The organism is Streptomyces sp. WM6386, assembly GCF_000972385.1.
Classification (GTDB): Bacteria; Actinomycetota; Actinomycetes; order Streptomycetales; family Streptomycetaceae; genus Streptomyces.
Genome location: NZ_JXTE01000005.1, coordinates 115,343 through 173,013 on the forward strand (window position 1 = coordinate 115,343; position 57,671 = coordinate 173,013).

Consider the following 57,671-nt stretch of genomic DNA (forward strand, 5'->3'; position numbering starts at 1 on the left):
GCGTCACGAGGTCAAGGGCCGTACCGGCCTGGCTCACCTCTTCGAGCACCTGATGTTCCAGGGCTCCGGACAGGTCAAGGGCAACGGCCACTTCGAGCTCGTCCAGGGCGCGGGCGGCTCGCTCAACGGCACCACGAGCTTCGAGCGCACCAACTACTTCGAGACCATGCCCACCCACCAGCTGGAGCTCGCCCTCTGGCTGGAGGCCGACCGCATGGGCTCGCTGCTCGCCGCCCTCGACGACGAGTCGATGGAGAACCAGCGGGACGTCGTCAAGAACGAGCGCCGTCAGCGCTACGACAACGTCCCCTACGGCACGGCGTTCGAGAAGCTGACCGCCCTCGCCTACCCCGAGGGTCACCCGTACCACCACACACCGATCGGTTCGATGGCAGACCTGGACGCGGCCACGCTGGAGGACGCGCGCGCGTTCTTCCGGACGTACTACGCGCCGGGCAACGCGGTGCTGTCCGTCGTCGGCGACATCGACCCCGAGCAGACGCTCGCCTGGATCGAGAAGTACTTCGGCTCGATCGCGTCCCACGACGGCAAGCCCGCCCCGCGCGACGGCTCGCTGCCCGAGGTCATCGGCGAGCAGCTGCGCGAGGTCGTCGAGGAAGAGGTGCCCGCGCGCGCGTTGATGGCGGCGTACCGGCTGCCGCACGACGGCACGCGCGACGCCGACGCGGCCGACCTGGCGCTCACCGTCCTCGGCGGCGGCGAGTCCTCCCGCCTCTACAACCGGCTGGTACGCCGCGACCGTACGGCTGTCGCCGCCGGCTTCGGCCTGCTGCGGCTCGCCGGGGCACCCTCCCTGGGGTGGCTGGACGTGAAGACGTCCGGTGACGTCGAGGTGCCGGTCATCGAGGCGGCGATCGACGAGGAGCTCGCCCGGTTCGCCGCGGAGGGCCCCACGGCCGAGGAAATGGAGCGCGCCCAGGCCCAGTTGGAGCGCGAGTGGCTGGACCGGCTCGGCACCGTCGCGGGCCGCGCCGACGAACTGTGCCGCTACGCCGTCCTGTTCGGCGACCCGCAGCTCGCCCTCACCGCCGTCAACCGGGTGCTCGAGGTGAGCGCCCAGGAGGTCCAGGAGGTCGCCAAGGCCCGCCTGCGCCCCGACAACCGCGCGGTGCTCGTCTACGAGCCCGTCTCCGCGGAGACCGCCGAGGACGCGGATCCCCCGGAGGACCCCGAGGCCGAGGCCACCGTCGAGGCCGGCGACAAGAACGAGGAGGCGGCCAAGTGACCGAGCTCGCCACGATGGAATTCCACCCCCGGCCGCAGGCGGGCGAGGCACGGCCGTGGGCCTTCCCGGCCCCCGAGCGCGGCACGCTCGACAACGGCCTGACGGTCCTGCGCTGTCACCGCCCCGGCCAGCAGGTCGTTGCCGTCGAGGTCCTCCTCGACGCTCCGCTGGACGCCGAGCCGGCCGGCCTGGACGGCGTCGCCACGATCATGGCGCGGGCCTTCTCGGAGGGCACCGACAAGCACAGCGCCGAGGAGTTCGCCGCCGAGCTGGAGCGGGCCGGCGCCACCCTCGACGCCCACGCCGACCACCCCGGCGTACGGCTGAGCCTCGAGGTCCCGGCGTCGCGGCTGCCCAAGGCGCTCGGTCTGCTGGCCGACGCCCTCAGGGCGCCCGCGTTCGCGGACAGCGAGGTCGAGCGTCTCGTCACCAACCGCCTGGACGAGATCCCGCACGAGCTGGCCAACCCCTCGCGCCGGGCCGCCAAGGAGCTCTCCAGGACCCTGTTCCCGGCGGACCTGCGCATGTCCCGCCCGCGCCAGGGCACCGAGGAGACTGTCCAGAACATCGACTCCGCGGCTGTACGGGCCTTCTACGAGAAGCACGTCCGCCCGGCCACCGGCACCGTCGTGGTCGTCGGTGACCTCACCGGCATCGACCTCGACGCGCTGCTCGGCGACACCCTCGGCTCGTGGACCGGCTCCCAGGCCGAACCGCGTCCGGTGCCTCCGATCACCGCCGACGACACGGGCCGGGTCGTCGTCGTGGACCGCCCCGGCGCCGTCCAGACGCAGCTGCTGATCGGCCGTATCGGCGCCGACCGGCACGACCGTGTGTGGGCCGCGCAGGTGCTCGGCACGTACTGCCTCGGTGGCACCCTCACCTCCCGCCTGGACCGCGTCCTGCGCGAGGAGAAGGGCTACACCTACGGCGTGCGCGCCTTCGGGCAGGTCCTCAGGTCCGCCGCCCCTTCCTCCCCCGGAGGGGCTACGGGCGCCGCGATGCTCGCCATCAGCGGCTCCGTCGACACCCCGAACACCGGTCCTGCCCTGGACGACCTGTGGACGGTCCTGCGCACCCTCGCCGCGGAGGGGCTCACCGACGCCGAGCGGGATGTCGCCGTGCAGAACCTCGTCGGCGTGGCCCCGCTGAAGTACGAGACCGCGGCGGCCGTCGCGAGCACGCTGGCCGACCAGGTCGAGCAGCACCTGCCCGACGACTACCAGGCCACGCTGTACCGGCAGCTCGCCGCGACCGGCACCGTGGAGGCCACCGCGGCGGCCGTCAACGCCTTCCCGGTGGACCGGCTGGTGACGGTCCTGGTCGGCGACGCGTCCGCGATCAGGGAGTCCGTGGAGGCCCTCGGCATCGGCGAAGTCACCGTCGTCACGGCCGAGTAGAGGCACGCGCGCGTGGGAGCCCTGGTGACTGGAGTGTCACCAGGGCTCCTTAATGTCCGAATTGAAGGTCAGTTGCCTGTTTGCCCTGTGGGATGCGCTACAAAAGCCGTGATCCGTTTGGGGATTGAAAGTGGCCCCGCTTAGCGTCTTCCCGGCTGTCCGTCAGGCAGTGCGCCGCGCCCGCGGCACCGGACAGCCATCGCCGAGTCCCCGTACGGCGCGAGCCAGGGGAGCCGGGGACCCACATATATGTAGTCCCTGGGGTGAATCGGACGCCCGCGCGTGCAGCGAGGGGGTCCGTAGGAGACCTTCCTGCTCCGAACCCGTCAGCTAACCCGGTAGGCGAGAGGGAAGGAAAGGACCAGCCACTACATGGCGTTCACGCGCGCCGCCGGGAAGCACCGCCGTCCCAGCCGGATGAAGCGCACCACCGCCCACGTGGCGGGGGTCGCGGCACTCACCACCACCGGCGTCATAGGCACCCTCGCCGCCCCGGCCCTCGCCGCGGAGCCCGCGGCCGAGCAGACCGGCCTCACCCCGGTCATCACCCTCGGCGACTCGGTCGCCGCCCAGATCGACGCCCAGGCCGAGGCCCAGCAGCAGGCGGCCATCGAGGCCGCCCAGCAGAAGGCCGAGGAGGAGGCGCGCAAGAAGGCCGCCGCCAAGGCCAAGAAGGAGCGCGAGGCCAAGGAGCGCGCCGCCCGCGCGGCCGCCGAGCGCAAGCGCCTCAACACCTACGTCTCCCCGATCTCGGGCTCGTACATCTCCACCGGCTACAAGGCCGGCGGCGCCGTCTGGTCCTCCGGCAGCCACACCGGCGTCGACTTCCACGCCGCCAGCGGCACCTCCGTCCGCTCGGTCGGCTCCGGCACGGTCGTCGAGGCCGGCTGGGGCGGGTCGTACGGCAACAACATCGTGATCAAGATGAACGACGGCACGTACACCCAGTACGGGCACCTGTCGTCGATCGGTGTCTCGGTGGGTCAGACGGTCACCCCGGGCCGGCAGATCGGCCTCTCCGGCGCGACCGGCAACGTCACCGGGCCGCACCTGCACTTCGAGGCGCGTACGACCGCGGAGTACGGCTCGGACATCGACCCCGTCGCCTACCTGCGTTCGCATGGTGTGAACGTCTGACGACGGACCGCAAGATCTCCTGGAACCCCGGCTCCCCGAGCCGGGGTTTCGCCGTTTTTGCCACCCGCCTGTCCAAAAAATATCCATGGATTCCGGCCCGCCATCGGAAATTCCCGCTCTTTGCAATAGAGTCACTGAACACACGTCAATCGTCGACGTTTCACGGGGATTAAAGCGGAGGTCGGTCATGCGTATTCCGGCGCACTCGGTATGCACGGCGATCCGGGACGACATCGTCGCGGGTGTCTACGAGCGCGGCAGCCGGCTCACCGAGGAACTGCTCGCCCGGCGCTACGGCGTCTCGCGCGTCCCCGTCCGGGAGGCGCTGCGCACCCTGGAGGCCGAGGGCTTCGTGGTGACGCGGCGGCACGCGGGCGCGTGCGTGGCCGAACCGACCGAGCAGGAGGCCGCCGACCTGCTCGAGATGCGGATGCTCCTGGAGCCCCTGGGTGCCTCCCGGGCCGCCCAGCGGCGCACCGAGGCGCATCTGAAGGTCCTGCGTGGTCTGGTCAGGCTGGGCCAGGAACGGGCCAGGCGGGGCAACAGCGATGACCTGCGGTCCCTGGGCGGCTGGTTCCACGAGACGCTCGCCCAGGCCTCCGGCAGCCCCGCTCTCACCTCGATGCTGACCCAGCTGCGGCACAAGATCTCCTGGATGTACGCCGTGGACGCCCCGGCCAACCCCGTCGAGTCCTGGGCGGAGCACGGCGCCATCGTCGACGCCGTGGCGCGCGGTGACGGAGAGCGTGCGCGGGCGGTCACGGCTCTGCACACGGAGCACTCGACAACCGCGCACCGACTCCGATTCAACGGCACGGGAGATCGGCCGGAGCGTGTGAGAAACTCGCAACATCCCGTAAACATGCCGAGCCTGCGGCATTAACACGGGAGCCGTATACAAAGAGGCAGTAATTCGTGGGAGATTATTTCTGCTGCCTGTGAGCGGGAAATGCAAAGGGCTCGCCCGATAAATTCGGACGAGCCCTTCTGTGGTGCCGTGAATCAGTCGGCCCCGGTAAATCAGACGGTCTCGGGAAGCTCCTCGAGACCCTCGGAGACCAGCTTCGCCAGCCGGTCGAGGGCGGCGTCCGCGCCCTCGGCCTCGGAGGCGAGGACGATCTCCTCGCCGCCCTGGGCGCCGAGGCCCAGAACCGCCAGCATGGAGGCCGCGTTGACGGGGTTGCCGTCGGCCTTGGCGATCGTCACGGGGATACCGGAGGCCGTGGTGGCCCGGACGAAGATGGAAGCGGGGCGGGCGTGAAGACCCTCGGCCCAGCCGACGTTGACGCGGCGCTCAGCCATGTGATGCTGCCCTTCGGTGTTCAGGGTTGTCTAGACCAGTTTCCCACAACATGAAGTGTCTCCGGATCGGACCTGCGTCCCGTCCGGGATGAGTCGTCGGCCCGCGGCCTCGGCCCGACTTCCGTCCTTGAGCGATCCTCTTGCGTTCTCCAAAGACTGCCTCGCGCCGTTGTCGTACGCGAGCCGTAATCTGGGGCCCATGCAGACCTCGCCGGACCGGCACGAGTACCCCGCGCACTGGGAAGCCGACGTGGTGCTGCGCGACGGCGGCACCGCGCGCATCCGCCCCATCACCGTTGATGACGCCGAGCGCCTGGTCAGCTTCTACGAGCAGGTGTCGGACGAGTCGAAGTACTACCGCTTCTTCGCGCCCTACCCTCGCCTGTCCGCCAAGGACGTCCACCGCTTCACGCACCACGACTTTGTGGACCGGGTGGGACTCGCCGCCACGGTCGGCGGTGAGTTCATCGCCACCGTACGCTACGACCGCATCGGCACCGACGGAATGCCCGCGTCCGCTCCGGCCGACGAGGCCGAGGTCGCCTTCCTCGTGCAGGACGCCCACCAGGGCCGCGGCGTCGCCTCCGCCCTCCTCGAACACATCGGGGCCGTCGCCCGCGAGCGCGGCATCCGCCGCTTCGCCGCCGAGGTGCTGCCCGCCAACAACAAGATGATCAAGGTGTTCAGGGACGCCGGGTACACCCAGAAGCGCAGCTTCGAGGACGGCGTCGTCCGCCTGGAGTTCGACCTCGAACCCACCGACCGCTCCCTCGCCGTGCAGTACGCGCGCGAGCAGCGCGCCGAGGCGAGGTCGGTGCAGCGGCTGCTGACGCCCGGCTCGGTCGCCGTGATCGGCGTCGGCCGCGCCCGCGGCGGCGTGGGCCGCGGCATCTTCGACAACATCCGCGACGCCGGCTTCACGGGCCGGCTGTACGCCGTGAACCAGGCCTTCCCCGACAAGGAGCTCGACGGGGTTCCCGCCTACCGCTCGGTGCGTGACATCGAGGGGCCCGTCGACCTCGCGGTCGTGGCCGTGCCCGCCGAGCACGTCCCCCAGGTCGTCACCGAGTGCGGCGAGCACGGCGTGCAGGGACTCGTGGTGATCTCCGCCGGGTACGCCGAGAGCGGGCCCGAGGGACGCGAACGGCAGCGCGAACTCGTGCGGCACGCGCGCGCGTACGGCATGCGGATCATCGGGCCCAACGCCTTCGGCATCATCAACACCAACCCGGACGTACAGCTGAACGCGTCCCTGGCCAACGAGAAGCCCCGCCCCGGCCGTATCGGCCTCTTCGCCCAGTCCGGCGCCATCGGCATCGCGCTGCTGTCCCGGCTGCACCGACGCGGCGGCGGCGTCACGGGGACCACCGGCGTGTCCACCTTCGTCTCCTCCGGCAACCGCGCGGACGTCTCCGGCAACGATGTCCTGCAGTACTGGTACGACGACCCGGACACCGACGTCGTCCTCATGTACCTGGAGTCCATCGGCAACCCGCGCAAGTTCACCCGCCTCGCCCGCCGCACCGCGGCCGCCAAGCCGCTGGTCGTCGTCCAGAGCGCCGGTGCCGCCCCCCAGGGGCATGCCGTACGGGCCACCCGGCTGCCGCACTCGACGGTGTCCGCCCTGCTCCGGCAGGCCGGTGTGATCCGCGTGGACACGATCACCGAGCTCGTCGACACCGGCCTGCTGCTCGCCCGGCAGCCCCTCCCCGGCGGCCCGCGCGTGGCGATCCTCGGCAACTCCGAGTCCCTGGGCCTGCTGACCTACGACGCCTGCCTCTCCGAGGGGCTCAGGCCGCTGACCCCGCTGGACCTGACGACGGCCGCCTCGCCGGCGGACTTCCACACGGCCCTGTCGCGCGCGTTGGCGGACGACACCTGCGACGCGGTGGTCGTGACCGCGATACCCGCCGTGGGGGAGGGTTCCGCCGGGGACGCGGCGCTCGCCGAGGCGCTCAGGTCGGCGGCCGAGCGGGTGCCGGGCAAGCCGGTGCTGGTGGTCCATGTCGAGCTGGGCGGACTCGCGGAAGCACTGTCCGCCGCGGCCAGCACGGCACCGCAGGCCGCCACGCCGAGCGCCTCCCACCCCTTCCGCGCCCTGGACCGCCTCGCCGTCAGGACCCCGGAAGAGGCACCCCGGAGCTGCTCCCGCCTCATCCCCGCCTACCCTGCCGCAGAGCGTGCCGTCCGCGCCCTCGGCGAAGCCGTGAAGTACGCCCAGTGGCGACGCGACGCCGCCGAGCCGGGCAAGGTGCCCGAGCATGAGGACATCGACGAGAAGGGCGCCGCCGAGCTGATCGACGGCCTCCTCGCGCGCGGACAGGGCCTGACCCTCGGCACCGACGAGACCTGCGAACTCCTCGGCAAGTACGGCGTCCAGGTGCACCGGGCCCTGCCCGCACCCACCCCCGACGACGCCGCCCGAGCCGCCGCCACCCTCGGCTACCCCGTCGCCCTCAAGGCCACCGCCCCGCACCTCAGGCACCGCGCCGACCTGGGCGGCGTACGCCTTGATCTCACGGACGAGGAACAACTGCTGCGGGCCTACGCCGAGTTGACCGAGCTGTTCGGGACGCCCGAGGAGCTGCGCCCGGTCGTGCAGCGGATGGCGCCACGCGGCGTGGACACCGTCGTACGGGCCGTCATCGACCCCGCGGCCGGAGCCGTGCTCTCCTTCGGGCTCGCCGGGGCCGCCTCGCAGCTGCTCGAGGACGTCGCGCACCGGCTCATTCCGGTCACCGACCGGGAGGCGACCTCTCTGGTCCGCTCCATCCGGACGGCACCGCTCCTGTTCGGCTGGAGAGGCTCGGCGCCCGTCGACACGGCGGCCCTGGAGGAGCTTCTGCTGAGGGTGTCCCGCCTCGTCGACGACCACCCCGAGGTCGTCGCGGTGACCCTGGAACCGGTCGTCGTCGCCCCGCACGGCCTGAGCGTCCTCGGCGCGTCCGTACGCCTGGCGCCCCCGCCCGCCCGCGACGACCTCGGCCCTCGGACCCTGCCCGCGTACTGAGAACACCCCTGAGCGGTGCCTCGCAGTCAGTGGTCCCCCGTAGGATGGGGGGCATGGCCAAGACCAGTACGACGACCCAGGGGCTGCGAGCGGCGATCGAGCGCAGCGGCTACTACCCGGCCCTCGTGGCCGAGGCGGTGGAGGCCGCTGTGGGTGGCGAGCCCATCCGGTCGTACCTGGTCCACCAGGAGACGACGTTCGACCAGAACGAGGTGCGGCGGCATGTGACCGTGCTCGTCCTCACCGGCAACCGCTTCATCGTCAGCCACACCGACGAGCAGGCTGCCGACAGCACCTCCCCGACGCCCTACGCCACGACGTCCACGGAGTCCGTGAAGCTTGGCCGGATCTCGTCGGTCGTGCTCAGCCGAGTGGTCGCCAACCCGGAGCAGTACCAGCCGGGCACCCTGCCCCGCGAGGTCGTCCTGACCATCGGCTGGGGCGCCGTCTCCCGGATCGACCTGGAGCCCGCCGCCTGCGGCGACCCCAACTGCGAGGCCGACCACGGCTACACGGGCAACTCGACCGCCGACGACCTCAGCCTGCGGGTCAGCGAGGCCGGCGACGGCCCCGACACGGTCCGCCAGACCCTCGCCTTCGCCCAGTCCCTCTCCGAGGCGACCGCGGACACCGCACACTGATGGCGCAGCCCACCGCCTGGGAGCCCTACCCGGAACCACTGGCCGTCGACTCCGCACCGCTGCCCGAGTACGGCAGCGGCTCCCTCGCCGACCTCCTGCCCACGCTCGCCGCCGGCATGGGCGTACCCGGCACGACCGCCACGATCACCGAGCTGACCCCCGCCGACCGGAACTGTGTGTTCCTGATCGACGGCCTCGGCTGGGAACAACTGCTGGCGCACCCGGACGAGGCCCCCTACCTGGCCTCGCTGCTCGCGGGCTCGCGCGGCGGCACCGGCCGGCCGATCACCGCCGGCTACCCGGCGACCACCGCGACCTCCCTCGCCTCCGTCGGCACCGGACTGCCGCCGGGCGCACACGGACTGCCCGGTTACACCGTGCGCAACCCCGACACCGGCGAGCTCATGAACCAGCTGCGCTGGCAGCCGTGGACGCAGCCGCGTGTGTGGCAGCCGTACCCCACGGTCTTCCAGCTCGCCCAGGACGCGGGCGTGCACACGGCGCAGGTGTCCTCACCGACCTTCGAGAACACCCCACTGACCAAGGTCGCGCTGAGCGGCGGCAAGTTCCTCGGCCGGTTGGCGGGCGAGGACCGCATGGACCTCGCGGCCGAGCAACTGGCCGCCGCCGACCGCGCGCTGGTCTACACGTACTACGCCGAACTCGACGGCGCGGGACACCGCTTCGGCGTCGACTCCGACACCTGGCGCGGCCAGCTCATGCACGTGGACCGTCTGGTGCAGCGCCTCGCGGAACAACTCCCGCCGCGCAGCGCGCTCTACGTCACCGCGGACCACGGCATGGTCGACATCCCCTTCGACGAGCAGCACCGCATCGACTTCGACGAGGACTGGGAGCTGCGCGCCGGGGTCGCCCTGCTGGGCGGTGAGGGCCGGGCCCGCCACGTCTACGCGGTGCCGGGCGCCGAGAACGACGTCCTGACCTGCTGGCGCGAGGTGCTCGGCGAGCAGTTCTGGGTGGCCTCGCGGGACGAGGCGATCGCGGCCGGCTGGTTCGGTCCCCAGGTCGACGACCGGGTGTACGCGCGCCTCGGCGACGTGGTCGCGGCCGCGCGGGACGACGTCCTGATCATCGCGTCCGAGCGGGAGCCCAAGGAGTCGGCGATGGTCGGCAACCACGGTTCGATGACCCCCGCGGAGCAGTTGGTCCCGCTGCTCGAAGTACGCTCCTGAAACCTCCCGCTGCCGTCCTCCCTCGCCGAAAGGTGCTCAACCCCCCATGCCCGAGCTGGTGTTCTTCTCCGGAACCATGGACTGCGGGAAGTCGACCCTGGCTCTCCAGATCGAGCACAACCGCTCCGCGCGCGGCCTGCAGGGCGTGATCTTCACCCGGGACGACCGCGCGGGCGAGGGCAAACTCTCCTCCCGCCTCGGCCTGGTCACGGACGCGGTGGAGGTCGAGGACGGCCAGGACCTGTACGCCTACCTGGTCGACCACCTCTCCCGGGGAGGCCGCGCGGACTACGTCATCGCCGACGAGGCACAGTTCCTGGCCCCCGGGCAGATCGACCAGCTCGCCCGCGTCGTCGACGACCTGGGCCTCGACGTCTATGCCTTCGGCATCACGACGGACTTCCGCTCCAAGCTGTTCCCGGGCTCCCAGCGCCTGGTGGAACTGGCCGACCGCGTAGAGGTGTTGCAGGTCGAGGCCCTCTGCTGGTGCGGCGCCCGCGCCACGCACAACGCCCGCACGATAGGGGGCGAGATGGTCGTGGAAGGCGCTCAGGTGGTCGTGGGCGACGTCAACCAGGCGGAAGCGATCGGGTACGAGGTCCTGTGCCGTCGTCATCACCGCCGCCGGATGACGGCGGCCACGGCACGGGCGGCGGCGCTGTCTCCCGACGTGCTGCCGGTCACCACCGTCTGAGGGCCCGGCACGGCGGTCACCTTCTTGTCCGTCCCGCCTCACGCATGTCCTGACCGTCTCTCGAGTCGATCTCCAGCCATGCTCGTCGGATCTTCGAGAAGCCCCTCCTACGTTTGACCTGTCCCCGAAATCCCCAGGGGCCGCAGTCGACAACAGGAGGTATCAGACATGAACGCCGAGCAGATCACCGAGGTCGAGGTCGAGACGGACGAGCTGGCCGAGGAGTTCGGTCTCACGGTCTCGGGCGTGGCCTACTACGCCCCGGCCGTCTGATCTCCGACACCAGGCGACCTGCCCTCCTGGCGACCAGGCGGGCTCGCGATGGCCGCAAAGGGCGAACTCCCTTTGCGGCCATCACGCTTCGTAGCGCACACCCAGCGGATCACGACAGAGGACCACGACGGAGGAGCCGGCGGTGGAGAAGTTTCTGCGGACCAAGGGAAGCGTCGGCGACCTGCCCCCGATGCAGGAGCCGCCGAGGGGAACCTTCGAACCGGAACCGGCCCCTCGGTCACGCGAACTCCTCGCCTCCTACTTCGACCTGGAGAGCCCCGGCGGGCCCCTGCATGCCCAGTGCACCGCCGACGTCGGCCGCCGCCTCGCCCAGGACCTGCCCGTACCCGTCTACCAGATCGCCTCGCTCGGACTGCTCAGGCAGGCGCTGAAGACCGAGGAGCCCGGTCGGCCCAACCCGGACGACCCCCGTGACCTGCCCGTATCCCTGAGGTCGGCCCGCTGGCAGCACCTGTGCGCCCTGACCGAGAACTGGTCCGGGCTGTCCACCGGTGACCGGTCCCGCCTGGTGACCGCGCTGGCCAAACTCGGCTTCTGGAAGACCATCGCGGCCCTCGTTCCCGCCGACCCGGCCGGCCGCGATCTGGACGCCCTGCGGCTGGCCTACTTCCGGCACAACGCCGACGCGCAGCTCGCCGGGGACGCCCGGAGCGCGGCCGCGGCGTTCGTGCGGGCCCGCGGTGTCATGGAGACCATCGCCCGTACCGAGGAGTTCGACCCGGCCGTACGGTACGGGGCCGCCGCCCACATGATCGTGCTGTGCGCCAAGGGTGAGAAGCAGAAGGCACTGGCCGACATGCGGTACTGGCTGGCCGCCGCCGACGACGTGGCCGACCGGGCCGGCGTGGAGATGGAGCCGCTGCACACCTCCATCTACTGGCGCGGAGTGGCCTTCATACCGTTCTTCGAGGGCGACCACGCGGAGGTCGACCGGCAGCTGCAACTGGCGGAGAAGTACGCCCTGGAGGCCGTGGCGTCGGCGGACGGCGATACCCGGCTCCTCGCGCTGGAGAACGTCCACCCCGTCCTCGAGACCTCAGGACGCTCGGCCAAGGCCCGCGGGGACATCGAGGGCGCGGAGCGGTTCTACCGACGGATGACCGAGTGGGACCCGCTCGATCCCAAGGCGCACGTACGGCTGGCCGACTTCCTGATGGGGGAGAGCCGGATCGCCGAGGCGCGCGAGGCGTACCGCACCGCCGCCGGGCTGGGCGCGCCGTACGCCTCCTACGCCCACTGCCAGGCCGCCCGCTGCTCCCTGCGCCTTGAGCAGCCGGACCAGGCCCACGGTGCCCTGGTGGCCTCGGCCACCCTCGACCGGCAGGCGCTGTCCCCGCTGATCCTGCTGCGCGACATCAGCACCGACGGCGGGCTCGCCCCGCTGCGCCAGTGGGCCGTGGACGAACTGGCCGTACGGTTGCGGGCGGCCCGATGAACGCCGCCCCGGTCCCGGTACCGAAGGCCCCGGTGGGTGCCGCCCCGGTCCCGGTACCGAAGGCCCCCGTGAGTGCCGCTCCCTTCCCGGAGTCGTCCGTGCCGGTGCGTGTCAACCCGCTGCTGGAGCCTCCCGCCGCCCACGGGATGCAGCCGTTCGCCGACATCCGCGCCGGGCACTACCGGCCCGCGCTGGAGCAGGCCATCGCCGAGCGCGAGGCCCGGGTCGACGCCATCGCCGCCGACCCGGCGCCGCCGGACTTCGCCAACACCGTGGAGGCGCTCGAGTTCTCCGGGACCCGGGTGCAGTACATCCACGACGCGTTCACCCACCAGGTCACCGCGGGCGGCGAGGCGGCGCTGACCGGCCTGGAGCAGGACATCGCCGTCCTGCTCTCCCGCCACGAGGGGCGCATCGTACGCAACCGGCGCCTGATCGCCCGTATCGACGCGGTGCATGCCGGGCGCGACCGGATCACCGATCCCCAGTCCCGCGCCCTGACCGTGCACTGGTGGCGCCGCATGCGGCGGGTGGGCGCCATGCTGCCGGCCGAAGCCGCCCGGGAACTCGGCGAGGTCAACCGCGAGCTCTCCCGGGAGTGTGCCGCCTACCGGCAGACCCTGATCGAGGACACCCACCGTCAGGCCCTGGCGGTACCCGGGCCCGACGCCCTGCGCGGTCTGCCCGCCGACCGGCTCGCGGCTACGGCCGAGGAGGCGGCACGCCGAGGCATGGCAGAGCCCTGGCACGTCGTGCCGCTTGCCTCGTCCACCAGCCAGCCGGCGCTGGTGCAGCTACGTGACCGGGACACTCGTAGAACACTCTTCGAACGCTCGCTCGGGAGAGGGGCGGACAACGAGGAACGGGCCGCCCGGATCGCCCGGTTACGCGCCCGCCAGGCCCGCATCCTGGGCTACCCGTCGTACGCCGCATGGGCGACCGAGGACCAGACGACGGGCACCCCGGAGGCCGTGGAGGCGATGTTCCGGCGGCTGGCGGAGCCGCTCCTGCACGCGGCACACACCGAACGCCGCGCCCTGCGGGCCAGGGCCGGTCACCGGATCCGGGCCTGGGACTGGACCCACCACGCGGCCGCGGGACTTTCGGGCGACGGAGGGGAGAACGGCGCCGACGAGCCCACCGCGGACGAACTCCGCGCCCACTTCGAGCTGGACGCGGTCATCACCCGCGGCCTCTTCCACAGCGCCCGCCTCCTGTACGGCCTCGAGTTCACCGAACGTCATGACCTCACCGCCCACCATCCCGAGGCCCGCGTCTTCCAGGTCACCGACGAACACGCCGGCACGGTGGGCCTCTTCCTGATCGACGTCTTCTCCCGGCCCGGCAAACGAGGCGGCGCGTGGACGGGGATCCTGCGCCCCCAGGCACACACCACCGCGACCCGGCCCGTCGTGGTGAACACCTTCAACCTCACCCCGCCCGGTACCGGCCGCCCCTGCCTCCTCGACATGTCCGAAGTCGTCACCCTCTTCCACGAGTTCGGACACGCCCTGCACGCGCTCCTCTCCGACGTCCGCTATCCGGCGCACTCGGCCCCCGGGGTCCCCCGTGACTTCTCCGAGGCTCCCGCCCAGGTCCACGAGACCTGGGCGTTCGACGAGCAACTCCTCGGCCACTACGCCCGACACCACCGCACCGGGCAGCCGCTGCCTCCGGAGTGGATCAAACAGGTGAGCGAGCGCCACAGCACCGGCGCAGTGCACCTGCTGGTGGAGATCCTGGGCGCGGCCGCGGTGGACTGGTCCTGGCACACGCTTCCCGACGGGCCCGACGACCAGGGCGGGAACGCGGACTGGGACGCCGCGCGGATCGAAGCGCGGGGCGCCGCTCGCTGGGGGCTGGACAAGGTGCCCGAGATTCCGCCGCGTTACCGCTCCGGCTACTTCGATCATGTCTTCCACGGCCCCTACGGCGCGGGCTTCTACGCCTATCTGTGGTCCGAGATCATCGCCGCGAACCTGGTCGAGGCGCTGGAGAAGCGCGGCGGCCTCACCCGCGCGAGCGGCGAGGCGCTGCGCACGATGCTCGGCGCCGGCGGATCCCGCGCCGCGATGGCCATGTTCCACGAGCTCACCGGCCTGGACCAGCCGCGCATCGAACCCTTCCTCCGCCGCCGCGGCCTGCCGGACATCGCACCGTCGACACTCTCTGCGAACAGGACCTCACCATGACCACCACCGACTTCCTCGGCGGCCATCTGGCCCTCGCCGGGGACGACGATCCCGTCCTGCCCGCCTACGTGGCCAAGCTCCGCGCCTCCGTCCCGCGGGTGACCAAGCGACTGGGGCAGCTCGCGGGCGAGCCGACCGAGGCCGAACTGACCCTGTGGGGGCAGCGGTTCGCGGCACTGGACGACGACTCGGCCCACCGGCTCCTGTCCCATCCGGTCTTCCCCTACCTGTGGCGGCAGTTGATGCTCGCGGCCCAGCGCAAGGACGCCGACTTCATCCGCGCCTGGTCGACGCACTTCGCCCGGTTCGTCGCCCTGCCCCACGCCACCGGCCCCGCCGCGGACCCTGCGGGCACCGAACTGCGGCTGGTCGCGCCCGTCACCGAGGTGCGGTTCCCCCAGGAGCGCCATCACCTGGTCTTCGACACCCCCGTGCACCGACTGGTGATCCGCGAGGACGGCGACGGCACCGTCCGCGACGGCGCCGCCGCCGTGCCCGCCTCCTTCCTCCACGGTGCCGGCGACCCCCTGCTGGGGAACGCCCGGCGCGTGCGACGACCGGTCATCGCCGGAACCGACATCGAGATCGACAACGCCGGTCCCTCGATCGCCCGCCATTTCACGTCCATGAACTCCCATGAGCCGCAGCCCGGTTACCCCCGCTCCGACCTGGCCGTACGGGAGATCGGCGAGGACGACATCACCGACCTCTCGCGGGCCTACGCCCTCATCGAGGACGTGTGGCCCGAACTCGCCACCGAGATCCGCGCCTACACCCGGGTGGTCGTCCCCTACGCCTCCGAGTTCCACTCCTCGTTCACCGAGGCGATCCTGATGGGCGCGGTGTTCCTGTCGGAGGCGGCTCAGCCGTTCAGCGCCACCCACTACACCGCCGAGCACCTGTTGCACGAGAGTTCACACCTTCGGCTGATGCTGCTCCTGGAACTCGACCCGCTGGTGACCGTCGCAGAAGGGGCGACCTTCAACTCCCCGGTACGCAAGGACCCGCGCCCTCTATGGGGCATGCTCATGGCTGTCCACGCGTTCGCCCGCATCACCGCGTTCCACCGCCGCGCGTACGACCGCACCGGTCTGGAGATCCACCGCGAACTGACGCGGCAGAACGCGGATCTGCTCGCCAAGGGCCTGGACGAGATCGAGGGCGAGCCCACGGCGGAGTTCACCGAGGCCGGCAAGGTGCTGTGGGCGCAGATGCGCGCGGAGACGGAACGGGCCCTGCGATGACGACGACCACCCAGGTGCGCCAGGCGGGCTTCGCGGACCTCATCGGAGACCGGACGGTCCGCGTCCTGGCACTCTGCTCGCTGATCAACTCCTGTGCCTTCTTCGGCATGATGCCCTTTCTGGCGCTCTACCTCGCCGACATCACCTCGCTGCCGCCGGCCGCGATCGGCGCCTTCACCGGCTCCATCGCCCTGGTCGGTGCGGCGGGGGCGCTGGCGGGCGGAGCCATCACCGACCGCGCCGGGGCCGGGAGCCTGCTGCGCGCCGGCCTCCTCCTCTACACACTGCTGGCCGCGGCCCTCGCCACGGTCACCGCGCCGGTGCTGGTGCTGCCCCTGATCGTGTGCCTGGGCGGCGCGCTGATGCTGGTCGGGCCGTCCCTGAAGAAGCTGATGAGCCTCGCCGCGGGCGAGGGCGGCGAACTGGTCTTCCGCATACGGTTCATGACCGTCTCGGCCGGCGCCGCGCTCGGCCCACTCGCGGGCGCCGCGGCCTACAGCGTCTCCCACCGGGCTCTCTTCGCCGTCTCCGCGGCACTGTTCGCCTGCTGTGTGCTGCTGGTCCACGCGCGACGCGACTCCCTGCGGGTGCTGGACGTCCGCGTGCCGGCCGCCCGTCAGGGGCGCTGGACATGGACACACTCCCTGCGCGACGGGCGGTTCCGGCTCGTGCTGGTCTCGGCCGTCCTGATCACCCTGGTCTTCGCCCAGCTCGAATCGGTGATCCCCCTTTACCTCAAGGGGGAATCCGGCGACCGCGCCCCGACGCTGTTCGCGGTGGTCTTCGCCGTGCACGCCGTCCTGGGCTTCGCCTACCAGTGGCCGGCGGCATGGCTCGCCCGACGCACCACACTCCCGGCGCAGGCCGGGGTGGGCTGCACCGGCTTCGCCGTCGCCTTCGTCTGCTGGGGAACGTCGGACGGCCGAGCGTGGGTCCTGCTGGCCGGGGTGCTCGCCTGGACCGTCGGGGAGGCCCTCCTGATGCCCATGGCCGACCTCGTCACCCACCGTCTCGCGCCCGACGCGGAGAAGGGGGCGTTCTTCGGTGCGCTGGAACTTCGCTACCTGGGCTTCTTCGCCGGGCCGATCCTCGGCGGCGCCCTGCTCGACAGCGGCACCTGGCACTACTTCGGTGTCATGGCGGCCCTGTCCTTCGCCGCCTGGCCGGTGCTCCGCTCCCGCTCCCTGGGCCTGGACGGCCGATGACCGTCGTCAGGCCGATCATCAACCCCGCCCTCCTGCGATCCGTCGCCGGCCGATTCCCCACGGGCGTCACCGTCATCACCACGGCGACGTCGACCGGCCCGGCGGGATTCACCTGCCAGTCCTTCACCTCGCTGTCCGTGGACCCGCCGCCGATCTCCTTCAACGTCTCCCGGTCCTCCGACACTTGGCCGCCGGTCCGCGAAGCCGGCAGGTTCTGCGTCAGCATCCTCGCCGCGGACCAGCAGGACACCGCCCGCGCCTTCGCCCGCCGCCACACCGACCGCTTCGCCGGCATCGCCCACTCCTGCCTCCTGGGCAACGGCACCCCACGGCTGTCCGGCGCAACGGCCTGGCTGGAAGCGACCGTTGAGGACACCTACGCCGGCGGCGATCACCTGGTCGTCCTCGGCCGTGTCACGGCCGCCATCGCGGGAGAGCGGGAAGAGGCACTGCTGTTCCACCGCGCGGCGCCTATGGATCGACCGGTTCCGAGGCGGAAGGGCTGAGGCGTGTGGGGTGAGGGTCCCTTCGCCTGCGCCGTCGGCGACCCGGGCCTCAGCGAGGTCCCTGTACCACCGAGAAGCGTGCCCCCTCCGGATCCGCCACCGTCGCCACGCGGCCGTGGGCGCTCTCGTGGGCCGGTTGCAGGATGTGGCCGCCGAGGGCGGTGAGGTGGGAGAGGGTTTCGTCGGCGTCGGCCACCTCGAAGTACGTCATCCAGTGCGGGCCCCGGTCGCGGGGGAGGGAGTTGCCGACTCCGTGGATTCCGGCAACCGGGTGGCCGGCGATATGGAGGGTGACGTAGTCGAAGTCGGCGGAGACCACCGGCTCCTCCTCGTAGCCGAAGACCGTTTCGTAGAACTTGGTGACGCTCGCCGTCTCGAAGGTGAGCAGCTCGTGCCAGGCCGGTGTGCCGGGGACGCCTGAGATGCCCGTGCCGCGGTGCGCTCCCGCCTGCCAGATGCCGAAGACCGCGCCGGAGGGGTCGGAACCGATCGCGAGGCGGCCCGCCTCGTCCGCGTCCAGGGGGCCGACCCCGACCGTGCCGCCGCACAGCCGTACCGTCTCCGCGGTCAGGTCGACGTCGTCCGAGGCGAGGTAGGGCGTCCAGGCGACCGGGAGGTGGCGGTCGGGGGGAAGTTGGCCGATTCCGGCGACCTCCTCGCCGTCCAGCAGGGCCCGGACGTAGGGGCCGAGCTGCTTGGGACCGGGTTGGAATTCCCAACCGAACAGTTCGCCGTAGAAGTCCTGGGTCGTGGTCAGTCCGTGCACCATCAGGCTCACCCAGCAGGGTGTGCCGGGCGTGTGCGTTTCGCCGGTCATCGTCACTCTCTCCTCGACCCCTCGCGGCGGCCGTGTCACCGCCGCTCTCCGGAACCCCGTGCCGATGCTCGCACCACCCGTGGCACGGCGCGCTCCGGGCGCGCCGCCGCTGCGTGGCCCTTGTCCGCAGAATGCCCGGTGTGCGATTTCCCGTCCGCTTCTGCGCGATTGCCCACAGGTGTCGATCGGCTGTACAGCATGTGCCCGATCCCATACGCCTCGTGATCGGGCCTGCCCGGCGGAGCAGAGTAGCCCGACATGGAGGATGCGGCCACCCCGTACGCAAGGATGGTGGCCATGAACGCCATCATCTCCGCATCCGAACTCGCGAGCGAACTGACGGGCGAGAACCCGCCGGTACTGCTTGACGTCCGTTGGCAGTTGAGCGTGGCCAAGGCGGCCGGGGAGCCGCCCTTCGACGGCCGGGCCGAGTACGCGGCCGGGCACATCCCGGGCGCCGTCTTCGTGGACCTGGACAGGGAACTTGCCTCCGCCGCCGGTGCGCGCGGGCGGCATCCATTGCCCGATGTCGCGGAGTTCGGTGCCGCGATGCGCCGGGCGGGTGTGTCGGCCGCCGCGCCGGTGGTCGTGTACGACGGGGGACAGGGCTGGGCGGCCGCCCGCGCGTGGTGGCTGCTGCGCTGGACGGGTCACCCGGACGTGCGGGTCCTCGACGGCGGGTTGCCGACGTGGGAGGGGCCCCTGCAGTCGTCGGTGCCCGGTCCCGCTCGCGCCGAGGGCGACTTCCGACCGATGCCGGGACCCGCGGGGCTGCTCGACGCGGACGCGGCGGCGGCGCTGGCGCGGTCCGGGGTGCTGTTCGACGCGCGGGCGGGGGAGCGGTACCGGGGTGAGGTCGAGCCGATCGACCGGGTCGGCGGGCACATCCCGGGCGCCGTGTCCGCGCCGACGAACGAGAACGTGGGGCCGGACGGCCGGTTCCTGCCGCCGGAGGAGCTGGGCGCTCGCTTCAAGGCCCTCGGGGCGGGCGACGGCTCCGAGGTCGGGGTGTACTGCGGTTCGGGCGTTTCCGGGGCACACGAGGTGCTGGCCCTGGCGGTCGCGGGGATTCCGGCGGCGCTGTACGTCGGTTCGTGGTCGGAGTGGTCGTCGGATCCGTCTCGGCCGGTCGCCGTGGGCCCGGACCCTCAGTGACCCGGCGCTGACGGGCTGCCGCCCGCTTCGGGCACGAATGCCCGCAGGCCGGGCGGCTGAAGGCGCGGCCTCGCGCGGCCACGCCTTCAGCCGCCCGGCCGTACCCGCGTCGCCCAAGCCGGAGGGCCCGCTGCCGACCGGCGCGGGCCCTCATCCTCGTACGGCCGTCTCCACAGCCGTACGACCGACTACTCCTGCTTCTTGCGGCGCGTGCCGAACACGATCTCGTCCCAGCTCGGGACCGCCGCGCGGCGGCCGGGGCGGACGCCGTCGGCCTCGGCCTGGCGGTCGGTGGAGCCGATGAGGCGGTCGCGGTGGCTGCCGACGGAGCGGGGCATGAGGACGTCCGCGTAGGCCGAGCCGGCCGAGGCCGCCGGGGCCGGGGGTTCCTCCGCCTCGGGTTCGGCGGGGGGCTCCTCCATGGGTGGGGCGGGCTCCGACGGGCGCTCCGGAACCACCAGGTCGCCCCGGAAGCTCGGTACCGCCTCCAGCAGGCTGGTCAGCGAGTCCCGCTCGGCCGTGGCCTCCTCGACCGGATCGGGAGTCGGCGCGGGCGGGCTCGGCCGGTCCAGGGCACGGTCCAGCGGACGGTCGCGCGGCAGCCGCGCGATCCGCGGGACGAACGGAAAGCTGGGTTCCGGCACGGCGAGGTCGTCGGACTCGCCGATCAGCGAGCGCGCCTCCTCGTCGACGGCCTGGACGAGCCGCCGGGGCGGGTCGTACGTCCAGCTCGCCGAGTGCGGTTCGCCCGCGACCCGGTAGACCAGCAGGACTTCCCAGGTGCCGTCGTCGCGGCGCCACGAGTCCCACTGGACGGTGTCCTTCTCGACGCCGCGCAGCAGCAGGCGCTCCTGGACGGCCTCGCCGAGCTGGGGACCCGCGTTCTCGCCGGGGCGGCGGACGGGTGTTTTGCGTGCCCGCTCGGCCATGAACGCGCGCTCCGCGAGCACAGGGCCCTCGAATCGGCGTACGCGGTCCACGGGGATGCCGGCCATCTGCGCGACCTCTTCGGCCGTCGCACCGGCGCGTATACGTGCCTGAATGTCACGGGGGCGGAGATGGCTCTCCACCTCGATCTCGATCTGGCCGAGGCGGGGACGGTCGCCGCGTACCGCGGCGCGCAGACGCTCGTCAATCGGAAGCGTGTACTCCGTGCTGTCCGCAGCCTTCAGCACCAGCCGTGTGCCGTCATTCGAGACGGCCACGACACGCAGTTCGGGCATGGGGACCTCCCGGGTGGTGCCTGCCGACGTCACGTGCGTCGCTGCTTCCGCTAGTCGAGTGTGGCCTGCCCGGGTGCAGCCTGCCACAACCTTGCCGAGTTGCCCGGCGTGTCGGGCACGGGCCCTGGATCGCCGTTATGGCACGGTTACCTATTCGCAACGCTAAGTGACCAACTCCGTCACCCTGTGCAACTAGCCCCCTCCTGGCGGTCCTTGGAGCCGTGGACGCCCTGGCGGGAGACCGGATCCAGGGCTCGCAACAGTACTCCATTTGGACCACGTGCGTGGATTGGCGCGCCGCCCAACTTCTGGCAGCAGACCGGACTTGACGGCCTCTCGCGCGAATTTGCGGATCTTGAACGTGGCGTACTTCACGGAATCACCAGAAACGGAACTATTGGTTTCGTGCGTACGTCCCTTTCTCGCGCAGTTGGTTGGTCAACTGCGGGAAAGGCAGGCGGGATCCAGGAATACGCGGAAGGTCCGATATCGGCGCTGTCGCCGGACTCCTCGTCCTCGAAGTCCGGTGGCGGCACGCCCACTTCGACCGGTTCGCAGACCAGCTCGACGCTGACGCCCGGTGAGCCCGGGGACGCTACGACCCCAACACCCTCCGCAAGTAGTCGTTCTGGAACCGGCGATCAGGATCGAGCCGATCCCGCAGTGCGGTGAACTCGCCGAAGCGGGGGTAGACCCCGGCGAAGTACTCGGCGTCGCGCGTGTGCACCTTGCCCCAGTGCGGACGCCCCTCGTGCGCGGTGAAGATGCGCTCGGCGGCGGTGAAGTACGCCTGGTAGGGCGTGCCCTTGACCATGTGCACGGCGATGTAGGCGCTGTCGCGGCCCGACGCCGTGGACAGGGTGATGTCGTCGGCCGGCGCGGTGCGCACCTCGATCGGGAAGCTGATCCTGAGACCGGAGCGCTCGACCATGGTCCTCAGCTCGCGCAGCGTCTCGGCGACGGCCTCGCGCGGGACGGCGTACTCCATCTCCACGAAGCGCACCCGGCGCGGTGACGTGAAGACCTTGTAGGGGATGTCCGTGTAGGTCCGCGAGGACAGGGCCTTGCTGGAGATCCGGGCGATCGTCGGGATCGTCCCGGGCGCCGCGCGGCCGACCCACTGGGCGACCTGGAAGACGCCGTTGGAGAGGAACTCGTCCTCGATCCAGCCCTGGAGCTGCGGAACCGGTTTCTCCGGGCCCGCGCTGCGGTTGTTGCGCTTGGTGTTGGTGCTGCCGGTGTGCGGGAACCAGTAGAACTCGAAGTGCTCGTTCTCGGCCCACAGTTCGTCGAAGTCGGCGAGGACCTTGTCGAAGGGCATCGGTTCCTCGCGGGCCGTCAGCAGGAAGATGGGCTCCACGGCGAAGGTGATCGCGGTGACGATGCCGAGGGCGCCGAGGCCGATGCGGGCGGCGGCGAAGACCGCGCGCTCTTCTTCGGTCCCCTTCTCGGAGCAGGCGAGCACCGAGCCGTCGGCGGTGACCAGTTCCAGGCCCTTGATCTGGGCGGCGATCGAAGCGGACTCACGGCCGGTGCCGTGCGTGCCGGTGCTGGTGGCGCCGGAGACGGTCTGCTCCATGATGTCGCCCATGTTCGTGAGCGACAGACCCTCGCGCGCGAGAGCCATGTTGAGCCTCTTGAGCGGGGTCCCGGCCTCCACGGTGACCGTCCCGGCCTCACGGTCGATGTCGCGGATACCGGTCAACAGTTGAGGGCGGATCAACACACCGTCGGTGGCGGCGATCGAGGTGAAGGAGTGTCCGGTGCCGACGGCCTTCACCTTCAGGCCGTCCGTGGCCGCCTTCCGTACGGCGTCCGCGAGCTCCTCGACCGAAGCCGGAGTGACCTCCCGCGCGGGGCGGGCGGCGACGTTTCCACCCCAGTTACGCCACGTGCCGATCTTCCCGCTCGCTGTGCTGCTCAACGGTGCCTCCCCGACCCGGAGCCGGCCCCTTGAGCCGGCGGTACCCCAGCAAACCGACCGCGACCGCGACGGCCCCGGACACCGCCGGAACCCCGTACCCGGCGCGCGCCCCGGCCGCGTCGATGACCCAGCCGGCCGCGGAGGAGCCGAGTGCGACGCCGACCGCGAGCCCGGTACTGATCCAGGTCATGCCCTCGGTCAGCTGCGCGCGTGGTACGTGCTGCTCGATGAGGGACATCGTGGTGATCATCGTGGGAGCGATGGCCAGGCCCGCAAGGAACAGCGCCACGGCCAGAAACGGCAAGTTTCCGACCAGTAGGAGGGGGATCATACTCACGGCCATCGCGCATATGCCCAGCAGCCAGCGAGGTTCGGGCGCCCCCTTGAAGTGCAGCAGCCCGAAGACGAGGCCGGCCGCGCAGGAGCCCGCCGCGTACAGGGCGAGCACGATGCTGGCGGCGCCCTTGTGGCCCTGCTCGTCGGCGAAGGCCACGGTGACCACGTCGACCGCACCGAAGATGGCCCCGGTCGCCACAAAGGTGGCCACCAGGACCTGGAGCCCGGCAGAGCGCAGGGCGCTGCCGCCGTCGCCGTGCTTCTCGCGCGGGTGCGGTGCGGGCTCGGTGGCGCGCTGGGCGGTCAGCCAGAAGACGCCGACCGCCAGGAAGCAGGCGGCGAGCAGCGGCCCCGCCTCCGGGAACCACGCCGTGGACAGTCCGATCGAGATGATCGGCCCGAAGATGAAGCAGACCTCGTCGATCACCGACTCGAACGAGTACGCGGTGTGCAGCTGCGGCGTCCCGCCGTACAGCGCGGCCCACCGCGCGCGGATCATCGCGCCGATGCTCGGCACGCACCCGATGCCTGCGCTGAACACGTACAGCGTCCAGTCGGGCCACCTGTAGTGCGCCGCGAACAGCAGTCCGGCCGCCGAGACGAGTGCGATCAGCGTCGCCGGTCGCAGCACCCGCCGCTGCCCGTGCTGATCCACCAGCCGCGAGACCTGCGGGCCCGCCACCGCCGCGGCCAGCGCCATGGTGGCCGACAGCGCGCCGGCGAGCCCGTACCGACCGGTGAGCTGGGAGACCATGGTCACCACGCCGATGCCCATCATCGACAACGGCATCCGGCCGAGGAACCCCGCGGCGGAGAAGCCCTTGCTGCCGGGGGCGGCGAACAGGGCGAGGTAGGGGCTCGGCACAGGGGCCTCCGGTCGGACAGGGTCGGCTGTGGATGCCGACAGTCCAGTAAGGCGTGAAGGCAGCGGATACAGCTTACGAGTTAGGTGACCCTAATGCACCTGGCGGGCCGGTCCCGGAACTCCGTCCGTCACCCCGCCGTTTCCCGGCTGTCAGTACCGGATGACAGGATCGACCCATGCGAGACGCGCTCGATGCCACTCCCTACGACGCCCTGCTCCTGCTCTCGTTCGGCGGCCCGGAGGGCCCGGACGACGTCGTCCCGTTCCTGGAGAACGTGACGCGAGGGCGAGGCATCCCCAAGGAACGCCTGAAGGAAGTCGGGCAGCACTACTTCCTGTTCGGCGGGGTCAGCCCCATCAACGACCAGAACCGCGCCCTGCTGGACGCCCTGCGCAAGGACTTCGCCGACCACGGCCTGGGTCTGCCGATCTACTGGGGCAACCGCAACTGGGCCCCGTACCTGACGGACACCCTGCGCGAGATGGTCGCCGACGGCCATCGCCGCATCCTGGTCCTCGCCACGAGCGCGTACGCCTCGTACTCGGGCTGCCGCCAGTACCGGGAGAACCTCGCCGACTCGCTGGCGGCGCTGGAGGCCGAAGGCGTGGAGCTCCCCCAGGTCGACAAGTTGCGGCACTACTTCAACCACGAGGGCTTCCTGGAGCCCATGGTCGAGGGCGTCCTGCGGTCCCTCGCCGACCTCCCCGAGGACGTCCGGGACGGCGCGCACCTCGCCTTCTCGACCCACTCCATTCCGAACGCGTCGGCGGACACCTCCGGCCCGGTCGAGGACCACGGCGACGGCGGCGCGTACGTGGAGCAGCATCTGGAGGTCTCGCGGCTGATCGCCGAGGCGGTCCGCGAGCGCACCGGCGTGGACCACCCCTGGCAGCTCGTCTACCAGTCCCGCTCGGGCGCCCCGCACATCCCGTGGCTGGAGCCGGACATCTGCGACCACCTGGAGGAGCGCCACGCGTCCGGCGCCCCCGCGGTGGTGATCGCCCCCATCGGCTTCGTCTCCGACCACATGGAGGTCCTGTACGACCTCGACACGGAGGCCAGGGCCAAGGCCAAGGAGCTGGGGCTGCCGATGCGCCGCTCGGCCACGGTCGGCGCCGACCCGCGGTTCGCCGCCGCGATCCGCGACCTGGTCCTGGAGCGATCCGCCCTCGAGCGCGGCCAGGAGGTCACGCCCTGCGCCCTCGGCGCACTCGGCGCGAGCCACAACCTCTGCCCGATCGGCTGCTGCCCGTCCCGTGCCCCCCACCCCGCCGCCGCGGGCGTCGACAGCCCCTACGCGTGAGGAACCCCGTGACCGCCCCTCTGCACACGGAACTGCTTCGGCTCGCCCAGGAGGCCGCCCACAAGGCCGGTGCCCTCCTGAGGGACGGCCGCCCGGCCGACCTGGCGGTGGCCGCCACCAAGTCGAGCCCCATCGACGTGGTCACCGAGATGGACATCGCGGCGGAGAAACTGATCACCGACCTGATCGCCTCCCACCGCCCCGACGACGGCTTCCTCGGCGAGGAAGGCGCCTCCCGCGAGGGCACGAGCGGCATCCGCTGGGTGATCGACCCGCTCGACGGCACGGTCAACTACCTGTACGGACTGCCCACTTGGTCCGTCTCCATCGCGGCCGAGCAGGACGGCGAGACGGTCGTCGCAGTGGTGGCGGCCCCGATGCGCGGCGAGACGTACCACGCGGTGAAGGGCGAGGGCGCCTGGGCCACGGGCGCGTGGGACGGCGAACGCAGTCTGGCCTGCCGCCCGGCACCGCCCCTGGACCAGGCCCTGGTCTCGACGGGCTTCAACTACGTCCTGACGGTCCGGGCCCATCAGGCCGAGGTCGCCCAGAAGCTGATCCCGCTCCTCCGGGACATCCGCCGCAGCGGATCGGCGGCGGTGGACCTGTGCGACGTGGCCGCGGGCCGCCTCGACGGCTACTACGAACGCGGCCTGAACGCCTGGGACCTCGCGGCGGGCGACCTGATCGCCCGGGAGGCGGGCGCCCTGACCGGTGGGCGCCCCGGAGAGCGCCCCGCACGCGATCTGGCGATCGCCGGCACCCCGGGCGTCTTCGAGCCCCTCCAGCGGCTTCTGGAGGACTTCGGGGCCTGGCACGACTGACGGGACCGGCAGAACGCAAGCCAGTGGGCCCCGGTGCTGGATTCACCGGGGCCCACGGTCGTGCTCAAAGCCGATCAGACGCTATGCGCTGACCTCCACACCGTGCTCGGCGGCGAGGCGGCGCAGGTCTTCGAGCTCGCCCTGCTCCACCTCGACGAGGAAGTCGTCGCCCTCGTTTCGAGCCCGCGTCAGGTCGGTCTCGGTCGCCCTTATGCGCTGCAGAAGTCCTGCGGTGAATGCGTCCATGCTGCGCCCCCTCGTCCTGGGTCGTGGGTCGGTGGCACGGGGGTGTGCCGTTCGGAAGGGGCGATCACGCCTCCAGCAGATGCCCAGCGCTGCCCTGCTGGGCGGCGGCGGCGCCGGACACCCACGCCCGCTCTGCGGAAAGCGGATTGCGGTGTACCGCATGGTGCTGCGGCACATGCAGAGCGTGATCGCGGGGTGTAAAGCCGTCCTCCCCGCGCTCTCTTCCACGGAAACCTCAACCCGACGAGAAAATCTGGCATTCCCCGGCTTCACACCTGACCTTCACCCGGGCTCACACCTGGCCTTCAGACGGCCCTTCCCCGCCTTACAGCCGACTTATGGCCGAAAAGGGCAGGATGGAGGTCAACACACTCACCACGGCCCCTGCCCGCGCGCCGTAGAAGCGCTACGCGGGTGGACACAGGAAGGACAAGCGACGTGCGCGTACTCGTCGTCGAGGACGAGCAACTGCTCGCCGATGCGGTGGCCACCGGACTGCGCCGGGAGGCCATGGCCGTCGACGTCGTGTACGACGGCGCGGCCGCCCTGGAGCGCATCGGCGTCAACGACTACGACGTGGTCGTCCTCGACCGTGACCTCCCGCTGGTGCACGGCGACGACGTCTGCCGCAAGATCGTCGAGCTCGGCATGCCCACGCGCGTGCTGATGCTCACGGCGTCCGGCGACGTCAGCGACCGTGTCGAGGGCCTGGAGATCGGCGCCGACGACTATCTGCCCAAGCCCTTCGCGTTCAGCGAGCTGACGGCACGCGTGCGTGCCCTCGGCCGCCGCACCAGCATGCCGCTGCCGCCCGTCCTGGAGCGCGCCGGCATCAAGCTCGACCCGAACCGCCGCGAGGTCTTCCGGGACGGCAAGGAGGTGCAGCTCGCGCCCAAGGAGTTCGCCGTCCTGGAGGTGCTGATGCGCTCCGAGGGCGCGGTCGTCTCCGCGGAGCAGCTCCTGGAGAAGGCCTGGGACGAGAACACCGACCCGTTCACCAACGTCGTCCGGGTCACCGTCATGACCCTGCGCCGCAAGCTGGGCGAGCCGCCCGTCATCGTCACCGTGCCCGGCTCCGGCTACCGGATCTGATCCGCCATGGCCGCCGCACCCGCGCCTCCCGGGGCGCCTCCGAAGCCCACCTGGGACCCGCGGCGGGTCGAGCCGCCGTTCCCCTGGCTGCGCCCGACCATCCGCATACGGCTCACGCTGCTGTACGGCGGCATGTTCCTGATCGCCGGCATCCTGCTGCTGTCGATCATCTACCTGCTGGCCGCGAACGCGCTGAACGTCGGCAGCGACCTGCCCTTCAAGGTCGTCACCGGCACGGTGTCCAGCGAGAACTGCAACATCGTGTCCACCCAGCTGCCGGCGTCCGAGCTCAACCACGCTCTCAACGAGTGTGTGAACGAGCAGCGCCAGCACGCCCTCGACAACCTCCTCAGCCGCTCTCTCCTCGCCCTTCTCGGCCTCGCGATCATCGCCTTCGCGTTCGGTTACGCCATGGCCGGCCGGGTCCTGTCGCCGCTGGGCCGGATCACCCGGACCGCACGCGCGGTGGCCGGCTCGGACCTGGCCCGGCGGATCGAGCTGGACGGCCCGGACGACGAGCTGAAGGAGCTGGCCGACACCTTCGACGACATGCTGGAGCGCCTGGAGCGGGCCTTCACGGCCCAGCAGAGGTTCGTCGGCAACGCCTCGCACGAGCTGAGAACACCCCTCGCGATCAACCGCACGCTGCTCGAGGTGCATCTCTCCGACCCGGGCGCGCCGGTGGAACTCCAGCAGCTCGGCAAGACGCTGCTGGCCACCAACGAGCGCAGTGAGCAGCTCGTGGAGGGCCTGCTGCTGCTCGCCCGCAGCGACAACCAGATCGTCGAACGCAAGCCCGTGGACCTCGCCGAGGTCGCCGAGCAGGCCGTCGACCAGGTGCACGCGGAGGCCGCGGCCAAGGGCGTCGTGATCCGTGGCGAGCGGCAGTCCGCGGTCGTCCAGGGCAACGGCGTGCTGCTGGAGCGGATCGCGCTGAACCTCGTTCAGAACGCCGTGCGGTACAACGTGCAGGAGGACGGATGGGTCGAGGTCACCACCGAGGTCCTGCACGGCCAGGCGGTTCTGGTCGTGTCGAACACGGGCCCGGTCGTTCCGGCGTACGAGATCGACAACCTCTTCGAGCCGTTCAAGCGGCTCCGGGGCGCCGATCGGACCGGCAGCGACAAGGGTGTCGGTCTCGGTCTGTCCATCGTCCGCTCGGTTGCCCGGGCGCACGGCGGGCACATCTACGCACAACCGCGAGAGGGGGGAGGCCTCGTGATGCGGGTCACCCTGCCGATCTGAGATCATGTCGCCGACACACGGGGATGTTCGCTTTGCGCGGAATTTTCTGGGCACTCGTCGAGCCACCCCGTGTGTGATCGATCACAAGGGCGAATTTCCGGCCATCTACTGTCAGTGATCAGGAATGCTGTCGGAAAGCCGGGAAAGTCCGGGTTTTCGAGGGGCTTGATCACGGGAAGTACACGGTGAGACGCCTTTGAAGTGCGGCATTCGGACCGTGTACGGTCCCCATCGCCATCCCAGCCGATCACTCATGAGGAGTCCGGTTGGGTGTCGATTGAGTAACAGACCTTGATGTGAGGCAAAATCTCCGCCTCGGGTCGGGCACAAGTCCGGCCTCTCACGCGTTACGTGCGCTGGAGACACCGCAGACACCCAGAGGGGGAGAGCGACATGGCAACGGATTACGACACCCCACGCAAGACCGACGACGACGTCGACTCGGACAGTCTTGAAGAACTGAAGGCCAGGAGGAACGACAAGTCGACCTCCGCAGTGGATGTCGACGAGTTCGAGGCCGCCGAAGGCCTGGAGCTGCCCGGAGCGGACCTCTCGAACGAAGAGCTGGCCGTCCGGGTTCTGCCCAAGCAGCAGGACGAGTTCACTTGCATGAGCTGCTTCCTGGTGCACCACCGCAGCCAGCTGGCACGAGAGAAGAACGGTCAGCCGATCTGCCGCGACTGCGACTGAGGGCGGGTCGGCCGTGACTGGCTCGACCCCTCCTTGGAAGCGCCGCTCCCCCCTGCCGGGAGCGGACCAAGGGCCGTCCGACGGCCCTCACGGTGCGCGTGACGACGAGCGGGGCTCATCAGGTACGGGAGCCTCGCTCGAACCCGCGGCCGGCCGGGGTGACTTCCCGGCGCCCGCGGACCATCCCGCGCCCGTCGCCAGGCGACGGGTCGCGGTGATGCGCGACAAGGTCGGGGAAGGCGTCCGTAAAAGCGGTAGCCGCGCCAGGGCGGGCTTGGCGTACCTCGCCGACCGGATCATCGACAATGCCCCGCGGATCCCCGTACGCGACCTCCAGGCGCTCCGCAGGCAGTTCCCCGGCTTCGGGCCCGAGCAGCTCGCCGACAAGCTCGTGGTGGGCGCAGCGAACGCATCCTCGACCGTCGGAGCCGGGGTCGGCGCGGCGGCGATGCTGCCTGTCCCGCCGGCCATGCCGACGGAACTGGCCGCGGAGATCACAGGGGTCGCGGCGATCGAGCTGAAGCTGATCGCCGAGCTCCACGAGGTCTACGGCGTGCGGCCGCCGGGCGGTCTCAAGGACCGCAGCACCGCGTATCTGAACTCCTGGTCGGGGGAGCGCGGCATCGACGTGACCAAACCGTCGACGATCAACTCCGCCCTCGGCGGCCCGATGAAAGCTCAGCTGCGGCAGCAGATCATGAAGCGCATGGTCCGGAACCTGCCGAACCTGATGCCGTTCATGGTCGGCGCGGCCGTGGGCGCGGTCATGAACCGCAGAGACACCAAGAAGCTCGCGGCACGCATCCGCGCGGACCTGCGCAAGATCCAGGTGCCCTGGGAGGCACTCGACGCGCTCCCGCCGCTGGAGGCGCCGGCGCATCCCCTGGAGATCGGGGACATCGCGAAGGAACTGGGGCGGGGACACGGCGAGGGCCGCGGGACCCGGTAAGAGTTCCGTGAGATTCGGGCCTGTGAGTAAGCGGGTCCGCGCGGAGTGAAACCTCGCGCGAACGTTCTAGGCGGCGTCCCGCGCCTGCTTGATCGCCTCCGCCAGCCGCTCCGGCTCCCGCGTCGACAGATACAGATACGGCGTCGGGTCCTCGGGGTCCGTGACCTCCACGCGCAGCGCCGTCGGGATGTAGGCGCGCAGCAGCAGGAAGGCGCGGGTGTCGGCCTTGTACGTGCGCCAGGCGCGCGCCTCCTCCGCGTCCAGTACCTCCGCCGCACCAAGCGCCGTGACCGGGATCTTCGCCTCGCCGGCGATCAGTGAGCCAGCCGCCACACGGATGCGGAGCGAGCCGTACGAGCTGGCGGTGACGGCCGCGACCGCGGTGCCGCCGACCAGGCCGCCGAGCAGCGGCAGCGTGCCGAACGGCAGCAGGATCAGAGCGAAGGAGACCCCCACCAGGAACGAGATGAGCCACCACGAGCGGGGGGCGGTGAGGCGTTCTTCGTAGGGGGCGACGGAAAGCTGCATGAAGCCAAGCTTGGCACGGTGTGAGAACCAGGCCGCTATCAGGGGGAGCCGGCGCGAAGCGCTGTCAGGCAGGGTGGCGGTGGGAGACGGGCGGGCGGGTAAGGTCTGCGGCTGTGAGTGGTAGTTCCGCAGCTCTTCAGCCTCCCGCCGACGCCGTGCAGCCGGTGCGTCACCCCGACGCGCCCGCACCCGGCGAGCTCCTCGGTGCGCACTATGGCCAGTGCTTCGGCTGCGGCGGCGAGCAGGCCCACGGACTGCACCTGGAGGCCCGGGCCGGCGAAGGGGTCTCGGTCACCGCCGAGTTCACTGTGCGGCCCGCCCACCAGGGCGCACCGGGCCTCGCGCACGGCGGCGTGCTCGCGACCGCCCTCGACGAGACCCTCGGCTCGCTGAACTGGCTGCTGCGGACGATCGCGGTGACCGGACGGCTGGAGACCGACTTCGCGCGGCCCGTCCCGGTGGACACGGTGCTGTATCTGGAGGCCGAGGTGACGGCCGTCGCGGGACGGAAGATCTACTCGACCGCCACCGGACGGATCGGCGGCCCCGACGGGCCCGTCGCGGTCCGTGCCGAGGCGCTCTTCATCGAGGTGAAGGTCGACCACTTCATCGACAACGGCCGCCCGGAGGAGATCCGGGCCGCCATGGACGACCCGGACCAGGTCCGGCGTGCCCGTGCCTTCGAGGTGAACCCGTGAGCCGTGAACCCCTGAGCGTGCTGATCCGGCGCGTCGACCCCGACGTACCGCTTCCGTCGTACGCGCACCCCGGCGACGCGGGAGCCGATCTGCGCACCACCGAGAGCCGTGAACTGAAGCCGGGCGAGCGGGCCGTGCTGCCCACCGGGGTGTCTGTCGCGCTCCCGGAGGGGTACGCGGCCTTCGTGCACCCCCGATCCGGTCTCGCCGCCCGCTGCGGTGTCGCTCTCGTGAATGCCCCAGGGACGGTTGATGCCGGGTACCGTGGGGAGATCAAGGTGATCGTGGTGAATCTCGACCCGCGCGAGGTGGTGCGGTTCGAGCGCTTCGACCGGATCGCCCAACTGGTCGTCCAGCAGGTCGAACGGGTCCGCTTCCAGGAGGTCGCGGTACTTCCCGACTCGGCGCGGGCCGAAGGGGGCTTCGGGTCCACCGGAGGCCATGCCGCGGTGGCCGGGGCAAGCAGCACAAGCGATCAGGCCGCCGACGGCGGCACAACGGGTGGGAATCGATACGCTTCGGTCGTATCCGACCGGGAAGGACAGTGACGTGTTCGGACGTCGCAACAAGAAGGGTGCCGCCGAGGACGCGGCCGGCGAGGCCGAGCAGGTCGTCGACAGCGTCGACACTGAGGCGGACGACGAGGACGGCGCGCGTGAGCGCGTGAGGCTCGAGCCCGAGCCGCGGCCCGACGGGCCCTGGGACGACACCGAGGTGCGCGAGCCCGGCGAGGGCCGCGTGGACCTGGGCGGTCTCTTCGTGCCCGGCGTCGACGGCATGGAGCTGCGGGTCGAGGTCGCGGGTGACGCGATCGTCGCGGCGACCGTCGTGCTGCGCGACAGCGCCGTCCAGCTGCAGGCCTTCGCCGCTCCCAAGCGCGAGGGCATCTGGGGCGAGGTGCGCGAGGAGATCGCCACCGGCATCACCCAGCAGGGCGGCATCGTCGACGAGGTCGAGGGTCCGCTGGGCTGGGAGCTGCGGGCCCAGGTGCCGGTGCAGCTGCCGGACGGCACGGGTGGTTTCCAGGTCGTGCGGTTCGTCGGTGTGGACGGTCCGCGCTGGTTCCTGCGCGGTGTGATCTCGGGCCAGGGTGCGGTGCAGCCGCAGGCCGCGGGTCTTCTCGAGCAGATCTTCCGGGACACGGTCGTGGTCCGCGGCGAGGGCCCGATGGCCCCTCGCGACCCGATCGTCCTCAAGCTGCCGAACGACGCGCAGATGGTCCCCGAGGGCGTCCAGCAGCAGGAACAGGAGGGCTCCCGCTTCTCCGGCGGCATGGGCCAGCTCCAGCGCGGCCCGGAGATCACCGAGGTCCGCTAGGCGCTTCGCGGGAGCCGCGAGGGCGGTCAGTCGCCTGCGGGTCCGTCGTGGCTTGTCGCGCAGTTCCCCGCGCCCCTTTGGGGCGCTACAAGGGCCGCATCCCATTGAGGATGCGGCCCTTGTGCATGCGCGCAGTCTTGACGGCGCATTGGTCTGTACCTACCGTCTCCGGCCAACGCGTCTGTTCATAAAGGCGCTTCACGTTCATATACGAGAACGGAAGGCCTCCCACGTATGCGCAGAACCGCTCTCCTCGCCGCCGTCGCCGCGCTCGTCGCCGGTGCCCTCGCCTGGCCCGCCGACGCCGCTCCCACCACCTTCGCCCATCCCGGAGTCACCGTCTCCAAGGGGCAGTTGGACTTCGCCCGAGCCAAGGTCACCGCCGGCGCCCAGCCCTGGAAGGGCGCCTACGACCAGATGATGGCGAGCAGGTACGCCGATCTGAACCGCACGCCCAAGCCCCGCGCGGTCGTCGAGTGCGGCTCGTACTCGAACCCCAACTACGGCTGCACCGACGAGCGCGAGGACGCCATAGCCGCGTACACGCAGGCGCTCGCCTGGTACATCACCCGTGACGAGCGCTACGCGAAGAAGTCGATCCAGCTGATGGACGCCTGGTCGGCGGTCATCACGGACCACACCAACAGCAACGCGCCCCTCCAGACCGGCTGGGCCGGCTCCTCCTGGCCTAAGGCGGCCGAGATCATCAAGCACACGTACACGGGCGGCTGGGCGGGCTCCGGGCGCTTCGCGACCATGCTCCGCGACGTCTACCTCCCGGAGATCATCAACGGCTCCAACTCCAACGGCAATTGGGAGCTGTCGATGATGGAGGCCGCCGTCGGCATCTCCGTCTTCCTTGAGGACAGGACGTCGTACGACAAGGCCATGGCGAAGTTCCGCACCCGCGCCGCCGCCTACGTCTACCTCGCCTCCGACGGCGATCTGCCGAAGACCGTGCCGAGCCAGAACCTCGACACCCGGGACAAGGTCGTCAAGTACTGGCAGGGGCAGTCCACCTTCGTCACCGGCCTCACCCAGGAGACCTGCCGCGACCTCACGCACACCGGGTACGGCATCTCCGCGATCTCGCACGTCGCCGAGACCAGCCGCATCCAGGGGCAGGACCTGTACGGCACCGACGTGGGCGAGCGGCTGCGGCAGGCGCTCGGGTTCCAGGCCACGTACGAGTTGGGTACGGCCGTGCCGAGCCGGCTGTGCGGTGGGTCGCTGCATCTGGGACTCGGGCCGGTCACCGAGGTCGGCTACAACGCCCTGCACAATCGGATTGGCATGGCCATGACCAACACGCAGGCGCTGACCGAACGGAACCGCCCGGCCGGCAGCAACAACCTCTTCGTGGCCTGGGAGACACTCACCCACGGGGACAACCTGAGCTGAAACCGTTGATCGGCCGGGCGTCCGGTGGGGATACTGGCGCCCGGTCGAAGGCTTCACGGGGGAGCGGCAGATGAGCCAGGTGGTCACCGAGACCATGGTGCGGGTCGAGAACGTCCACAAGTCCTTCGGGCGTGGAGCCGGCGTCGTCCACGCCCTGCGCGGGGTCTCCCTGGAGGTGCCGCGCGGTGAACTCGTCGCCCTGAAGGGACGGTCGGGGTCCGGCAAGACCACGCTCCTCAACATCGTCGGCGGACTCGACACCCCGGACGAGGGGCGCGTCGAGGTCGACGGCCGCGACCTCGCCGGGCTCGACGAGGACGGGCTGCTCGCCCTGCGCCGCGACAGCATCGGCTTCGTCTTCCAGTCCTTCGGGCTCATCCCGATCCTCACCGCCGCCGAGAACGTCGGCGTCCCGATGCGGCTGCGCCGCGCCGAGGCACGCGCGCGTGAGGAGCGCGTCGAGCTGCTGCTGTCCCTGGTGGGCCTCGCCGACCACGCGGCACAGCGGCCCACCGAGCTCTCCGGCGGCCAGCAACAGCGCGTCGCCATCGCCCGCGCCCTCGCCAACAGCCCCTCGCTCCTGATCGCCGACGAACCGACCGGCCAGCTCGACGCGGAGACCGGGCACGCCGTGATGGAGCTGCTGCGGGCCGTCGTACGCAGCGAGAACGTCACCGCACTGGTCGCCACGCACGACGCGACCCTGCTGGATCTCGCCGACCGGGTGCTGGAGCTGGGCGACGGGGAGATCGTCGAGGTCTAGGCCCTTCCGACGGGGCGACCGTGGAGGTCCAGTCGTCGCGGGTGTGCCGTCAGGGTTGCGTCAAAGACGACTCCGGCGGCGCCCCTGTGTCCCCTTTGCCGCGATTGCTGGTCGTAAGGTCGACGCTGCGTAGGCAGTAGTGACCGGAAGACAATGGGACCCATGGGACGCGGCAGGCTTCGGATCTACCTCGGTGCGGCACCGGGCGTCGGCAAGACGTACGCGATGCTGTCCGAGGGGCACCGCAGGATCGAGCGGGGCACCGACTGCGTGGTGGCGTTCGTCGAGCACCACGGCCGGCCCCGCACCGAGGTGATGCTGCACGGTCTGGAGCAGATCCCGCGCCGGGAGCTCGCGTACCGGGGGAGCGCCTTCACCGAGATGGACGTGGACGCCGTACTGCATCGCGCCCCCGCCGTCGCCCTGGTGGACGAACTCGCCCACACCAATGTCCCCGGCTCCCGCAACGCCAAGCGGTGGCAGGACGTGGAGGAGCTGCTCGCGGCCGGGATCGACGTGGTGTCGACCGTCAACATCCAGCATCTGGAGTCGCTGGGGGACGTCGTCGAGTCGATCACCGGGGTACGGCAGCGCGAGACCGTGCCGGACGAGGTGGTGCGCCGGGCGGATCAGATCGAGCTTGTCGACATGTCGCCGCAGGCACTGCGCAGGCGGATGGCGCACGGCAACATCTACCGGTCCGACAAGGTCGACGCGGCGCTGTCGAACTACTTCCGGCCCGGGAACCTCACCGCGTTGCGGGAGCTGGCGCTGCTGTGGGTGGCGGACCGGGTCGACGAGTACCTCAAGCAGTACCGCAGTGAGCATCAGGTGTCGAAGATCTGGGGTTCGCGCGAGCGGATCGTGGTCGGGCTGACCGGCGGTCCGGAGGGGCGGACGCTGATCCGGCGCGCCGCGCGACTGGCGGAGAAGGGCGCCGGCGGGGAAGTACTGGCCGTGTACATAGCCCGCAGCGACGGACTCACCGCCGCCTCGCCCAAGGAACTCGCCGTCCAGCGCACCCTCGTCGAGGACCTCGGCGGCACCTTCCACCACGTCGTCGGCGACGACATACCCGCGGCGCTGCTCGACTTCGCACGCGGCGCCAACGCCACCCAGATCATCCTCGGGTCCTCTCGCCGCAAGACCTGGCAGTACGTCTTCGGCCCCGGCGTCGGCGCCACGGTCGCCCGCGAGTCCGGACCCGACCTGGACGTCCACATCGTCACCCACGACGAGGTCGCCAAGGGACGCGGACTGCCCGTCGCCCGGGGCGCGCGGCTCGGGCGGGCCCGGATCATCTGGGGCTGGGCGGTCGGGGTGGTCGGCCCGCCGGTCCTGGCCGTGCTGCTCAACACCGTCGACCTCGGCCTGGCCAACGACATGCTGCTGTTCCTGACCGTGACGGTCGCGGCGGCCCTGCTCGGCGGAGTGGCGCCCGCGCTGGCCTCGGCCGCGGTCGGCTCCCTGCTGCTGAACTACTTCTACACACCGCCCCTGCACCACTGGACCATCGCCGACCCCAAGAACATCGTCGCCATCGCGATCTTCGTCGGCGTCGGTGTCTCGGTCTCCTCCGTGGTCGACCTCGCGGCCCGGCGTACCCACCAGGCGGCGCGGCTGCGGGCCGAGTCGGAGATCCTCTCCTTCCTCGCGGGCAACGTGCTGCGCGGCGAGACCAGTCTCGAGGAGCTGCTGGAGCGGGTCAGGGAGACCTTCGCCATGGAGTCGGCGGCCCTGCTGGAGCGCGTGAGCGATGTCGAACCGTGGACCTGCGCGGGCCGGGCCGGGCTCGGGCGCCCGGTGGAGCGGCCGGAGGACGCTGACGTGGACGTACCGGTCGGCGACCACATGGCCCTCACGCTCACCGGACGGGTGCTGCCCGCGGAGGACCGCCGGGTGCTGGCCGCCTTCGCCGCGCAGGCGGCCGTCGCGCTGGATCGGCGACGGCTCCAGGAGGAGGCCGACCAGGCCCGCACGCTGGCGGAGGGCAACCGGATCCGGACGGCGCTGCTGGCCGCCGTGAGCCATGATCTGCGGACACCGCTGGCCGGGATCAAGGCGGCGGTGTCCTCCCTGCGGTCCGATGACGTGGCGTGGTCCGAGGAGGACCAGGCGGAGCTGCTGGAGGGCATCGAGGAAGGGGCCGACCGGCTCGACCACCTCGTCGGGAACCTGCTCGACATGTCCCGGCTCCAGACCGGCACCGTCACCCCGCTGATCCGGGAGATCGACCTCGACGAGGTCGTTCCCATGGCGCTGGGCGGGGTGCCCGAGGACAGCGTGGAGCTGGACATTCCCGAGACGCTGCCCATGGTCGCCGTGGACCCGGGGCTGCTGGAGCGGTCCGTGGCCAACCTCGTCGAGAACGCCGTCAAGTACAGCCCGACCGGCGAGGCCGTCCTGGTGTCCGCCAGCGCCATCGCCGACCGGGTCGAGGTCCGGGTGGTCGACCGCGGCCCCGGCGTCCCCGAGGAGGCCAAGGAGCGCATCTTCGCGCCCTTCCAGCGCTACGGCGACGCCCCGCGCGGCGCCGGGGTCGGGCTGGGCCTCGCGGTGGCCCGTGGCTTCGCCGAGGCGATGAGCGGCACGCTGAACGCCGAGGACACGCCGGGCGGCGGCCTGACCATGGTCCTCACGCTCAGGGCGGCAGGATCGCAGCCTGAGCCACAACTGCTCGTACAACCCGAAAGGCAGGTCACATGACCCGGGTGCTCGTGATCGAAGACGAGCCGCAGATCGTGCGCGCCCTCGTGATCAACCTCAAGGCCCGCAAGTACGAGGTCGACGCGGCCCACGACGGCGCCACCGCCCTCGAACTGGCCGCCGCCCGCCACCCCGACGTGGTCGTCCTCGACCTGGGCCTGCCCGACATGGACGGCGTCGAGGTGATCCGGGGCCTGCGCGGCTGGACCCGGGTGCCGATCCTGGTGCTGTCCGCCCGGCACTCCTCCGACGAGAAGGTCGAGGCCCTCGACGCGGGCGCCGACGACTACGTCACCAAACCCTTCGGCATGGACGAGCTGCTGGCCCGGCTGCGGGCGGCGGTCCGGCGGGCCGAGCCGGTCGGACCGGGCGAGGACGACGTGACGACGGTGGAGACCGAGGAGTTCACCGTCGACCTCGCCGCGAAGAAGGTCAACCGGGCCGGCAAGGACGTACGCCTGACCCCCACGGAGTGGCATCTGCTGGAGGTGCTGGTGCGCAACACCGGTCGTCTGGTCAGCCAGAAACAGCTGCTGCAGGAGGTGTGGGGACCCTCGTACGGAACCGAGACGAACTACCTGCGGGTCTACATGGCACAACTGCGCAGGAAGCTGGAGGCGGACCCCTCGCATCCCAGGCACTTCGTTACGGAGCCTGGTATGGGCTATCGGTTCGAGGGCTAGTACCGCGGGTACGAACGTGTCAGTGCACCCCGGTACGCTTCACATATGAGTGCTGTTCCGCGTTCCGAAAAGCCGGTGGGCCGGTTCCGGCGCATGCTCGACAGGCTCTCCTCGTCCCAGGAGGACCTGGAGTCGGAGGAGCTGCGGGAGGACGCCGAGACCGCAGGCTGCATCAAGATCGGTGACTGCCACGACCGGCAGATCGTGACCGTTACTGGTACCTTGCGCACGGTCACGCTGCGCCCGAGAGCCGGTGTCCCCGCGCTGGAGGCCGAGCTGTTCGACGGCTCCGCCGCACTGGACGTGGTGTGGCTCGGCAGGCGCTCCATCGTGGGAATCGAACCGGGGCGCAAGCTGATCGCATCGGGCCGGATCTCGATGAGCCGGGGCCGCCGGGTGCTGTTCAACCCGAAATACGAACTGAGACCCCTCGGTAGGGAGTAGCCGGTGACGTCGCTCGACAAGCCGACCGAAGACACTGAGCAGCACGACGCCCGGGCGGTGACCGAGGCCGCGCTGTTCGAGGCCTTCGGAGGCCTGCGGGGCATGGTGGAGACGGTGCTGCCCGGCCTCCTCTTCGTCACGATCTACACGATCAACAAGGACCTCCACATGTCCGCGATCGCCGCGCTCGCGGTGTCGGTGGTCCTGGTCGTGGTCCGCCTGGTGACGAAGGACACCGTCAAGCACGCCTTCAGCGGTGTCTTCGGCGTCGCCTTCGGTGTCGTCTTCGCGATGATGACCGGCAATGCGAAGGACTTCTACCTGCCCGGCATGCTGTACACGCTGGGCCTGGCGCTGGCGTACATCATCACCACCCTGTGCGGGGTCCCGCTGATCGGCCTCATCCTCGGCCCGGTCTTCAAGGAGAACCTCTCCTGGCGCACCCGCAACCCGGGCCGCAAGAAGGCGTACGCCAAGGCCAGTTACGCGTGGGGCGCGATCCTGCTCGCCAAGTGCGCCATCCTCTTCCCGCTGTACTGGTGGGCCGACACGGCACAGCTGGGCTGGGTGCTGGTCGCGCTGAAGATCCCGCCCTTCCTGCTCGCCGTCTGGTTGACCTGGGTCTTCCTGGCGAAGGCCCCGGCGCCCATCGACGTGTTCGCGGAGATGGAAGCGGCCGAGAAGGCGGAGGAAGAGCGCAAGGCGGCACTGACCGAGGAGCGCGGCGAGACGACCGGCGCCGCCCGGCACCGGCGCGAGTAGCTTCGAGGATTTCCGCTACGACGAGGGAGGGCGCCCCGGGAATCCCGGGGCGCCCTCCCTCGTCGTAGCGCCTGACGACGTCAGCTCGTCGCGTCCTCGCGGCGCACCGACAGCAGGTCCTCCAGCTGCTCCTCGCGGGCCGGGGCGGCCACGAAGAGGAGTTCGTCGCCGGCCTCCAGGGAGTCGTCCGGGGTCGGGGTGAGGACACGGTTGCCGCGGATGATCGTCACCAGGGACGTGTCCTGCGGCCACTCGACGTCGCCGACCTGGGTGCCGGCCAGGGCCGACTCCTCGGGCAGGGTCAGCTCGACGAGGTTGGCGTCACCGTGGCTGAAGCGGAGCAGCCGGACCAGATCGCCGACGCTCACCGCCTCCTCGACCAGGGCCGACATCAGACGCGGGGTGGAGACGGCGACGTCCACACCCCAGGACTCGTTGAAGAGCCACTCGTTCTTCGGGTTGTTGACCCGGGCGACGACGCGCGGAACGCCGTACTCCGTCTTCGCGAGCAGCGAGACGACCAGGTTCACCTTGTCGTCGCCCGTCGCGGCGATCACCACGTTGCAGCGCTGCAGCGCCGCCTCGTCCAGGGACGTGATCTCGCAGGCGTCGGCCAGCAGCCACTCCGCCTGGGGGACGCGCTCGACCGAGATGGCGGTCGGCGCCTTGTCGATGAGCAGGACCTCGTGGCCGTTCTCCAGCAGTTCGCCCGCGATCGAGCGGCCCACCGCACCGGCACCGGCAATGGCGACCCTCATCAGTGACCGCCCTCCTCTTCGGGACCCTTGGCGAAGGACGCCTCGACCTTGTCGACCTCGTCGGTGCGCATCATCACGTGCACCAGGTCGCCCTCCTGCAACACCGTCTGCGAGCTGGGCAGGATCGCCTCGCCGAGACGGGTCAGGAACGCCACGCGGACGCCCGTCTCCTCCTGGAGCCGGCTGATCCGCTGGCCCACCCAGGAGGCGGAGGTGTGCACCTCGGCCAGCTGGACGCCACCGGTGGGGTCGCGCCACAGCGGCTCGGCACCCGAGGGCAGCAGCCGGCGCAGCATCTGATCCGCCGTCCAGCGGACCGTGGCCACCGTCGGGATGCCCAGGCGCTGGTAGACCTCGGCGCGACGGGGGTCGTAGATCCGGGCCGCGACGTTCTCGATACCGAACATCTCGCGGGCCACCCGGGCGGCGATGATGTTGGAGTTGTCACCGCTGGAGACGGCGGCGAAGGCACCGGCCTCCTCGATGCCCGCTTCGCGCAGGGTGTCCTGGTCGAAGCCGACTCCGGTGACACGCCGGCCTCCGAATCCGGAGCCCAGTCGTCGGAAGGCGGTGGGGTCCTGGTCGATCACGGCGACCGTGTGCCCCTGTTGCTCCAGGGTCTGGGCGAGAGCGGAACCCACTCTGCCGCAGCCCATGATGACGATGTGCACGACCGTCCTTCCGGTGTCAAGAGATACTGCTCAGCCCCATCAGGGTCTCAGACCGTCGCCCAAGCTACACACGCACGGTAGGACGGCGGCACCCCTGTGCACGGTTGTCCCGGGGATCGGGACGATCAGCGGCGGCTGATGCTGCGGACACTCACCAATGTCAGGATTCCGAGGCCGACGAGGGTGGCGGCGGCACCGATCAGCTCTGCGGTGGCGTGCATGGGACCTCCAGGGGGCGGCGAGAGGCAGGTACTGCCCGGGCGACAGGCGGGTTTTTGTCATATAGGCACGAGCATCCGGCCACCTGCGGAATCCGCAGCCAAGGCGCCTCGTGTTTTCACCCGGAGGGCAGAAGCGGGGTGGCGGGTGGTTGCGCACCCGTTCGAACGCCTACGATGTTCAGTCGTGTCCAAACTGACCGACGTGCCCAAACGGATTCTGATCGGGCGCGCACTGCGCAGTGACCGGCTGGGCGAAACGCTCCTGCCAAAGCGCATTGCTCTCCCCGTCTTCGCCTCCGACCCGTTGTCCTCCGTGGCGTACGCGCCTGGCGAGGTGCTATTGGTCCTGTCCATCGCGGGTGTGTCGGCCTACCACTTCAGCCCCTGGATCGCCGTAGCGGTCGTCGTGCTGATGTTCACGGTGGTCGCCTCCTACCGACAGAACGTCCACGCCTACCCGAGCGGGGGCGGTGACTACGAGGTCGCCAACACCAACCTCGGCCCCAAGGCCGGCCTCACCGTCGCCAGCGCCCTGCTCGTCGACTACGTCCTGACCGTCGCCGTCTCGATCTCCTCCGGCATCGAGAACCTCGGCTCCGCGGTGCCCTTCGTCGTCGAGCACAAGGTGCTCTGCGCGAGCGCCGTGATCGTGCTGCTCACGCTGATGAACCTGCGGGGCGTGAAGGAGTCCGGCTCGCTGTTCGCGATCCCGACGTACGTCTTCGTCGTGGGCGTCTTCATCATGATCGCGTGGGGGGCGTTCCGCGGACTGGTCCTCGACGAGACCATGCGGGCGCCGACGGCGTCGTACGAGATCAAGGCCGAACACCAGGGCCTGGCGGGCTTCGCCCTGGTCTTCCTCCTGCTGCGCGCCTTCTCCTCCGGGTGTGCCGCCCTCACCGGCGTCGAGGCGATCTCCAACGGCGTCCCGGCCTTCCGCAAGCCCAAGTCGAAGAACGCCGCCACCACGCTCGCGGCGATGGGTCTGCTCGCCGTCACCATGTTCTGCGGCATCATCGCGCTGGCCATGGTGACCAAGGTCCGCATGGCCGAGAACCCGGCCGTGGACCTGCTGAAGGACGGCGCCGCCATCGGCTCCGACTACGTCCAGAACCCGGTGATCTCCCAGGTCGCCGAGGCCGTCTTCGGCAAGGGCAGCTTCCTGTTCATCGTGCTGGCCGCGGCCACCGCGCTGGTGCTGTTCCTCGCAGCCAACACGGCGTACAACGGCTTCCCGCTGCTCGGCTCGATCCTCGCCCAGGACCGCTACCTCCCGCGCCAGCTGCACACCCGCGGCGACCGCCTCGCGTTCTCGAACGGCATCGTGCTCCTGGCCGGCGCCGCCGGACTGCTGGTGTGGATCTACGGCGCCGACTCGACCCGTCTGATCCAGCTCTACATCGTCGGCGTGTTCGTCTCCTTCACGCTCAGCCAGACCGGCATGGTCCGGCACTGGAACCGCTATCTGGCCACCGAGAAGGACCCGGCCAAGCGCCGCCACATGGTCCGCTCCCGTGCCATCAACACCTTCGGCGCCTTCTTCACCGGCCTGGTGCTGATCGTCGTCCTGGTCACCAAGTTCACCCACGGCGCCTGGGTCGCCCTGCTCGGCATGGTGATCTTCTACGCGACGATGTCGGCGATCCGTAAGCACTACGACCGGGTGGCCGAGGAGATCGCGGCGCCCGAGGGCCCGAGCGACGACAGCGTACGACCGTCCCGCGTCCACTCCGTCGTCCTCATCTCGAAGATCCACCGCCCCACGCTGCGGGCCCTGGCGTACGCCAAGCTGATGCGCTCGGACACGCTGGAAGCCCTGAGTGTCAACGTCGACCCGGCGGAGACCAAGGCGCTGCGCGAGGAGTGGGAGCGGCGCGGGATCGACGTACCGCTGAAGGTGCTGGACTCGCCGTACCGCGAGATCACGCGGCCGGTCATCGAGTACGTGAAGAGCCTGCGCAAGGAGTCGCCGCGGGACGCGGTGTCCGTGATCATCCCCGAGTACGTGGTCGGCCACTGGTACGAACATCTACTGCACAACCAGAGCGCGCTGCGGCTCAAGGGCCGGCTGCTGTTCACACCGGGGGTCATGGTGACCTCGGTGCCGTACCAGTTGCAGTCGTCGGAGGTGGCGAAGAAGCGGGCTCGCAAGCGGCAGGACTGGAACGCGCCGGGTGCGGTGCGGCGCGGGCCGGCGGAGGAGCGGGCGAAGGAGACGTCGACGCCGAAGTAGAGTGGTGGGTTGTTGTCGGCCCACCCCGTGGGCCCGACCCGTGGTCCATCCCTCACTCGATCGTTGTGGAGTCTCCCCGCCATGCAGGCAGAACCGAAGAAATCACTGGTGGGGGTCGACTACGAGGTCGAGGTGGGCCCCGTCGCGCACGGCGGGCACTGCATCGCCCGCACGTCCGACGGCCAGGTGCTGTTCGTCCGGCACACGCTGCCCGGTGAGCGGGTCGTGGCCCGGGTGACCGACGGCGAGGAGGGCGCCCGGTTCCTGCGCGCGGACGCCGTCGAGGTCCTGGAAGCCTCCAAGGACCGTATCGAGGCGCCCTGTCCCTACGCGGGGCCCGGCCGCTGCGGCGGCTGCGACTGGCAGCACGCCAAGCCGGGGGCCCAGCGCCGGCTCAAGGGCGAGGTCGTCGCCGAGCAGCTGCAGCGGCTCGCGGGGCTCACGCCCGAGGAGGCCGGCTGGGACGGCACCGTGCTGCCGGCCGAGGGCGACAAGCTCCCGGCGGGCCAGGTGCCGCAGTGGCGGACCCGGGTGCAGTACGCGGTGGACGCCGACGGCAACGCGGGGCTCCGCCGCCACCGCTCGCACGAGGTCGAGCCGATCGAGCACTGCATGATCGCGGCGCCGGGCGTCAGCGAGCTGGGCATCGAGGACCGTGACTGGTCCGGGATGGCGTCGGTGGACGCGATCGCCGCGACGGGTTCGCAGGACCGCATGGTGATCCTGGAACCCCGCCCGGGCGCCCGCCTTCCCCTCGTGGAGCTCGACAAGCCCGTCTCCGTCATGCGCGTCGAGGAGCACGACGGCGGCATCCACCGGGTGCACGGCCGCGCCTTCGTACGGGAGCGGGCCGACGGGCGTACCCACCGGGTGGGCAGCGGCGGCTTCTGGCAGGTCCACCCGATGGCCGCCGACACCTTGGTCAAGGCCGTCATGCAGGGCCTGCTGCCGCGCAAGGGCGACATGGCGCTGGACCTGTACTGCGGTGTGGGCCTCTTCGCGGGCGCCCTCGCCGACCGGATCGGCGACAAGGGCGCCGTCCTCGGCATCGAGTCCGGCAAGCGCGCGGTGGAGGACGCCCGGCACAACCTCGCCGCCTTCGACCGCGTCCGCATCGAACAGGGCAAGGTCGAGTCCGTCCTCCCGCGCACCGGGATCACCGAGGTCGACCTGATCGTCCTGGACCCGCCGCGCGCGGGGGCGGGACGCAAGACGGTCGAGCACCTGTCGTCGCTGGGGGCGCGGCGCATCGCGTACGTCGCGTGCGATCCCGCCGCGCTGGCCCGGGACCTGGGGTACTTCCGGGACGGGGGGTACCGGGTGCGGTCGTTGCGGGTGTTCGATCTGTTTCCGATGACCCACCACATGGAGTGCGTGGCGATTCTGGAGCCTGCCGCCAAGGGGCGCTGACCCGCGCTCCTGGAAGCCCTCCCCTCCCCGGATCCGGTCGCGGGCGGCGTTGTCAGTGGTGACCTCTATTTTGGAATCACTGGGGATCGGCCGTCGCGGTCGACCGGGGTTTTGGGGAGGGGTGTGCTGTGTCCGCTGCGCAGGGACGACAGTCGGGGAGCACGACGTATCTGGAGCTGTCTCAGGAGAGCGGCGGTGCCCACAAGTTCTACGAGGTGACCGTCGAGGGGACCACCGTCTCCGTGCGGTACGGGCGGATCGGTGTGGACGGGCAGCGTCAGACCTCCGCGTTTCCGACGGTGGAGAAGGCGAACGCGGCGGCGGCGAAGAAGATCGCCGAGAAGGTGCGGAAGGGATACGCGCCGGCTGTGCAAGGGCAGCGTGCGGCCCGGGCCGTGACGCGCCGTCAGGTGACGTCCGCTCCGTCCACGGCGCGGGCGACCGCACCGGTGCTGTGGCGGTTCCGTACGGGCGCATCGGCGTTCGGGATCCATGTGGACGAGGACCGCTGCTGGGTCGGCAACCAGCAGGGCAGTGTCTACAACCTGAGCCATGACGGTGAGGTGCTGGCTCACTACTCCCTGCCCGACGGTGTGAAGTGCCTGGTGGCGGACGACTTCTGGATCTACGCGGGCTGTGACGACGGCCGGGTGTACGACCTCTCGGCGAAGGTGCCGTTCGCCGCCTACGAGATCGCGGCCGAGGTGGACATCTTCTGGCTGGACATCCACGCGGGCGTGCTGAACGTCTCCGACCGCAACGGCGGTCTGACGGTCATCGACCACGAGGACGAGCTCCAGTGGTCGCGCAACTCCTCCGGGCAGCAGGGGTGGATGGTGCGGGCCGACGACCGTGCCGTCTACCACGGGCACAGCGCCGGTGTGACGGCCTACGCGGCGGACGGCACCGGCCAGCTCTGGCACACCGCGACCAGCGGCAATGTGCTCTTCGGCTGGCAGGAGGAGGACGCGGTCTACGCCGGGACGGGGCGGCGGGTCGTGCAGCGGCTCGCGAAGTCCTCCGGGTGGGTCGAGGCCACCTACCAGTGCGATGCCGCGGTGTACTCGTGCGCCACCTCCCCCGGCGGGCGATACGTCTTCGCGGGCGACTCCGCCTCCTCCGTCTACTGCTTCACCGCCGACGGCGCCCGGCTGTGGAAGCTCGGCACGGGCGGTGGCTCGGCGCTCTCCATGCAGTACCACGACGAAAGGCTGTACATCGTCTCCACGGACGGCTCGCTCGCCTGCATCGACGCGAGCGAGGCCGCGATCAACGCCGCTCAGTCGGGCACCGTCCCGGTCGCCGCGGACGTCAAACTGGCGGCGGCCCTGCCGACGTACGCACCGCTGACCACCGCCGCCTCCGTCGCCACGGTCAGCACCGTGCCCGCGCCGGGGAGCGGCGTCGTCGTGGAGTGCGTCGAGCACGGAGGCCGAGTGCGGGTGCATGTGGTCTCCGAGGGCTATGAGCCGAGTTGGAACGTCCAGTTCCCCCGTGCGATACGCCAGCCCGGCGCACGCTATGTGGTGGACGCGTTGCACTCCTCCTCGGGTGGCTTCTACCGGGTGCGCGGAGAGATCAGGCGGCTGGTGTGACGGACGGTGCGTCGAGGTCCTCGCCGGACACACGGACCGAGTTCGCCTCGCGGACAGGTCCAATCCGTCGCGCGAACGGTGCTTTCCTGTAAGGCTCGGTCCTGTGACGTACGTAGTGACAGTGGACACCTGCATCCCGGAGGGCACTTCGGAGATGGACCCGCTTCAGCGTGCCGGAGCCGTGGCGCTCGTCGAGGACGGATTCGACTCCGTCCGGGCGATCGAGGGGCCCGACGGCGTGGCCGTCGAGCTGCTGGACACCATCGTGGCCGTCCACCCCGGTGGAGCGCTTCTGAAGGTGATCGTGGACGCCCCGGCACTGGAGTTCGCCGAGGACTCGGTGCGGGCGCTCGTGGACGAACTGCTGGAGCGGTCCGAACTGTTGGCGGACTGGACGATCGAGCGATGCGAGGTGGAGCTGCACCAGGATCTGGCGAGGAAGAGCCTCGACGCGGCCGAAGGTCCCGATGCCCCGCCCGACGATCCCGCCACCCGCAAGGCGCGGCACGCAGGGAGTCCCCCACCGGAAGGTGCCGAGGAGGCGCACGACGGCGAGGCGAAAGCCGCCGCGGTGCGGAGCCGGATGCTGGGGGTGGCGGCTGAACTGCGGTCTTTTCCTCCGGCCGTGTTCGGTGTGCCCGGTGAGGAAGGCGACGGGAGGGTGCACGGCGATGACGAGTTCGCCGTACCGCCGGCAAGCGCCGCACTCGCCGCCGGCGCGTTGGTCCACGCGATCGACATCCTGGTGGAGGAGCTGTTCGAGGACGTGCAGGTCCTGACGCAGGAGGACGCCACCGTCGCGGAATGCGAGGGGCCCCTGTGGCACTTGGAACGCCTGCCCGACCGGTACGCGCTCCGGTACGACGCCCGCTTCGCCCGCCGCTTCCTGGTGACGGTGATCGCCATGACCACCCGCTTCACCGACGGGAGCTTCGAGCGGCTCAGCTGTGTCGCCGAGGAACTCGCCCTGCGGTTCCTCCTGAGCCAGGCCGTCGTGACCCTGGAGCTGCACGGGCTGCTCGATGACGAGGTGTCGGCCGCTCTCGACGCGTTCGCCGGGAACGTCTACGAGGACATGGACCACGAGTGGCTCTACGACGGTGTGACGGACGGGATCGACGAGTCCGCCGTGGGGGTCGGGCTCGACGGCGCACCCATCGCGTTCGGTTCGTGGTTCACGCCGTTCGGCGAGGACAGATACGTCCACCCGTCCGCGACGGACGAACCGGAGGCGGCGGCGCGGTGAGACACGGGGCGAGCCTTCGGTAGACCGGTCTCCGCGGTGGCGCGCGGGTACGGGCGGTGTGGGAGGGGCTTCGGTCGCATGGCAGCATCAGGTGGCATGAGTGCGTCCCCGGGGGTGCGGAGCCTGCGCGCGGCGGTGTTCGCCGTGCTGTGTGTGCTGCTGGCCACCGCAGGACATGTGCTGGCCGCGGGGGTGGCGCCGCCGGTGTCGGTGCAGGGCGCCGGGAGCCTGGCGGTCTTCGTGGCCGGTCTGCTGCTGGGCGGGCGTGAGCGGTCGCTGGCCGGTATCGGTGGCGGGACGCTGGCCGCCCAGGGCGGGCTGCACCTCGCGTTCGGCGCCGCCCGGCCGCACGCCGGGACGGTCATGCACGGCATGCGCATGGCTCCGCACCTCCATGCGTCGGCACCCCACGCCACCGCCGCCCACGTCGGGGCGGCTCTCCTGCTGACCTGGTGGCTGCGGCGCGGTGAGGCCGCGCTGTGGTCGCTGCTGCGGTGGGCGGTCGCCTTCGTGCCGGGGCTCGTCGCCTGGTGGCGGACGGTCCGTGGCTTCCGGGGCGTGCCGAGCGGACCGGAGCCCGTGCGGCGGGTCGGCGACCGGACGTGGTCGCCGCGGCAGGCGTGGCTGCGCTACGCCGTTCGTCGGCGCGGGCCGCCCGCCGGGATGTCGTACGCCGTCTGAACCCCGACATCCCTTCCGCAGTACGGAGACCCACTCAGCCATGTCCACCACCCTGCGCCGCGTCGGCGCCGTCACCGCCCTCGCCGCGGTCGGAGTCCTCACCGCCGCCGGCGCCGCCTCCGCGCATGTCACCGTCCACCCGGAGAGCTACACCAGGGGCGCCACCGACGGCACCCTGACCTTCCGCGTCCCCAACGAGGAGGACAACGCCTCCACCACCAAGGTCCAGATCTTCCTGCCCACCGACCACCCCCTCCTCGGCGTGCTCGTCGCGCCGCGGGACGGCTGGACCGCGAAGGTCACCGACACCAAGCTCAAGACGCCGGTCAAGACGGACGACGGCACCATCACGGACGCCGTCTCCGAGATCACCTGGACCGGAGGGAAGGTCGCAGCCGGGCAGTACGAGGACTTCGACGTCGCCTTCGGCCAGCTGCCCGACGACACCGGCCAGCTGGCCTTCAAGGCCCTGCAGACCTACTCCGACGGCAAGACCGTCCGCTGGATCGAGAAGGCCGCGCAGGGCGACGAGGAGCCGGAGAACCCGGCCCCGGTCGTGAAGCTCACCGCCAAGGGCGCGGAGGACGGCGGCACCACCGTGACCACCACGGCGAAGTCCCAGGAGGCCACAGCCGACAGCAGCGACTCGACCGCACGGGGGCTCGGCATCGCCGGGTTGATCGTGGGCGTGCTCGGGCTGGCCGCGGCTGCCTTCGCCGTCGTGCGGACGCGGTCCGCCGGATCCCGGGGCGCGTGAGGCGCCTGCCCTGCCGGCGGAATCCCGTCGGCAGGGCAGGTCACGTATGTCACCGGGCCGCGGCGTCTCGAACCAGCGCGGCCAGTTCGTCCGGGGTGCGCGGCCCCGGGGCGTCGTCGGCCAGCAGCCCTTGGTCCCGCAGCAGTCGGGCGGCCGCGATGCCCCAGGGGAGCCGCAGTCCCGCCTGCCGCCGCAGTTCCGTGCGGGCCAGCATCGAGGCGGCGGGTCCGGTGTGCGCGCCGGAGGGGGTGAGGAGGGCCGCGTCGTCGGCCCAGCGCAGGGCGAGGTCGACGTCATGGGTGGCCATCACCACCGTGGTGCCGGACGCGCGCAGCTCGTCGAGGGTGGTGAGCAGCCGCTCCTGGCCGTCGGGGTCGAGCCCGGCGGTCGGCTCGTCGAGGATCAGGACGCGGGGTCGCATGGCGACGGCACCGGCGATCGCGGTCCTCTTGCGCTGGCCGTACGACAGGAGATGGGTGGGACGGTCGGCCAGGGCCGTGATGTCCAGGGCGGCGAGCGCCTCGTCGACCCGGGCCCGTACCTCCGTGTCGGGCAGGCCGAGATTCAGCGGCCCGAAGGACACGTCCTGCGCCACGGACGCGGCGAACAGCTGGTCGTCCGGGTCCTGGACCACCAGCTGGACGGTCGTCCGCAGCCGGGTCAGGCCCTTGCGGTCGTGGCGGACGGGCTGTCCCTCCACGGTCAACTCGCCCGCGCGCGGCCTCAGTCCGCCGCTGAGCAGCCGCATCAGCGTGGTCTTGCCGCTGCCGTTGCGGCCCAGCAGGGCGAGCGCGCGCCCCTCGCGTATCCGGAAGTCGAGGCCGTCGAGCACGGTCGGGCCGTCCTCGTACGCGAACGAGGCGCCCCGCAGGGCGACCAGAGCGGAGTCGCTCATGACAGCGGCCTTTCCAGTACGAGGGTGAGGGCGGCCACGGTCACGAGCAGCGCGACACTGGCGGCCGTGAAGCGCGCGGAGACGCGGGCCTCGGGCACCAGAACGCGCAGGGTCCCGTCGTAACCGCGCCCGGCGAGTCCGTCCTGGAGCCGCGCCGCCCGGCTGAAGGCCCGTACGAACGCGGTCGCGCCGAGCCCGGCGAGCGAGCGCCACTCCGCGGCCCGGCTGGTGTGCCCGAGCCGCGCGGCCTGGGCCTCCCGGATGCGGCGCACGGAGTCCAGGAGCAGGAAGCTCATGCGGTACGTCACCAGCGCGACGTCCACGACGGGTGCGGGCACGCCGGCCTTCACCAGGCGCGGCAGCAGGTCGGACATGGGCGTGGTGAAGGCGAACAGCAGGACCCCGAGGGAGGCCGCCGACGTACGCAGCAGCAGTTCCCCGGCACGCATCGCACCGCCGTCCGCCGGCGTCACGAACCCCTGTGGTCCACCGACCTGGACGAGCAGCGGGAGCGCACCGGTCACGCAGAAGCCCAGCGGCACCCGGTAGGCACGCCACAGCCGTCGGCCGGGCACACCCGCCGGTCCGAGCAGTACGGCGAGGGCCGTCACCAGCACCAGCGCCGCGCCGGGCCAGGGCGGCAGTGAGATCGCCAGGATCGTGAGGCCCAGTCCGAGCACGGCCTTGTCCACGGGATGGCGGTGGCGCCAGCGGCTGCTGTGCGCCGCCGCGTCGATCGGCAGCACGCGGGGTCAGGCCCGTTCGGCGGTGGGCTCGTCCTGGGTGTCCCGGGCGTCCGGCTGGGCCAGGGCCCGCGCCTCACCCTGGCGGCGCCCCCGGTGCAGACCGAAGTAGTAGGCGAGGACGCCCGCGCCGAGTGCCGCCTGGAGGGCGAACAGGGCCGACTCGATCTCGCCGGACGGCGGTTCGTACAGGGGTGAGAACCAGGGCTCGTAGTCCGGCTCGATCTCGGTGATCGCGGTCTCGGCCTCGGCGTCGGCGCCCGTGAACGGCTCCTCCTTGTGGTCGCCGAGCCCGAGGGCCGGCGGCAGCACGGCGAGCGCCGCCACGACGAACAGCAGCAGAGCGTTGATCTTCGCGTTACGGCTCATCGGGCCACCGCCTCGGTGCCGGTCTCGGGCTCGGGCTCGTTCTTCTTCGTACCGGTCAGCAGTACTCCGAGCCGCGTCAGTTCGCCCTTGCTGGACTGCACCAGCAGTCGCATGACGAACACCGTGAGGAGTCCCTCGCTCACCGCGAGTGGGATCTGGGTGACGGCGAAGATGGAGCCGAACTTGCCGAGCGCGCCCAGGAATCCGCTGCTCGGGTCCGGGAAGGCGAGCGCCAGCTGCACGCTGGTGACGCAGTAGGTGGACAGGTCGGCGACGAACGCGCCGAAGAACACCGCGCCCATGAGCGGCACGTCGTAGCGCCGTAGCAGCCGGTAGACGGCGTAGCCGGCCCAGGGTCCGGCGATCGCCATCGAGAACACGTTGGCGCCCAGTGTCGTCAGCCCGCCGTGGGCGAGCAGCAGTGCCTGGAAGAGCAGGGTGATGGTGCCCAGTACGGCCATGACCGGCGGGCGGAACAGGATGGCGCCCAGGCCGGTGCCGGTGGGATGTGAGCAACTGCCCGTCACCGAGGGCAGCTTCAGCGCGGACAGGACGAAGGTGAAGGCGCCGGAGGCGCCGAGCAGCAGCGTGCTCTCGGGGTGCTCCCTGACCTCACGGGTGAGTGACCGGACTCCGTGGACGACGAACGGTGCGCACGCGACGCCCCAGGCGACCGCGTGCGCAGGGGGCAGAAAACCCTCGGCTATGTGCATGGCTCAGCAGACCCTCTCCAGCACCTCGTGGATGGTTGACGCGCCTTGGCCGGTCTCCTGGCTCACGGGTCCCACCGCCCTTGCTCCGCCTTCCCGGGTCCGAGGACCCAGTGGCTGCCCGTCAGGGCCGGAGCAGGACTTCCCGATCACAGTGGCGAGGGCCGCACCGGTATCACACCGGATTTCCCGTTCACCAAGGCGTGGTGACAGTAATGCCCTCGTAAAGGGGCTGGCAAGCGGCTACGGGGGGCGCGCGGACGGCGCCCGAGGACTCGCGCCGGGCGCACGCGTCGACGACGGCGGTCGGCTTCAAGGGGGCGTCGAGGACCAGCCTGCGGACACCTCGGCGGATTCGGGCGCGTTTCGCATACGATCGCGGGACGTGGACGAGGCGCCGACATATGTGCAGGATGCACACTTGCGTATGAGTTAGGTAAGCCTTACCGTTCACAATCGCACTACTCAGGGCCCTGGCCGGAACACCGGCCCCGCCCGCGGCGAGCGCTTCACCGACGCAGCCTGGCCGTCCGATGCCGGAACCCGCTGCTCCCAGGACGCCCCCTTGAATCACCGCACCTTCGGTCTGTACGACCCTGCCCTCGACCACAGCGACTGCGGCGTCGGCTTCATCACCCGGCTCGACGGGACACCGAGCCATGACGTCATCCGCAAGGGCGACGAAGCGCTCCGCACCATCCCGCACCGCGGCGGCAAGTCCGCCGAGGGCGTCGGGGACGGCGCGGGCGTGAACGTGGACCTGTCGGTGGAGTTCTTCGGCGCGATCACCGGCGAGGAACTGCGCGCCGGGCACTTCGGCGTCGCCAACTGCTTCGTGCCGGTCGACGGCGAACGCCGTGCCGCGGCGGTCGACCTCGTGGGCCGGAGCATCGCCGAGCAGGGCTTCGACGTACTCCTCGTCCGCGACGTACCCGTCGACCACACCGTCGCCTGCCCCGCCGCCGAGCAGTACCAACTGCCCGTCGTGCAGTGGGTGTTCCGGGCGCCCGAGAGCTGGGAGCGCGAAGACGTCGACTCGGCCGCCCACCGTGCCCTGCTCGCCGTGGAGGCCGTGGCCTACGCCGACGCGACGACGTACGCGGGGCTGTACGTGCTGTCGCTCAGCGCCCGCACCCAGGTGCTCAAGGGACGGCTCAACTCCGGAGAGGTCATCGGGTACTTCCGCGACCTCGTCGACCCCCGGCACTCCGTGCGCTCGCTCTACTTCCACACCCGGTTCTCCACCAACACCGAGCCGCACCCGACCATGGCCCAGCCCTTCCGGCTCATGGCGCACAACGGCGAGCTCAACACCGACCGCAAGAACCGCCTCAGCGACGAGGCCCTCGCGCGGGCCCGGACCCGGAGCATCGTGCGCCCGCCGGGCCAGTCCGACTCCAGCCGGCTCGACCAGACCCTCCAGAGCCGCGTCTTCGACGACGGCCTGGACCTCGTCGAGGCGGTCGTGTCCCTCATGCCGCCCGCCTGGGAGAACGACCGCACGCTGCCCGCCGCCACCAGGGACATGCTCGAGTACTTCTCCCTGTACGAGGAGAAGAACGACGGCCCCGCAGCCCTCATCTTCAGCGACGGCGACGTCGTCGGCGCCCGCCTCGACCGGCTCGGGCTGCGCCCGCTGCGCACCGTCGAGACCGCCGAGTACCTGATGGTGGCCTCGGAGGCCGGTCAGGTCGCCTTCCCCGACGACGAGGTCGTGCACCGGGGCCGTATCGAGGCCGGCGGCATGCTCGTCGTCGACCACCGCACCGGACGCCGGCTGCGCACCCGCGAGGTGCTGGACGCCCTCGCCGCGCGCCGCCCGTACAGCGACCTGCTCACCTCCGCCCGGGTGAACCTCGACGACCTGCCCGCCCCCGACTACTACCGCGGCACCACGACGCTCGGCTACGACGGCGACCTCACCCTCGCCGGGCGGTACGTGGCGTACTCGCTGAACCAGGAGAGCTTCCGGTTCATGCTCGACCCGATGCTCGCCGACGGGTCGGAGCGGATCTCGGCGATGGGCTACGGCAACGCCATCAACGCGCTCAGCGACACCGAGGGCGGCATGGCGAAGTACTTCTCGCAGCGCTTCGCCCAGGTGACCAACCCGCCGCTGGACAGCATCCGCGAGGCCGACGGCATGAGCATGCGGGTCGCGCTCGGTCCCAAGCCCGACGGGACCCACAGCGGCGGCCGCCAGCTCGTCGTGTCCTCGCCCGTGCTCGGGCACCTCGACATGGTCCGGCTGCGCGATCAGCGGATCGTGCCGCTGAAGCGGTTCGCCATGCTCTACGAGCCGATGGCCGGGGACGAGACCGCCAACGCCGACGCCCTGCGCACCGCGCTCCGGCGACTCTGCGACGACGTCGAGCGGTTCGCGTCCGAGCAGGGCGGCATCGCGCTCCTCACCGACCGGGCGGTCTCCTCGACGCGCGCGCCGCTGCCGGTCATCCTCGCCGTCGCCGCCGTCAACCAGCGGCTCATCGAGACCGGGCTGCGACTGCGCGTCTCGCTCGTCGCGGAGAGCGGCCAGCTGGCGTCCTCGCACCACGTGGCGACCGCGCTCGGCTTCGGCGCCTCCGCCGTCTACAGCCTCAGCGCACGGCTGCGCGCCGAGGAGAAGTTCCCGAGCGCACCCGCCCCCGCCGGTGAGATCACCGCGACCGACCGGGCGCTGGCGAAGTTCCGCAAGGCCGCCGAGAAGTCCCTCGCCAAGACCATGGGCCGGGTCGGACTGTGCACCGCCGAGAGCTACATCGGCGGCGAGTTCTTCGAACCGAACTACCTCGACACTCGCGACGACGTCTTCGCCCGGACCTTCCCGCACATGGACGCCCCGGTCGGCGGTGTCGGGTTCGCCCGGATCGCGCAGGCCGCCACGGACTGGCACGAGCGGGCTCGTACGGTCCAGGGCGAGCAGCAGATCCCGCTGCTCGGGCTGTTCAAGGAGCGGTCGGACGGCGCCGGGCACTCCTTCGGTGTCACGGCCGTGCGCGGTTTCGGCGACATGGTCGAGGAGCGGCCGGAGTTCGGGAAGCCCGAGGACTCCGACGCGCTCCGGCTGCTCACCCTCGGCCAGCTCGACGACGCGTTCGGCATCACCGATGCCGCGTACCGCAACACCGGGTACGACGCGCTCAGCGACGCCGAGATCGACGCGTTCCGGATCACCCCCGGATACCGCGCCTTCCTGCGGACCACGCACGAGGAGCGCTCGCGCCGCCCGGCCGCGCTGCGGGACGTGCTCGCACTGCCCGCCGACGTCACCGGACTGCGTACGGCCGAGGACTTCGCCCGGGAGCTGGGCCGGTTCTCGACGGACGGGAACGCGAGCGTCACGGTCCGGGGCGTCGCCGTCTCCCGCACCGAACAGGGCACCTTCCGACTGCGCCTCGCCGCACCGGACCTGGACCGCCACACCGCCCTCGCCGAAGGACTCGCGCACCTGGGCGAGGCCGAGACCCTCACCATGGGCGCCGACGGCATCGAAGTCACCGCCGCAGGCGGCGCGGCCCGCCTCCTGGCCCTCCTCGACAGCGACAGCGCCCCCGCCAGTGTCCCGCTCGACGAGGTCCAGCCCGCGCACGAGATCACCCGGTCCCTCGCCTCCGGCGCCATGAGCCACGGCGCGCTCGTGGCCACCGCGCACGAAGCCGTCGCGCACGGCACGAACATGGTCGGCGGCATGTCGAACAGCGGTGAGGGCGGCGAGCACCACACCCGGTACGGCACCATCCGCGGCTCCCGGATCAAGCAGTTCGCTTCCGGCCGGTTCGGCATCTGGGCGGGCTATCTCGCCGACCCGATGCTCGAAGAGCTGGAGATCAAGATCGGACAGGGCGCGAAGCCCGGCGAGGGCGGCCAGCTGCCCGCGCCGAAGGTCACCGTCGACATCGCGGCCGCGCGCGGCGGCACCCCCGGCATCGAGCTGATCTCCCCGCCCCCGCACCACGACACGTACTCCATCGAGGACCTCGCGCAGCTCATCCACGACTGCAAGGCGGCCCGGGTCCGGGTCATCGTCAAGCTGGTGTCCTCGGAGGGCATCGGCACCATCGCGGTCGGAGTCGCCAAGGCCGGCGCGGACGTCATCAACGTCGCCGGAAACACCGGCGGCACCGGCGCCGCGGCCGTCACCAGCCTCAAGTACGCGGGCCGTTCGGCGGAGATCGGCGTCGCCGAGGTGCACCAGGCGCTCCTCGCGAACGGGCTCCGGCAGAAGGTCGTCCTGCGCTGCTCCGGCGCGCACCAGACCGGCGGCGACGTCGTCACCTCGGCGCTTCTCGGCGCCGACAGCTTCGAGTTCGGAACGACCGCGCTGATGATGCTCGGCTGCGTCATGGCGAAGAACTGCAACGTGAAGTGTCCCGCCGGACTCACCACGAACCCCGAGGTCTTCGAGGGCGACCCGCGCGCGCTGGCCCAGTACCTGCTCAACATCGCCCACGACGTACGGCAGATCCTCGCCCGCCTCGGTCTGTGCTCCCTCCGCGAGGCCCGGGGGCGCACGGACCTGCTCCAGCTTCTGGACCACCCCGCGAGCGTCGGACGCCTCGACGTGCGCCGACTGCTGGCGAGCGTGCCCGAGAAGATCGTGGCGGACCCGGAGTACCTGGAGAAGGACTTCACCACCGACGACGCCCTCATCGAGCGGGTGCGGGCAGCGCTCCTCGACCGGCGCGAGCCGTCCCTGCTCGTCGAGGGCGTCCACCTCGGCAACAGCGACAAGTCGGTGGGCGGACAGCTGAGCATCGACATCGAGCGGCTGCTCAACCACGAGAGCGTCTCCGACGTACCCGCCGTCACCACCGACGACCGCGGCCGCCGCCGTCTCGTCGACGACGCGGTCCGCATCCGCACCACGGGGTCCGCCGGTCAGTCGTACGGCGTGTTCTGCAACGACGGCATCACCCTCGAACACACCGGCACCGCCAACGACGGCGTCGGCAAGAGCCAGAGCGGCGGCCGGATCATCGTGCGCGCCCCGGGCGGCGGCAGCGCCGAACGCGGCGGCAACGTGCTCATCGGCAACTTCGCGCTGTTCGGCGCGACCGGCGGGCGGACGTTCGTGCAGGGCGAGGCCGGTGACCGGTTCGCCGTGCGCAACTCCGGCGCGACCGCGGTCGTCGAAGGCGTCGGCGACTTCGGCTGCGAGTACATGACAGGCGGCACCGTGCTCAACCTCGGCGGCTTCGGCAAGGGCCTGGGCAACGGCATGAGCGGCGGGTTCCTGTACCAGTACGACCCCTCGGGCGAGCTGGCCGGACGGGTGAGCGCCGACTCGCTGCTGGTGTTCCCGGTGACGGACACCGAGCGCGGCGCCTTCCACGAGGAGGCCGTACGGCTGCTGCTGGCCTGGCATGTCGAGGCCACCGGCTCCGAGCTCGCGGCCCGGCTCCTGCACGACTGGGACTCCGAGCGGCAGCACGTGTACTGCGGGATGCCCCGCGCGCTGCTGCTCTACCAGGACTCCACGGAGATCCTCGCCGCGGCGACCCGGTCCCAGCTCCTCGACGAGCTGGCGACCTCCATCGCGACCGACAAGCTCCGCGCGTTCAAGGTCGACTACCGCGACCGCCGCACCGTGCTCGACGGCCGGGCCCCGGCCTTCGGCGACCAGGGCAGCGACGACATGTTCTCGCTGCTGTCCTCGTACACGGTGCTCGGCGTCGCGCAGGACCTCGCGCTCCAGCGGGTGCCGGGCGCGAGTGGCCCGGAGGATCCGCGCATCGCCGAAGCCGTGCGCAACCTCGTGCTCACCGAGGACTTCTTCGTCAAGCAGCGCGTGGTGAAGTACCTGCGCGGCACGCTGGACCGCTTCGACGACGGCGAACTCGCCACCCTCATCGCGATCAAGCGCCTCGACGACTACAAGCGCGCGCTCAAGCAGCGCAACAACCTCAGCGTG

The 57,671-nt window shown here is 71.0% G+C and carries 49 protein-coding genes and 2 riboswitches (2 of these 51 running past the window's edge); of the genes, 36 read left to right on the plus strand and 13 right to left on the minus strand.

All coding sequences use genetic code 11. From position 1 onward, the window contains the following. From TN53_RS04770 to TN53_RS04785, 4 genes are all read left to right on the plus strand, one after another. A protein-coding gene (locus tag TN53_RS04770) for a M16 family metallopeptidase (protein ID WP_046257073.1) crosses the window boundary here: on the plus strand, nt 1–1,246 show its 3' portion. It extends 149 nt beyond the left edge of the window; only the last 1,246 of its 1,395 coding nucleotides appear in the window; its start codon lies off the left edge, out of view; the stop codon is at nt 1,244–1,246. Then, nucleotides 1,243–2,646: a M16 family metallopeptidase gene (locus tag TN53_RS04775; protein WP_046257074.1), complete on the plus strand. Its 1,404-nt coding sequence runs from the start codon at nt 1,243–1,245 to the stop codon at nt 2,644–2,646. The genes TN53_RS04770 and TN53_RS04775 overlap by 4 nt, the downstream gene beginning before the upstream one ends. 190 nt (nt 2,647–2,836) lie before the next feature. Further along, a riboswitch (cyclic di-AMP (ydaO/yuaA leader) is annotated at nt 2,837–3,006 on the plus strand. Nucleotides 3,007–3,018: 12 nt separating this feature from the next. Further along, the gene (locus tag TN53_RS04780) at nt 3,019–3,783 is read left to right on the plus strand and encodes a M23 family metallopeptidase (protein ID WP_046257075.1); all 765 of its coding nucleotides are present in this window, start codon (nt 3,019–3,021) and stop codon (nt 3,781–3,783) included. Nucleotides 3,784–3,970: 187 nt separating this feature from the next. Further along, entirely contained in the window at nt 3,971–4,666 is a 696-nt protein-coding gene (locus tag TN53_RS04785; RefSeq protein ID WP_046257076.1) for a GntR family transcriptional regulator, read from the plus strand. A 137-nt stretch (nt 4,667–4,803) separates the two neighbouring features. Here TN53_RS04785 and TN53_RS04790 read toward each other — a convergent pair whose 3' ends face one another. Further along, entirely contained in the window at nt 4,804–5,085 is a 282-nt protein-coding gene (locus tag TN53_RS04790; protein ID WP_046257077.1) for an HPr family phosphocarrier protein, read from the minus strand. A 199-nt stretch (nt 5,086–5,284) separates the two neighbouring features. Here TN53_RS04790 and TN53_RS04795 point away from each other — a divergent pair, with 199 nt between their 5' ends. The 9 genes from TN53_RS04795 to TN53_RS04835 all read left to right on the plus strand — a co-directional run bounded on the left by TN53_RS04795 (nt 5,285) and on the right by TN53_RS04835 (nt 17,499). Next, complete coding sequence (locus tag TN53_RS04795) at nt 5,285–8,095, plus strand: bifunctional GNAT family N-acetyltransferase/acetate--CoA ligase family protein (RefSeq protein ID WP_046257078.1); 2,811 nt, start codon at nt 5,285–5,287, stop codon at nt 8,093–8,095. A gap of 53 nt (nt 8,096–8,148) precedes the next feature. Beyond that, nucleotides 8,149–8,736 carry a DUF5998 family protein gene (locus tag TN53_RS04800; RefSeq protein WP_046257079.1) on the plus strand — a complete coding sequence of 196 codons (588 nt, stop codon included), beginning with the start codon at nt 8,149–8,151 and terminating at the stop codon, nt 8,734–8,736. After that, the gene (locus TN53_RS04805) at nt 8,736–9,929 is read left to right on the plus strand and encodes an alkaline phosphatase family protein (protein ID WP_046257080.1); all 1,194 of its coding nucleotides are present in this window, start codon (nt 8,736–8,738) and stop codon (nt 9,927–9,929) included. Before TN53_RS04800 ends, TN53_RS04805 begins: the two co-directional genes overlap by 1 nt. A gap of 46 nt (nt 9,930–9,975) precedes the next feature. Continuing rightward, nucleotides 9,976–10,623 (plus strand): thymidine kinase, encoded by a 648-nt coding sequence (locus TN53_RS04810; RefSeq protein ID WP_046257081.1) that lies wholly within the window; start codon nt 9,976–9,978, stop codon nt 10,621–10,623. 415 nt (nt 10,624–11,038) lie between these two features. Next, on the plus strand, nt 11,039–12,352 hold the full coding sequence (locus tag TN53_RS04815) for a tetratricopeptide repeat protein (protein WP_046257082.1): 1,314 nt from the start codon (nt 11,039–11,041) through the stop codon (nt 12,350–12,352). 68 nt (nt 12,353–12,420) lie between these two features. After that, nucleotides 12,421–14,544: a M3 family metallopeptidase gene (locus tag TN53_RS04820; RefSeq protein ID WP_159038097.1), complete on the plus strand. Its 2,124-nt coding sequence runs from the start codon at nt 12,421–12,423 to the stop codon at nt 14,542–14,544. Next, a complete protein-coding gene (locus TN53_RS04825; protein WP_046257083.1) occupies nt 14,541–15,788 on the plus strand; it encodes an aKG-HExxH-type peptide beta-hydroxylase in 1,248 nt (415 codons plus the stop codon). Before TN53_RS04820 ends, TN53_RS04825 begins: the two co-directional genes overlap by 4 nt. After that, nucleotides 15,785–16,993: an MFS transporter gene (locus tag TN53_RS04830; RefSeq protein ID WP_046257084.1), complete on the plus strand. Its 1,209-nt coding sequence runs from the start codon at nt 15,785–15,787 to the stop codon at nt 16,991–16,993. Before TN53_RS04825 ends, TN53_RS04830 begins: the two co-directional genes overlap by 4 nt. After that, on the plus strand, nt 16,990–17,499 hold the full coding sequence (locus TN53_RS04835) for a flavin reductase family protein (RefSeq protein ID WP_052745139.1): 510 nt from the start codon (nt 16,990–16,992) through the stop codon (nt 17,497–17,499). The genes TN53_RS04830 and TN53_RS04835 overlap by 4 nt, the downstream gene beginning before the upstream one ends. A gap of 49 nt (nt 17,500–17,548) precedes the next feature. Here TN53_RS04835 and TN53_RS04840 read toward each other — a convergent pair whose 3' ends face one another. Beyond that, nucleotides 17,549–18,316, minus strand: coding sequence for a VOC family protein (locus TN53_RS04840; RefSeq protein WP_046257085.1), 768 nt, complete (start codon nt 18,314–18,316; stop codon nt 17,549–17,551). Between the two features lie 297 nt (nt 18,317–18,613). Here TN53_RS04840 and TN53_RS04845 point away from each other — a divergent pair, with 297 nt between their 5' ends. Continuing rightward, nucleotides 18,614–19,471 carry a sulfurtransferase gene (locus tag TN53_RS04845; protein ID WP_095046296.1) on the plus strand — a complete coding sequence of 286 codons (858 nt, stop codon included), beginning with the start codon at nt 18,614–18,616 and terminating at the stop codon, nt 19,469–19,471. Nucleotides 19,472–19,659: 188 nt separating this feature from the next. Here TN53_RS04845 and sepH read toward each other — a convergent pair whose 3' ends face one another. The 3 genes from sepH to TN53_RS04860 all read right to left on the minus strand — a co-directional run bounded on the left by sepH (nt 19,660) and on the right by TN53_RS04860 (nt 23,819). Next, nucleotides 19,660–20,694, minus strand: a complete 1,035-nt coding sequence (sepH, locus tag TN53_RS04850; protein ID WP_046257087.1) for a septation protein SepH — start codon at nt 20,692–20,694, stop codon at nt 19,660–19,662. Nucleotides 20,695–21,289: 595 nt separating this feature from the next. Next, on the minus strand, nt 21,290–22,618 hold the full coding sequence (locus tag TN53_RS04855) for a D-arabinono-1,4-lactone oxidase (RefSeq protein WP_046257088.1): 1,329 nt from the start codon (nt 22,616–22,618) through the stop codon (nt 21,290–21,292). Next, nucleotides 22,578–23,819: an MFS transporter gene (locus TN53_RS04860; protein ID WP_046257089.1), complete on the minus strand. Its 1,242-nt coding sequence runs from the start codon at nt 23,817–23,819 to the stop codon at nt 22,578–22,580. The genes TN53_RS04855 and TN53_RS04860 overlap by 41 nt, the downstream gene beginning before the upstream one ends. Before the next feature lie 176 nt (nt 23,820–23,995). On the opposite strand from TN53_RS04860, the gene TN53_RS04865 reads away from it, so the two are divergent. After that, entirely contained in the window at nt 23,996–25,123 is a 1,128-nt protein-coding gene (locus tag TN53_RS04865) for a ferrochelatase (RefSeq protein WP_046257090.1), read from the plus strand. 8 nt (nt 25,124–25,131) lie between these two features. Further along, nucleotides 25,132–25,947, plus strand: coding sequence for an inositol monophosphatase family protein (locus TN53_RS04870; RefSeq protein WP_046257091.1), 816 nt, complete (start codon nt 25,132–25,134; stop codon nt 25,945–25,947). An 81-nt stretch (nt 25,948–26,028) separates the two neighbouring features. On the opposite strand, the gene TN53_RS47770 is transcribed toward TN53_RS04870, so the two are convergent. Beyond that, nucleotides 26,029–26,193, minus strand: coding sequence for a hypothetical protein (locus TN53_RS47770; protein ID WP_199924513.1), 165 nt, complete (start codon nt 26,191–26,193; stop codon nt 26,029–26,031). A 438-nt stretch (nt 26,194–26,631) separates the two neighbouring features. Between TN53_RS47770 and TN53_RS04875 the strand changes: the two genes are divergently transcribed. The 4 genes from TN53_RS04875 to TN53_RS04890 all read left to right on the plus strand — a co-directional run bounded on the left by TN53_RS04875 (nt 26,632) and on the right by TN53_RS04890 (nt 30,169). Continuing rightward, nucleotides 26,632–27,285, plus strand: a complete 654-nt coding sequence (locus TN53_RS04875) for a response regulator transcription factor (protein WP_046257092.1) — start codon at nt 26,632–26,634, stop codon at nt 27,283–27,285. A gap of 6 nt (nt 27,286–27,291) precedes the next feature. Beyond that, nucleotides 27,292–28,530: a sensor histidine kinase gene (locus TN53_RS04880; protein ID WP_046257093.1), complete on the plus strand. Its 1,239-nt coding sequence runs from the start codon at nt 27,292–27,294 to the stop codon at nt 28,528–28,530. A 393-nt stretch (nt 28,531–28,923) separates the two neighbouring features. Further along, on the plus strand, nt 28,924–29,220 hold the full coding sequence (locus TN53_RS04885; protein ID WP_005481602.1) for a DUF4193 domain-containing protein: 297 nt from the start codon (nt 28,924–28,926) through the stop codon (nt 29,218–29,220). A 13-nt stretch (nt 29,221–29,233) separates the two neighbouring features. Continuing rightward, nucleotides 29,234–30,169, plus strand: a complete 936-nt coding sequence (locus TN53_RS04890; protein WP_095046297.1) for a hypothetical protein — start codon at nt 29,234–29,236, stop codon at nt 30,167–30,169. Nucleotides 30,170–30,235: 66 nt separating this feature from the next. On the opposite strand, the gene TN53_RS04895 is transcribed toward TN53_RS04890, so the two are convergent. Next, nucleotides 30,236–30,697 carry a DUF3093 domain-containing protein gene (locus tag TN53_RS04895; protein WP_046257094.1) on the minus strand — a complete coding sequence of 154 codons (462 nt, stop codon included), beginning with the start codon at nt 30,695–30,697 and terminating at the stop codon, nt 30,236–30,238. A 113-nt stretch (nt 30,698–30,810) separates the two neighbouring features. On the opposite strand from TN53_RS04895, the gene TN53_RS04900 reads away from it, so the two are divergent. The 9 genes from TN53_RS04900 to TN53_RS04940 all read left to right on the plus strand — a co-directional run bounded on the left by TN53_RS04900 (nt 30,811) and on the right by TN53_RS04940 (nt 39,471). Next, nucleotides 30,811–31,395 (plus strand): PaaI family thioesterase, encoded by a 585-nt coding sequence (locus TN53_RS04900; RefSeq protein ID WP_046257095.1) that lies wholly within the window; start codon nt 30,811–30,813, stop codon nt 31,393–31,395. Beyond that, nucleotides 31,392–31,943, plus strand: coding sequence for a dUTP diphosphatase (gene dut, locus TN53_RS04905; protein WP_046257096.1), 552 nt, complete (start codon nt 31,392–31,394; stop codon nt 31,941–31,943). The genes TN53_RS04900 and dut overlap by 4 nt, the downstream gene beginning before the upstream one ends. A gap of 1 nt (nt 31,944) precedes the next feature. Further along, entirely contained in the window at nt 31,945–32,712 is a 768-nt protein-coding gene (locus TN53_RS04910) for a DUF3710 domain-containing protein (protein ID WP_046257097.1), read from the plus strand. A gap of 234 nt (nt 32,713–32,946) precedes the next feature. Further along, nucleotides 32,947–34,113 carry an alginate lyase family protein gene (locus TN53_RS04915; protein ID WP_046257098.1) on the plus strand — a complete coding sequence of 389 codons (1,167 nt, stop codon included), beginning with the start codon at nt 32,947–32,949 and terminating at the stop codon, nt 34,111–34,113. A gap of 70 nt (nt 34,114–34,183) precedes the next feature. Next, on the plus strand, nt 34,184–34,876 hold the full coding sequence (locus tag TN53_RS04920) for an ABC transporter ATP-binding protein (protein WP_046257099.1): 693 nt from the start codon (nt 34,184–34,186) through the stop codon (nt 34,874–34,876). 162 nt (nt 34,877–35,038) lie between these two features. Beyond that, nucleotides 35,039–37,582 (plus strand): sensor histidine kinase, encoded by a 2,544-nt coding sequence (locus TN53_RS04925; RefSeq protein ID WP_046257100.1) that lies wholly within the window; start codon nt 35,039–35,041, stop codon nt 37,580–37,582. Beyond that, nucleotides 37,579–38,265 (plus strand): response regulator, encoded by a 687-nt coding sequence (locus tag TN53_RS04930; RefSeq protein ID WP_046257101.1) that lies wholly within the window; start codon nt 37,579–37,581, stop codon nt 38,263–38,265. The genes TN53_RS04925 and TN53_RS04930 overlap by 4 nt, the downstream gene beginning before the upstream one ends. A 45-nt stretch (nt 38,266–38,310) precedes the next feature. Beyond that, nucleotides 38,311–38,709, plus strand: a complete 399-nt coding sequence (locus tag TN53_RS04935; protein ID WP_046257102.1) for an OB-fold nucleic acid binding domain-containing protein — start codon at nt 38,311–38,313, stop codon at nt 38,707–38,709. Nucleotides 38,710–38,712: 3 nt separating this feature from the next. Then, a complete protein-coding gene (locus tag TN53_RS04940) occupies nt 38,713–39,471 on the plus strand; it encodes a DUF3159 domain-containing protein (RefSeq protein ID WP_046257103.1) in 759 nt (252 codons plus the stop codon). A gap of 80 nt (nt 39,472–39,551) precedes the next feature. Here TN53_RS04940 and TN53_RS04945 read toward each other — a convergent pair whose 3' ends face one another. Next, nucleotides 39,552–40,229 (minus strand): potassium channel family protein, encoded by a 678-nt coding sequence (locus tag TN53_RS04945; protein WP_046257104.1) that lies wholly within the window; start codon nt 40,227–40,229, stop codon nt 39,552–39,554. Next, on the minus strand, nt 40,229–40,900 hold the full coding sequence (locus tag TN53_RS04950; protein WP_046257105.1) for a potassium channel family protein: 672 nt from the start codon (nt 40,898–40,900) through the stop codon (nt 40,229–40,231). Before TN53_RS04950 ends, TN53_RS04945 begins: the two co-directional genes overlap by 1 nt. 405 nt (nt 40,901–41,305) lie before the next feature. Here TN53_RS04950 and TN53_RS04955 point away from each other — a divergent pair, with 405 nt between their 5' ends. The 6 genes from TN53_RS04955 (at nt 41,306) to TN53_RS04980 (ending at nt 49,043) form a co-directional block, all read left to right on the plus strand. Then, nucleotides 41,306–43,354 (plus strand): APC family permease, encoded by a 2,049-nt coding sequence (locus tag TN53_RS04955; RefSeq protein ID WP_046257106.1) that lies wholly within the window; start codon nt 41,306–41,308, stop codon nt 43,352–43,354. A gap of 81 nt (nt 43,355–43,435) precedes the next feature. After that, entirely contained in the window at nt 43,436–44,764 is a 1,329-nt protein-coding gene (locus tag TN53_RS04960; protein WP_046257107.1) for a class I SAM-dependent RNA methyltransferase, read from the plus strand. A gap of 128 nt (nt 44,765–44,892) precedes the next feature. Beyond that, on the plus strand, nt 44,893–46,359 hold the full coding sequence (locus TN53_RS04965) for a WGR domain-containing protein (RefSeq protein ID WP_046257108.1): 1,467 nt from the start codon (nt 44,893–44,895) through the stop codon (nt 46,357–46,359). Between the two features lie 103 nt (nt 46,360–46,462). Beyond that, nucleotides 46,463–47,605 carry a hypothetical protein gene (locus TN53_RS04970; protein WP_046257109.1) on the plus strand — a complete coding sequence of 381 codons (1,143 nt, stop codon included), beginning with the start codon at nt 46,463–46,465 and terminating at the stop codon, nt 47,603–47,605. 96 nt (nt 47,606–47,701) lie between these two features. Then, nucleotides 47,702–48,286 carry a hypothetical protein gene (locus TN53_RS04975; RefSeq protein ID WP_046257110.1) on the plus strand — a complete coding sequence of 195 codons (585 nt, stop codon included), beginning with the start codon at nt 47,702–47,704 and terminating at the stop codon, nt 48,284–48,286. A 40-nt stretch (nt 48,287–48,326) separates the two neighbouring features. After that, on the plus strand, nt 48,327–49,043 hold the full coding sequence (locus TN53_RS04980; protein WP_046257111.1) for a YcnI family protein: 717 nt from the start codon (nt 48,327–48,329) through the stop codon (nt 49,041–49,043). A gap of 49 nt (nt 49,044–49,092) precedes the next feature. Here TN53_RS04980 and TN53_RS04985 read toward each other — a convergent pair whose 3' ends face one another. Genes TN53_RS04985 through TN53_RS05000 form a run of 4 tightly spaced genes read right to left on the minus strand, consistent with a single transcriptional unit; the run spans nt 49,093 to nt 51,763 of the window. Beyond that, the gene (locus TN53_RS04985) at nt 49,093–49,938 is read right to left on the minus strand and encodes an energy-coupling factor ABC transporter ATP-binding protein (protein ID WP_046257112.1); all 846 of its coding nucleotides are present in this window, start codon (nt 49,936–49,938) and stop codon (nt 49,093–49,095) included. Then, nucleotides 49,935–50,684 (minus strand): cobalt ECF transporter T component CbiQ, encoded by a 750-nt coding sequence (gene cbiQ, locus TN53_RS04990; RefSeq protein ID WP_046257113.1) that lies wholly within the window; start codon nt 50,682–50,684, stop codon nt 49,935–49,937. The genes TN53_RS04985 and cbiQ overlap by 4 nt, the downstream gene beginning before the upstream one ends. Nucleotides 50,685–50,690: 6 nt before the next feature. Continuing rightward, complete coding sequence (locus TN53_RS04995) at nt 50,691–51,050, minus strand: energy-coupling factor ABC transporter substrate-binding protein (RefSeq protein ID WP_046257114.1); 360 nt, start codon at nt 51,048–51,050, stop codon at nt 50,691–50,693. Beyond that, nucleotides 51,047–51,763, minus strand: a complete 717-nt coding sequence (locus TN53_RS05000) for an energy-coupling factor ABC transporter permease (protein WP_046257115.1) — start codon at nt 51,761–51,763, stop codon at nt 51,047–51,049. The genes TN53_RS04995 and TN53_RS05000 overlap by 4 nt, the downstream gene beginning before the upstream one ends. Before the next feature lie 29 nt (nt 51,764–51,792). Beyond that, nucleotides 51,793–51,976: riboswitch (cobalamin riboswitch) on the minus strand. Between the two features lie 349 nt (nt 51,977–52,325). Here TN53_RS05000 and TN53_RS05005 point away from each other — a divergent pair. After that, nucleotides 52,326–57,671, plus strand: the 5' portion of a protein-coding gene (locus TN53_RS05005; protein ID WP_046257116.1) for a glutamate synthase-related protein. The gene runs 168 nt beyond the window's last position; only the first 5,346 of its 5,514 coding nucleotides appear in the window; its start codon is at nt 52,326–52,328; its stop codon lies off the right edge, out of view.

Coding starts and splice junctions, on each gene's coding strand:
- TN53_RS04985 (WP_046257112.1), bottom strand. CDS start 49,938: ATGAGCGACTCCGCTCTGGTCGCCCTGCGGGGCGCCTCGTTCGCGTAC.
- TN53_RS04825 (WP_046257083.1), top strand. CDS start 14,541: ATGACCACCACCGACTTCCTCGGCGGCCATCTGGCCCTCGCCGGGGAC.
- TN53_RS04880 (WP_046257093.1), top strand. CDS start 27,292: ATGGCCGCCGCACCCGCGCCTCCCGGGGCGCCTCCGAAGCCCACCTGG.
- TN53_RS04945 (WP_046257104.1), bottom strand. CDS start 40,229: ATGAGGGTCGCCATTGCCGGTGCCGGTGCGGTGGGCCGCTCGATCGCG.
- TN53_RS04960 (WP_046257107.1), top strand. CDS start 43,436: ATGCAGGCAGAACCGAAGAAATCACTGGTGGGGGTCGACTACGAGGTC.
- TN53_RS04865 (WP_046257090.1), top strand. CDS start 23,996: ATGCGAGACGCGCTCGATGCCACTCCCTACGACGCCCTGCTCCTGCTC.
- TN53_RS04885 (WP_005481602.1), top strand. CDS start 28,924: ATGGCAACGGATTACGACACCCCACGCAAGACCGACGACGACGTCGAC.
- TN53_RS04995 (WP_046257114.1), bottom strand. CDS start 51,050: ATGAGCCGTAACGCGAAGATCAACGCTCTGCTGCTGTTCGTCGTGGCG.
- TN53_RS04930 (WP_046257101.1), top strand. CDS start 37,579: ATGACCCGGGTGCTCGTGATCGAAGACGAGCCGCAGATCGTGCGCGCC.
- TN53_RS04785 (WP_046257076.1), top strand. CDS start 3,971: ATGCGTATTCCGGCGCACTCGGTATGCACGGCGATCCGGGACGACATC.
- TN53_RS04980 (WP_046257111.1), top strand. CDS start 48,327: ATGTCCACCACCCTGCGCCGCGTCGGCGCCGTCACCGCCCTCGCCGCG.
- TN53_RS04845 (WP_095046296.1), top strand. CDS start 18,614: ATGAACGCCATCATCTCCGCATCCGAACTCGCGAGCGAACTGACGGGC.
- TN53_RS04805 (WP_046257080.1), top strand. CDS start 8,736: ATGGCGCAGCCCACCGCCTGGGAGCCCTACCCGGAACCACTGGCCGTC.
- sepH (WP_046257087.1), bottom strand. CDS start 20,694: ATGCCCGAACTGCGTGTCGTGGCCGTCTCGAATGACGGCACACGGCTG.
- TN53_RS04975 (WP_046257110.1), top strand. CDS start 47,702: ATGAGTGCGTCCCCGGGGGTGCGGAGCCTGCGCGCGGCGGTGTTCGCC.
- TN53_RS04920 (WP_046257099.1), top strand. CDS start 34,184: ATGAGCCAGGTGGTCACCGAGACCATGGTGCGGGTCGAGAACGTCCAC.
- TN53_RS04915 (WP_046257098.1), top strand. CDS start 32,947: ATGCGCAGAACCGCTCTCCTCGCCGCCGTCGCCGCGCTCGTCGCCGGT.
- TN53_RS04895 (WP_046257094.1), bottom strand. CDS start 30,697: ATGCAGCTTTCCGTCGCCCCCTACGAAGAACGCCTCACCGCCCCCCGC.
- TN53_RS04810 (WP_046257081.1), top strand. CDS start 9,976: ATGCCCGAGCTGGTGTTCTTCTCCGGAACCATGGACTGCGGGAAGTCG.
- TN53_RS04795 (WP_046257078.1), top strand. CDS start 5,285: ATGCAGACCTCGCCGGACCGGCACGAGTACCCCGCGCACTGGGAAGCC.
- TN53_RS04935 (WP_046257102.1), top strand. CDS start 38,311: ATGAGTGCTGTTCCGCGTTCCGAAAAGCCGGTGGGCCGGTTCCGGCGC.
- TN53_RS05000 (WP_046257115.1), bottom strand. CDS start 51,763: ATGCACATAGCCGAGGGTTTTCTGCCCCCTGCGCACGCGGTCGCCTGG.
- TN53_RS04800 (WP_046257079.1), top strand. CDS start 8,149: ATGGCCAAGACCAGTACGACGACCCAGGGGCTGCGAGCGGCGATCGAG.
- TN53_RS04790 (WP_046257077.1), bottom strand. CDS start 5,085: ATGGCTGAGCGCCGCGTCAACGTCGGCTGGGCCGAGGGTCTTCACGCC.
- TN53_RS47770 (WP_199924513.1), bottom strand. CDS start 26,193: ATGGACGCATTCACCGCAGGACTTCTGCAGCGCATAAGGGCGACCGAG.
- TN53_RS04830 (WP_046257084.1), top strand. CDS start 15,785: ATGACGACGACCACCCAGGTGCGCCAGGCGGGCTTCGCGGACCTCATC.
- TN53_RS04780 (WP_046257075.1), top strand. CDS start 3,019: ATGGCGTTCACGCGCGCCGCCGGGAAGCACCGCCGTCCCAGCCGGATG.
- TN53_RS04835 (WP_052745139.1), top strand. CDS start 16,990: ATGACCGTCGTCAGGCCGATCATCAACCCCGCCCTCCTGCGATCCGTC.
- TN53_RS04925 (WP_046257100.1), top strand. CDS start 35,039: ATGGGACGCGGCAGGCTTCGGATCTACCTCGGTGCGGCACCGGGCGTC.
- TN53_RS04840 (WP_046257085.1), bottom strand. CDS start 18,316: ATGACCGGCGAAACGCACACGCCCGGCACACCCTGCTGGGTGAGCCTG.